This window comes from Tautonia rosea (assembly GCF_012958305.1).
In the GTDB taxonomy this organism is placed as follows: Bacteria; Planctomycetota; Planctomycetia; order Isosphaerales; family Isosphaeraceae; genus Tautonia; species Tautonia rosea.
The window spans coordinates 287,932-343,558 of record NZ_JABBYO010000002.1 but is presented as its reverse complement, the minus strand read 5'-3'; the positions used below and the strand labels follow the sequence as shown (position 1 = coordinate 343,558).

Sequence of the window (55,627 nt, the reverse complement as noted above, 5' to 3'; positions counted from 1 at the left end):
GCCGGGCAAGGGCGACCGTCACTTCGGCCATCTCGGCCACCGACTCGGTCAAGCGACGCGAGGACGCATCGACCGTCATCACGGGAGCCGCTGGCGGCGGCAGCCGGTTCGGCTTCAGATCGACCAGCTCGCGAGGCGACAGGATCGATCGGAGCCCGAAGACGACCAGCAAGACCGCCGCGGCCATTGCACACCGTCGGACGATTGGTGTTGATCCCCGACGAACCGGTCGCATCGGCAACGTCCCTGGAGCACGATCCGTCTGAACCGCCGCAAGCACACGAGCCGAGAGATCGGCCGGGGGGCGGGGCGGCTCAAGTGCGATGATTGCCTGAGCCAGGGTCGAACATCCCGCCACGCGTGTCCGGCATCGAGCGCAAACGCTCAGATGCGATGCCAGCTCCGAAGGAATTCCCTCCGAGACCTCCGGCGAGGACCCGGATCGGACCTCGTCGAGGCGAAGCTCCCAGTAGCGTTCCACCTCTCGACACGTCATCGCACACTCTCCCAGGCCAGGCGAACCGGCTCGACCGGCGGTTGCCTTCGACCGCCAGGCCCAGCAACCTGATCGACCAGAGGCCAGGCGGTTCGATCAATCGTCGTCGGATGGTTCAAGAACATCAGGGGTCCGATCGGGGTCAGCAGTCCTGAAATCAACAGATCACCCCCCTGCGCGTCAGATCCTCGGCCATCAAGGCCCGGGCGCGATGCAGCCAGGTCTTCACCGTGCCAATCGGGCGATCCATGATCCGGGCAATCTCCTCATAAGAGAGTCCCTGTTCATGATACAGGCTGAAAACCAATCGGTAATCCGGCCTGAGCCGATCCAGTGCCCGAAGCAATTCGCCGGCCAGGTCGTCAGGATCGGTCAACCCGGGCCGGTGATCAGGCTGATCGTCAGGCGGTTCGACCGGCGTGGGCCGACGCGACCGACGCCCGAGAGCTGTCCGACACCGATTGGCCGCAATCCCCAGCAACCAGGGTCGCAACGCTCGCTCGGGATCGAAGGCGTGGACCGACCTCAGGGCGCGTACGAACGTCTCCTGGACGACATCCTCTGCATCCTGCCGATGACCGAGCATTCGCAAGCAGAGCCCGAAAATAACACCCTGGTACTGTTCGATGAGCGCAGCAGGGGCCGAGGGGTCGCCGGCTCGCAAGGCATCGACCAGTCCGCGATCGTCATCCATCGGCGCTCGGCCCTCGATCTAACTCGGGTCCTCGACGGGCCGGTCATCATCAGTTACCCGGACACCAGGGGATCCCGTTTCAGCAAATTCGTCCCGGGCCTGGATTTCTTCTGCGGTTCTCCCGTAAGAATCCTCTCGAACGTCCAGGTTTCGGGCTGCGAGATCCGCCTCATCGCCCTCCAACGGCCCACCCTCGCGGGGCATTCGCAAGACAAAATTGACGATGATCAGAATTAGGCCAAGCATGACCGCATTGGCAATCGTCACCAGCCCTCTTGTTCCCGGAAGCTCCTTCCAGAGAATCGAGAGCGACGGAATCGAGCCTCCCGACAGCACGAGCCATCCCAGCACGAGGGCAATCACCACCAGTGGCCCCTTCCGGCCCGACCAACCCCTGGCCGGTTCTCCTCCGTCAGACCCCTCGCGCATCGGGCCCCCAGAGTTGCTTGTGCAACTGGACCTGTAACCGCAGCGGCAGGCCGCTTTCCAAAATCCAGCTCGCCAGCGACGCCGGAGCCACCATTCCATGGGCCGGACTGATCAGCACCGCGCAACGATCGGTCAGTCGATGCTCCCGGATGTGACCAATGGTCCAGTCGAAATCACCCCGATCGCAGACGACCACCTTCACCTCATCCGTTGGCTTCAGCTTCGGCAGGTTTTCCCAGAGGTTGGCGTCCGCCTCTCCCGAGCCGGGCGTCTTCAGATCAAGAATGATTCGGACCCTCGGATCGACCGGACCGATGTCGCACGCGCCGCTCGTTTCGAGCAAGACGAGATGGCCGGAATCGGCCAGCCGAGCCATCAAGGGAAAGACCTCAGGCTGAAGCAACGGCTCTCCGCCCGTCACCTCGATCAGATCTCCGGAACAGGCCAATCCGATCGTTTGTTCGACCAGATCCTCGATCGCGATCGGCTTTCCCCGCTGAAACGCGTGCGGCGTGTCACAATACGAACATCGCAGGTGACAGGCCGTCAACCGAACGAACACACAGGGTAATCCCGCCCAGGTCCCTTCCCCCTGAAGGCTTCGGTAAACTTCGTGAATCACCAGCGTGCCCGCCCGTTTGCCCAGCAACGGCTTCAAGCGGTGATCGTGACGAGAGCCGGCAATGGGTCGCGGGATCGGGGCACTCAACGGTCGCTCCGGATCGGGAATAATCTCAAACACCAAGACACCTTCGTCGCAGCCTCACTATTGTACAAGCCTTCGACGGAAAAGGTGAGGTTCCGAATCTCGCAAGGCGACGCTGATTCCAGAAGCGATGCCGCGGAACGTCGCGTCTGATCCGATCCGCCCCTGGCATCGCCCCCCTTCGTCCAATTAAGATTGAACGGATCAACCGCTCCTCCGTACCTGACTTCCGACCGACCCCGGAGCCTCCCGCCATGCTCAGCCGACTGACCCTCTCGCTGTTCGTCCTGCTCGGTGTCGGCGTGATTGTCCGGGCCGAAGAGGAACCGCTGCCCGAAGGCCACTCCAATCACGGCGAAGCCTTCAACGAGGGTCCTCGCCAGGCCGGTTACTTGATGGAAGGTCAGGGGAGCGTCGATTTCCCCATCACCACCAACTCGACCGAGGTCCAGGCGCTCGTCAATCAAGGGGTCGCCCAGCTTCACGTCTTCTTCTACTTCGAGGCCGAACGTTCCTTCCGGCAGGCCAGCACCCTCGAGCCCGATCACCCCATGCTCTACTGGGGCATGGCTATGTCCAACGTCAACAACGCCGAACGGGCCAAGGGATTTCTCAAGGTCGCTCGAGACAAGGCCGAAGCCGCGCAACTCTCTCGCCGCGAGCAACTCTATCTCGATGCCCTCAGCGCCTTTTACAAGGAAGACGGCGACGACAAATCACGTCGCCAGGGCTGGCTCAAGGGGCTTGAAAAAATCGTCCAGGAATTTCGAGACGACCTCGATGCCCGAGCCTGGCTTGCCATGGTCACCTGGCAAAACGGCCGGCAAGACGGCATCGGCAGTCGTGAGGCGGTGAGCCTGCTCATCGACTCCGTCATCGCGAAGAATCCCCTCCACCCAGGGGCCCACCACTACAAAATCCACCTCTGGGACAAGCAGGACGATACCCAGGCTCTCGAGTCCGCCGCCAAGTTCGCTGAGGCCTCCCCCGGCATCGCCCACGCCTGGCACATGCCCGGCCATACCTACACGAACCTGAAGCGCTACGCCGACGCCTCCTACCAGCAAGAAGGCTCCGCCCGCGTCGATCACGCCTACATGATCCGCGACCGCGTCATGCCCTTCATGATCCACAACTACTCCCACAACAACCAGTGGCTCTCCGAGAGCCTCACCAAGACCGGACGCCTCAACGACGCGGTCCTCGTCGCCCGAGACCTCGTCGAGCAACCTCGCGATCCGAAAAAGAACAACGCCAAATCCGGTGGACACCCACAGCGCGAAGGCCGTCGCAGATGGTCCGAAGCCCTGATCACCTTTGAACGCTGGGATGACCTGCTCGACGCCACCGCCTCCGGGGCGCTTGACTGGTCCGACGAACCGATCGAAGAGGTCAAGCGTGCTTACACTCTCGGCCTCGCCCACGCGGCCCGAGGCGATCTCAACCTCCTCGACGATCAAATCGCCACACTCAAGGCCCTGCTCCCTCCAACCGAAGAACCCTCCGACACCGCGAAGGCCGACGAGACAAAGACCGACGAGACAAAGGCCGACGAGACAAAGGCCGACGAGACAAAGGCCGACGACGATTCCCAGGACAAACCCAAGCCCGCCCCCAAGCCTCCCGGGCTTGACTCCGCTCTGGCCGAGCTTGAAGGGCACCGCCTTCTCTTAACCGGGGAGACGGATGCCGCCTTCGAACGCTTCGGCAAGGCCAACGGCATGCGCCGCGAATCGCTCGCCCGCCTCCTCCTGGCCGCCGGGCGGACGGACGAGGCCGTTGCCAAGGTCAAGCAGGCCGTCGAGCGTGCTCGCAACGAGGTCGCCCCGCTCGCCGCTCAGGTCGAGATCCTCGCCGCCGCCAACCAGATTGACGACGCCCGGGCCGCCTATCTCTCCCTCCGCGAGATCGCCCGAGAAGCCGATCCCGACCTCCCGGTCCTTCAGCGAATCAACACCCTGCTGACCACCTGGAAGGAACAGGATGGCTGGCAGCCTCCCGCTCTGGAGCCCCGCTCCGACCTCGCCGCCGCGTCTCGGATCGACCTCAACACCGTAGGCCCCCTCACCTGGTCCCCCTTCCCGGCCCAACCGCTCGAAGGGGTCGATACCGACGGCATCACCCACCGCCTGGAAGACTACCGAGGCCAGAACGTCCTGCTCATTTTCTACCTCGGAGGCGACTGCGCTCACTGCATGGAGCAACTTATCGCCTTCAGCAAGGACATTGATCGCATCCGGGATACGGGAACCGTTGTCCTTGCCGTCAGCACCGACACGCTCGACCGTACCGTTACCCTCAAGAATAACGGCGAGATCAACTTCACCATGCCCTTGCTCTCCGACCCGGAACTGACCTCATTCCGAAGATTTGGGGCCTTCGACGACTTCGAGAACATGCCGCTGCACGGCACCTTCCTCATCGACTCCCAGGGAAACCTCCGCTACCAGGACATCTCCTGGCAGCCCTTCCTTGATGTCGACTTTGTCGTCTCGGAGCTTTCCCGGATCAATCGCCTCCTCGGACGGATTCCCGGACCCGTCGCCGCCAGCCGTTGATCGGCGTCTTGATCCCGAGATCGTGATCCCACAAATCAAAGGGTCAGGCGTCTCCTCGGTGAGATGCCTGACCCCTTGGCGTTCGTGTTCACACGAACCGGAAACCGCTGACCATGAGGCCAGGCTCCGAGACTTCGAGGTGCCCTCGTTCCGCCCTGCTGCTCGATAGCTCAGGGCTCAATGATGATCCCTCGTGCGTCCGAGACGTCGATTTCCCCCTCGTCGTTCCCGGCGATCGTGTTCCCTTGCACCACAGTGCCCCGCACATCTCCCGCCGCGAACAGGCCGAACCCGGTGTTCTCCTCGATGTCGTTGCCGATCACCCGGTTCGCCCGCGATCCGAGAATCGTCAACCCGTTCCCCAGATTCGACCGGATCCCGGTCCGGAAGTTCGGTGCCTCTCCTCCGAGAATTGTCCCCGACGTTCCCGGACCAAGCAGGACACCCCCGAGCCCGTTCCCGATCGGGTTCAGCTCCGAGGCTCCCGTCCCAATAAACGCATTGAACACCCGGTTCATGCGCGCCTTCCCGACGATTTCAACGCCGTAACCGAGATTCCCTGAGATCGTCATCCGAGGCTCAATCGACGGCTGAAATCCACCAATGGCATTCGAGTGAGCATGCCCGGAAATCCGAATGCCACTGCCGCCGTTCGGGATCGCCGCGTCGAGCCTCGTGTTCGTTCCCACCCCGGTATCGGTCACCTGGACCCCGGTCGCCCTTCCACTGATCTCGATCCCGTTGCCCGTGTTGCCACTGACAATCGAGGTTCGGATCAGGTTCGTTCCCCCGACGGAGGTCACCAGAATCCCGTTCCGACCGTTCGGCACCGCTCCGCCAAAGGCGGCGATACCGGCGAACGTGTTGAACGAAGTAAACCCACTCGCCCGATCACGTACCTCGATCCCATTCCAGGCATTCCCCGAGGTCACATTCCCAAGCGGAATCACCCCGCCCACCTGCGTGTTCCGCGAGTGACCGGAGACGAGAATGCCGTTGTGCCCATTGCCGACTCTCGTTGCATTGTCCGCGCCGATTCCCAGGAAGTTCGCGTGTACGGTCGTCTCTTTCGCATCCGTAATCCTCAAGCCATTCCGACCATTCCCACTGATCACGTTGTAGAAGACGAACGGACTGTTCTGGAACTCGCAACCGATCAACGAGTTCCCATGAGCCCCGACGATTGCCACGCCGTCGAGCCGGTTCCCAAGCGCCGACGACCCGCCGGCATCCGTCCCCACAAAATTCCCGCTCAGCGTGTTCCGGGTCGCCCCTCCGTTGATCAGGACACCATTGCCACGGTTTCCCGAGATGAGATTCCCTTGTGGAGGCCGTACAAACACCCCCGCCGTCGGGTCGTTTCCGCCCGTCGCCTCGCCACCGATCAGGTTCCCCGACGCCCCCCGCGTCACCAGGATTCCGTTCTGACCATTACCGAAGGCGACCGTCCCCGACACATCGGTCCCGATCTGATTCATCGCAATCACGTTGTCATGCGAACCGATGATGGCAATGCCATTCCCTCGGTTTCCGCTGATGACGTTCGACAACTGGAAACCGACGTTGACCGTCGATTGATACGAGAAGGTCCCCGATTCGGCGATCACGATCCCGATCACCTGGTTTCCGGCGACCGAGTTCGCACTGGTAATCCCACTCGAACCGGGATAGGACAGCGGCGTCCAGTCTCCCTGGCGGAACGTGCCGTCCGAGTTCCGCCGAATCGTGAGCCAGTACCCCTGTCCGTCATCTCCTGATCCCAGCGTTACCGCGTCGGCGCTGATCGTGTAAACGCCCGATTCCTCGCCGCTGATCCCCTCGAAGTGAGTCACAAGATCATCGCCGATCAGCCCGCTCGGCGGTTCGAAGGCAGTCCAGTTCGAAAGTATCCCCGTCTCAGCGTCGAAATCGACCAGATACCCCTGCGCGATCGTCACTGCCGATCCTGAACCCGGTGCCGAGTACCCTCCCGCGATCGTGTACCTCGACTCTCCGTTCTGCCAGATTCCATAGGCCGTGGTCGAAGTCGATCCCGGATAAACAAGGTCCGGCAAAAACACATCCTCTTCCAGATCGTACAGGAACGCGTGCCCGGTTCCGATCGGGAGATTCCCCTCCGGTCCATCGGCATTGCCGACGGCGAACCTCCCCATTGTGCTGTGCACATAATTGTACTGGGCACCGGGATAGGCGATCGTCCGGTAATTTCCCGCCTCGCCCAGGTCTCCGAGCGCCCCCTCGTACACAAACCCGAGAACCTGATCATTCCCGGTCCGGTAGCTCCCGACGAGCCGAATGTCCCCGTTCTCCAGCAACGCCGGCCCGTAGACACTCGTCGTGGCCGCTCCCGGCATGTTCACCGAGAAACTCGTCCCCCCCGCTCCTGAGATCGGCCCGATGTACAGCAGACCGTTCGAATCCGACGTTCCGGTGATCATAAATTCACCCGTAACACTCCAGGCGCGGATTCCCTGCCATCCCGAAACGGGCTGCATCCCGACACCCGTTGCATCAAAATACTCAACCCCGATCACCGGATCGACCTTGCCGATCAGATTCCCTCGTGAACCTGGGAGGATCCGAATCCCGTCCCCACTGTTGCCCCGGCCGGCCTTCCCGTCGGCGTCCAGCCCAATGAAGTTCCCGGCCACCGTCACTCCAGACGCCTGCAGCGTCACCCCTGCCCCCTCCGCTCCGATCAGCGCCATTGAGGTCAGTTCTGATCCGTCGGCACCACGACCGAAGACCAGCCCTCGCTGATGAGCGAAGTTCAGTGTCACCAATGGCGTCCCGTCAAATCCAGGAGCCGAGGTCCCATCAATCGTCACGGGATCGCTGACCACCGGAAGTGGAACCCGCCCGGCCCGGATTGTCCCCACAACCTCAAAGGTGATCGAGTCTGCCCCCTCGTGCTGGTTCGCCAGATGGATCGCACGGCGGAGCGACCCCTCGCCAAACGCATCAAGGTTCGTGACTGCGAATGTTGCCAGAAGCTGCCTGGCTTCCAGCATCTCAACCGAACGGATCTTCGATCGTCGGTCATCGCGCCGCGTTGCGCGCGCCCCGAACCGGACAGCCACGGAACGGAACCAGTTCTTGCGAACACGCTGAACCTTCATTCAGTTGAGCCCTGTTGCGAGTTCATGACCGGCGGATCGGATTGCTTGACGAGTCCGACCTTCGGACATCGCCGATGAGCTTCGGTCCCAAACGCGTTCCGTCATCCGATGGCCTGCTCGCGGAGGTATCCAGTGTCCGGATCGACGGTCTGATCGTGGTCCGAAGGGATGTTCGGGGGTCGAATCTCCAACCCCTTCGCACCCAGAAGCCCTCCGCCAATTCCGGAAGCCTCAGAGGACTCTAGAACACAGACCTTGAACACGCTCACAAAGCTGAGGGGCCGCAGACCCTCCCGTCCTTCGTGTTCAACTTCCTGGCCGAACATCGTTCCCAGCCTGGCCTGATGCGACCGCGAGAACTCCTGTCCACTCAGGCTTGAAGTGGACGTCGGCACCTTCAGGACTCCCGAACCAATCCTTTTGCGGCGAACCTCCGCTTCCGTCAGTGTCCGCCGTCGCAGCATGCCTGGATCTCAATGTGCCAGGAACACCCAGGAAGATGACGGCTCACGCGTGCAGATTAGAACGCTGGCCCTCGTTCCCTTTGCGCCGGATTGTCCTGAGTTCAACTCATTTTCTGTGACTGCCCGACCTCGTTTTCTCGATACTTTCAAACGTGGAAGTCGTTTTGATTGCAAACCTATTTCCAAGCGATCGCCACCCACCTTTGGCCCTCGCTCACTCCGGCGCTCCTTTCTCTCTTTGACAATCCAAACACAACCAGAACCGGCGTTCCTATAGTTGCGAGTCGCTCACCCCCTGACAGACGGCTCGCCTCGTTTGACCTCGTCCCTCCAATCGAAACGAAGCCAATCCGCATCAGACCGTTTGACGAAACGAACCGAAGCTCATCGACACAACTCCTGATTAAAGAACGCCTTTCCACATTTCTCCGTCTGCGAGAACCAGCGCACCAGAGTGCGCACCCGAGCGCACCAGGCCGCGCCCCGTCAATCCCTCATGCGACGAGAGCAGATCACGAAACAAATACCCATCCTCACCGTAACCTCAAACACAGTAAGGGTGATCGACAATTACCGGGAGCGCACCGAGCCGCGCATTCATTCGTCTCTCCCCAATCGAGCCCGGCAACCAGCGCGACGGAAAGGACCTCCATTCATGCCGCGTCGATCAGTCGTGGAAAAAGTCGACCACCGTGAAGGCCGAGGATTCGAGAAGCAGGTCCGGGGTCGTTGGGTCTCGGGAATCATTCGCCTTGACGCGATCGAGTGGGAATCATCGCCGAGCTCGCTCACGATCGTCAGGATCGAGGGCAGGTTGAGGCTCAAGCTGTTCGAGGTCGGGCGGCGAGGTGGGATCGACTCGTTGGCCGGTTTTCTTCCCGACCGGAGAGGCGTCTTCGATGACCCGATTCACCTGAGCGGAGACAAGCAAGACGAGGGCCGAGATCCAGAACCAGAACATCAACACCATCACTCCGCCCAGGGTCCCATAGGTTTCATTATAGTTGGCGAAATTCTGGACATAGGTTCGGAACCCGATCGTGGCGATCACAAAGACCATCGTGCCGAGAAGGCTGCCCGGAGTAATCCACTCCCATCGCGTGTCGGCGTCAGGTCCGAAGTAGAAGGCCATGGCAAAGCTGATCAACAGCATCATCACGATCAGCAGCCACCTCACCGTGGAAACGAGGAAGGCCGGCCCGCTGCCCAGACCAATTGCCTCAATGATCTGCGGCCAGGCGACAATCGACACCAGGGCGGCAATCAGAATGGTGGCCTGAACCAGGGTCAAGGCGATCGCCTGGAGCCTGAGTTTCCAGATCGGTCTCGATTCGGAAACCCCGTGCACCGCATTGAGCGAGTCCATGATTTCAAGAAACAACGCCGAGGATAGCCAGATTGTCACCAGCAAGCCAAAGGAGAGCAGATCAACCCGCCCCTGGTCCTGGATCTGCTCGATCTGTCCCTCGATCAATTTGACCGCTTCGGAAGGGAACGATTGCTCCAAAGTCCGCTCGAATTCCGAGACCGCCTGAATTCCCAGATTTTCTCCCTGCGAAAAGCGAGTTTCCGAGAGGTCCGGTAGCGCCTTGACGGTTAGCGTCAGGATCAAGGCCAGGAAGGGAACGAGGGCGAGCATGGCGTAGAAGGCAACAGCAGCCGCCCGGCTCATCAGGGAGTTTTTGGACATCTGACACCAGGTCCGCGACACCAGTTGCCTCAGTGTCAAGCCACCCAGATGGAACGCAGACCGTAATCGAACTGGGAACAAACTCACCGCCCTCCCTCCTCAGTCGTTTCCGCGGAACACGTCTTGAGAGGAGAAGCCGAGCAACTTCGGGACCAACACTGGAATCACCCTGTTATTCAAACAGCCGAGGCTGATCGATCAGGTCGAATGGTGGATCGGGCTCGGGAGCCTCAAGCCCCAGGTGCTCGTACGCACTCTCGGTGGCTCGACGCCCTCGGGGAGTCCGGACGATGAATTCGCGACGAAGCAGAAACGGCTCAACCTCGTCGGTCAGGGTGTCGATGGCAATGTTCATGGTCGCAGCCAGGGCCTCGACACCGGTCGGACCGCCCCGGAAGACCCGGATAAGCGTCTCGATGTAGCGACGATCCTGCCGATCGAGCCCCTCGACGTCCACCTCTTGCATGTCGAGCGCATCGACGGCGATCGGCCGGGTGATCTGACCATCGGCGCGGGCCACTGCGAAATCCCGGACCCATCGGAGCCGGGCATTGGCCAGCCTTGGGGTTCCTCGGCTGCGCCGGGCAAGTTCCTCGGCGGCATCAGGGGTGATGGTGGTCCGGAGTTTCCCGGCATTGATGGCGACAATCCTCGCCAGGTCCTCAACGTCGTAAAACTCCAGATGCTCATGCAGATGAAAGCGGTCTCGCAAGGGGCCGGAGAGCATCCCGCTCCGGGTCGTGGCCCCGATGATCGTAAACTTCTTCAGGGGAAGGTTGACCGTCCTGGCATTCATACCTTCGCCCAGGACGATATCGACCCGAAAGTCTTCCATCACCGGGTAGATGAACTCCTCAACCACCCGAGGAAGCCGGTGGATCTCGTCGATAAAGAGGATCGATCCGGCCGAGGCATTGGTCAAGTACGGCAAGATGTCGGCGTTCTTGGCCAGCGCCGGGCCGCTGGTCATGGCCAACTCCACCCCCAGCTCATTATGCAGAACGGTAGCGAAGGTCGTCTTGCCCAGACCGGGAGGCCCGTCGAACAGAATATGAGGCAAGGGCTCGCCGCGTTTCCGAGCGGCTTCGAGGGCGATCGAGAGCCGCTCGGCCACCGATCGCTGACCGATCACTTCCCGAAGGGACTGCGGGCGGAGCTTCTCGTCCATCCCTTCGACCGGAGCGGGAACGCGGTCGTCTCGGACCTCGCGATGGCGGGGGGCGTCGTCGTCAGGAGGCCCTCCGCCGGTGATGATCGGCTCCCTTGCACTCATCAATCCGCTCCTTCCCTTATGAGTCATCGCGTCGGAGATCCAGGGTCAGGTTCCGGGGGTCTCGTTCTGGTAGATGGCCATGAGCATGGCATCGACCGTCTTGTACTTTTTCTTACCGGAAAGGACCTGGTCGATCAGGTGACGGGCCTGGGCCTCAGAGTGACCCACCGAGAGCAAGGCGTGATAGGTGTCTCGGATCACGTCGGGTTCGGCGTTCGAAACCTCGCCATTGGATTCCTGTGGGCCGACGGCAGAGGGATCATCGGCTGCGGGTCCGACCATCAGGGCAAACTTGCTCACCTTGCGCCGGAGCTTGGCGACGATTCGCTCGGCCGTCGCCTCGCCAATGCCGGGAAAGGTCGCCAGCGTGCGAACGTCCTGGTCCTGGATCATCCTCGCCAGCTCTCGCACAGGCCGGACCATCGCCCTCAGAGCCTTGCGCACGCCGACCCCATCGACCGAGCAGAAGACGTCGAAAAACTCGCGATCGACGGGAGACAGGAAGCCGATGAGCCTCGGCCGCATCCGGCCCGACATCTGGTTCCCTTCAATGTCGAAGACCGTGTGCAGGACCACCGGCTCCTCCAGCTTTGCCTGGAGCTGCCGGCGGGCATACTCGGGGATGAGTACTTCGAGGTCCAGGAAAGGTTCGACCACGAGGATGCAGGACTCCTCGGCCACCGACCGCAATCTACCCCGGATCTGCGTAATCATTGCGATTCGCCCGCCTTGCTCGGTCGAGGGTCCAGACCCACCAATCGTACAATTTGTACACCATCATGCCCGATCCGGATCGTCACGACAAGTGCGTCCTGCTCGGTTTCTTCCGACGGGAAGCAGATGTCCGAATCATCTCGGGAGGTCGCTCGATCCAAAGCCTCGGTCACCGCGATCGGTGGCGTCGAGTTCATCAACCTCGATCGGATCGGCCAGGCGAACCGTCTGGAGGAGCAACTGGGCGATCGCCTTCCCGTAAGGAATGCGGATGGTCGCGGCTTCGAGCGCTCGGTTGACAGCCGGAACATTCCCCTGGGCCACGGCCTCGAAGACCGGACCGTGGTTGAGGTTGGTGACGACGATCAGTAATTCCCCCGTGTAGGGTTCGTCGATCACCCCTCCCATCGTTTTCAGGCCCGAGGAGGCCCGGCCGCTCTTGTCCCAGACGAGGGAGACGAGGGCCTCGGGACCTCCCGGAATCGAGTCGGGCTGGATGGCGATGCCGGTCGGGACCTTGAGCACCTGACCGGGGCGGATCACCACGTCATCGATCGCAAAAAGGTCGAGCCCGGCATCTCGGGGATGATGACGTGAGGGAAGGATGGCACGGTCGAGCAGGCGACGGACCCGGAGTTGCACGCGGAGACCTCCGTCATCGAGCATCAAGGCCGGTCGGGTTGACCGACCGGAGGCTGGGTCTACAACACCTTCTCATTCATCGACACGACCGGATACCGACATGCAACTTCCCAGGAGATGCGTATGATGGCCGAATCGCAAACCGTACTGATCACGGGAGGATCCGGCGGCATCGGCTCGGCCCTGGCCCGGATGCTCGTCGATCGAGGAGACCGGGTTGTCCTGTTTGCCCGCAACCAAGACCGGCTGCAGCGTCTTGCCGACGATCTGGGGGGAGAGAACGTGGCTTTGGCAGTGGCCGGAGATTCGGGCAACGCCGAAGATCTCGATCGGGCCGTTTCTGCTGCGGTCGAACAGTTCGGACGGCTCGATGGCCTGGCCCACTGCATTGGTTCGGTCGTGATCAAGCCGCTTCACCTGCTGCGGCTGGAGGAGTTTGATCAGGCGGTTCACGTGAATCTGCGAACTGCTTTCCTCGCCGTCAAGGCGGCACTGAAGCCCATGCGGTCGCAGAATTCCGGCTCGATCGTCCTGTTCAGCACGGTGGCGGTTAAGCAAGGCATCAACAACCATGAAGGAATTGCGGCGGCCAAGGCAGGAATCGAGGGCCTGGTCCGGGCGGGGGCCGTCTCGTACGCTCGATCGAACATTCGCTTCAACGCTGTTGCGCCGGGATTGACCGAGACGGGGTTGACTGCCTCATTACTCCAGAACGAGGCGTCCCGGAAGTTCAGCGCCGCGATGCACCCACTCGGCCGGGTCGGTCAGCCCGAAGAACCGGCCGCAGTGGCGGCCTTCCTGCTCGGTCCGCAGACAAGCTGGGTGACGGGACAGGTCTGGGGCGTGGATGGCGGCCTCGGCGCGGGGACTCCTCCCCCTCGGGCCAGCAGTGGTGGATAATTCGTTTTTGGGCCAATCCCGTTCGAGCTTCTCCCCTGTTGAGTCGGCAGTCGTGATCGATTCCAGAACGCTCCTGATGGTTCTTGATTCCATCTTCTTGCTGAGCATGACGGCCTGGCTTGGGGCCATCCTGTTTTTCTCGTTCGGAATTGCACCGATCATCTTCAAGGTTCTGGACGCCAGTCAGGCCGCTCGATTCGTCCGGGCGATCTTTCCGCGATATTACGCCTGGGGAGCGACCAGCGCGATTCTCGCCCTGGCCTCCTTCACCAGTGGCGTCCTGGTCCGTCCGGAATATCGAGGGACCTGGGCCCTGGTCCAGATTGTTCTCATCCTCTCAGGGGTATTGATTAACTTTTATTGTGGCAATGTCCTGACTCCCCAGATCAATGCAGCCCGAGATGCCGGCCCCGAGCAGTCGAACCGATTCGATCAACTTCATCTGCGAAGCGTTTGGCTCAATGGGTTGATGCTCCTGGTGGGGGTTGTCCTGCTCGGTGCCCACGCGTTTCGGCCCGACCCCCGAGGGCCAGGGGTTTCCGAACCGACCCCCACTGAGCGGGCCCGGCGAAGTGTCGAGCGATGGCAAGAGCGTTCGGAACGATGGGATCGAGAACAGATAGTCCCAAACCCCTCCCCCGAACAGACGAACGACCCATGAGTCAGCGTTTCGGTTCTCATCAGCGGGTTCTGGAATTCCCGAGGCCCGCCAACGTAGACTCAACAGGAAGCGTTACTTCCAGGGCCGATCGCCGAGATGCGTCTCGAACCGGCCTCCGACGTGCCGGGGATGTTCCCGCGATGAAGGCCGAACCTTCCACCCGTCCCAGTGTGACCCGCCGCATTCGGTCCGATCGTCTGATCGAGGCGCTTGAGCCTTACCGGCGCATCGTGCTCGTCTCGCATGTAAATCCCGACCCCGATGCCCTGGCCTCGATGCTCGGACTCCGAGCCCTGCTCGAACACCGACGGCCTGACGCGGAGGTGACGCTCACCCTCGACGGGATGCTCGCCAGGGCTGAGAACCGGGCCATGGTCGAGTACCTCGACATCCCCCTGGTGCCCGTGGACGATGCGCCAAGGGGTCCTGAGGTGGCTGTGATTATGGTCGATACCCAGCCGCACACCGGACGCCGAGCAAGCGAGTCGATCACTCCCACCGCCGTGCTGGACCATCATGAAACGGGGGGCGACCTCGACGGCGTCGTCTTCCGAGACATTCGCCCGGAGATGGGGGCGACCTCGACCATGGTGACCAGCTACCTGCTTGAACAGGGGGTTCCTCTCACCGAACGGCTCGCTACCGCCTTGTTCTACGGGATCGAGTCGGAAAGCGTCGGCTATCCCCGGGAAGCTGGTCCCACCGACGATGGTGCATTGGTTTGGCTCTTTCCCCGAGCCGACAAAGATTTGATGGCCCGCATCCGAAACCCCAGACTGCCCGAAAGCTATTTCGCAACCGCCCAGCATGCCCTTGCAAACGCATTTTTGTATGATGATCTTTTGTTTTGTTGGTGCGGTGAGGTTCCTCAACCCGACATCATTGCCGAGCTGGCCGACTTCTTCATCCGGTTCGACCAGGCCCACTGGGTCGTTGCGATTGGCCAGTTTCGCGACCAGCTCCGACTCTCTGCCCGCACCGACACGCTGAACGCCCATAGCGGAGAGATGCTCAGGATGGTCGTCGATGGTCTGGGAACCGCAGGTGGTCACGACAAACGGGCCGGCGGCGCCATTCCTCTGAGCGACCACAGTCCTGACGCCATGAACGCCCTGCTCCGCCTTCTTCGCCAGCGATTGCTCGATCAGCTTCATCTCACGGATGCCTCTGGCCGCCGGCTGCTTCAGACCTGCCCCGTCATCCAGATCCCCTGATCCTCGGGCACACCCCGCTTCTGAACGTTTGATCGAACGCAATACGATGGCGGCTCGCTCCCGGAGCTCCCACTTCGTGAGGCCTCAAGACGAAGGCGTTCGTGAGGAAACTTCGCGCCTGGGTAACCGAATTACCGCGAGCCGCCTTCGAGTCTGAATTGACCGAGTCTGAATTGAGTCTCGGTCGTCGCAGCGTCGAAGGGGTCTTGAATTCGACCCCGTTGACAGAGACGCGTCCGAGTGTCAGTGTAAGTGGACCCAGGTCTGAGACAGAGTCTCAATATCCCTCCTCCCTTTTCCTTCCCTGAAGAGGCCCCCCTTGATGTTCGGCCGACGGACTCGCACAGGCTTTACACTGATCGAATTGTTGGTGGTAATTGCGATTATCGGGGTCTTGATTGCCCTGCTTCTGCCGGCTGTGCAAAGTGCCCGAGAGGCGGCCCGGCGCATGAAGTGCTCGAACAACTTGAAGCAACTGGGTCTCGGTCTCCACAACTATGAAGGGGTCAACGGAGTATTTCCGCCTGCCTTGATCCTCGCGGGAACGGGGAACTCTGTGTCCTGGTTCGGCGGCTGGAGCGTTCATGGGCGAATCCTGCCCTACATGGAGCAGGGACCGATGTTCGACGCGATTAACTTTGCCACGTCGTATTCCCACCCACAGAACCTGACGGTCACAGCGCAAATGCTCGAGGTTTTCCTCTGCCCGAGCGAGGTCAACACCGAGGTCTCGACCCACAGTTTCGGCCTGGCAGGGACGACAAATTATGGGTTCGCGATGGGTGATTGGTACGTCTGGGGAGGCTTTCAGGGCGCGGAGAATCGAGCCGCATTTTCTGTGAATCGCAGTCGACCGATCTCCGCATTTCGGGACGGACTGACCCAGACGATCATGGCTTCTGAGGTCAAGACCTATCAACGCTACTATCGAGATTGTGGCGGCCTGACAGGCGTTAACGATGCAAACGGCAGCTACCTTCCGAACACCGATCCTCTGTCCCTGGTTCCTGAATACAGTGGTTCATGCGGGAACCTGCACTCTAGTGGACACACAGAATGGGTCGATGGCCATGTCCATCAAACGGGCTTCACCACCGCCTGGCCCCCCAACCGGCGGATCATGAGCAGTGATGGCCAGCATGACCTCGATATCAATGGCCAACGCGAAGTCCGAGGGGGACCGACCTTCGCCGCAATCACCAGCCGCTCCTGGCACCCTGGTGGGGTCAATGCCCTTCTCGGTGATGGTTCCGTCCGATTCATCAAAGAAACCGTCGATGGCCTCGTCTGGCGGGGACTGGGTACGATTCGGGGCGGTGAGGTGCTTAGCGCAGACGATTATTGAGAGACGGACTCGGTCGCGGGTTGACCGGCGATTCGATCCGCTTCGCGATCAGAAGGAATTCGATCAGGGCACCTTGACCTCGGCTCAAGGCCCCGGATAATAGAAAAGGGTTGAGGCATTCAGGTCTTAACGCTCTTTGAAAAATCGGGGGCGATCTAGGTTCGACCGGATTGCTGAGGTGTCTGGCTGCATGCCGAGGTTGGTCGGCTGGCCTCGTAAAAAGCCGATCAAAACATTAGCTGCCAACAACACTGTTGGTTCCTACAGCCTCGCCGCCTGACCGCGGTACGCTGCGTTGCGTCATGACTTCGTCCACGGGTCATGGCCGACGTCGATACAGTGGGCTCGCTTGATTCAACCGCCCGTTGAGAATCAAGTTAAACTCATGATGGGCTAAGCCGAACGAGACCCTGTCGTTTGGGGCTCCAAGGCCGACAATTCAAGAAACGACTACGCATGTAGACGCCTTCACTGACGGATCTCGGGACGCGGGTGCAATTCCCGCCGCCTCCACTTCGCTGTAACCTGCCACCTGGCGACAGGTTACGCCAGAAGACGACGCAAGCCCCGGCCCCGCCGGGGCTTGTTCGTTTTCCGGGTCGTCGCCCCCTCCGGCGTCGCCGACACCCGGCGACAGCTCGTGCCCCGGAGCGCCGCCCCGATTGCAGACATAGTGCAGACACCCGGCAACCGATGGGAGCGGCGAGGGGAGGTTGCCCAGGGCCTCCGCCCGGTCCTCCATGCCGATGTGGGTGTACTTCGCCGTCTGACGGATGTCGGCGTGCCGGGCCAGCTCCTTCGCCTCCATGATCGAGGCGCCCGAGCGGACCAGCCCAGTGATGTGACTGTGCCGCCCGGCGGCGTGGAAGTCGGCGATCCCCTCGTGCGTCTCGTACGGGATGCCCGCCCGCTCCAGGTCCTTCTTGACCATCAGCCAGGTCTTCTTCCGCTCGATCCGCGGGAAGAGGGGCTCGTCCGGGGCCAGGTCCCGCACCCACTCGCGCACCAATGATGCAAGCTCGGGGTGCAGCGGCAGCACGTCCCGACGGCGGTGCTTCGAGCAGGCCGCCTCGACCGTGACGGTCGGCTGGGCCTCGTCGAGCCGGAACGAGCGCGGCGTCAGGCTGCCGATCTCCTGCCGCCTCAGGCCGGTGAAGAAGCTGACGAGGTAGGCCCGCGCCCGGGTCTCCCCGTCATAGCCCTGGATCGTCTCGCCCCCGGATCGGGCCGACTCGACCAGGCGGGAGACCTCCTCGGTCGAGAGCGCGCGCCGCCGGTGCCGGACGTCGGTCTCGGCGTTCAGCCGCTCCATGCCGACCAGCGGGTTCGCCGGCAGCCGCTTCGTCGCCGCCAGCCACCGGCCGAAGGCGTCGGCCGCCTGGAGGTAGTGGTTGTACGTCCTGGCCCCCAGATCCTCGGCCTCGCGGGCGGCGTTCAGCCACCCGACCACCTTCTCCCCGTCCAGCTCGGCGAGGGTGCGGAAGCCGCAGCCCTCGACCACCCGGCGGACGCGGGTCATGGTCAGCCGCCGGTGCTTGGCCGTGTTGTTGGCGAGCGAGCGGTCGAAGGCCTCGAGGTGGCCCTCGATCGGCGACTGCTGGACGGCCAGCAGCCGCTCCTGGGCGGGGTCGATCATCCCCCGCTTGCGGAGCATGGCCTCGTTCTCGAGCTTGGCGGCGAGCTGCTCGGTCAGGCCCTTGTCGGTGAACCCCTTGGCCGTGACCCGCCTGCCTTCGTGGTCGAAATACTGGATGTAGTAGGGCCGGTTCTTCTTCCCCTTGTCCCGGCTCAGCTTGAAGATCGAGGCCATCGGGCCGTCTCCTAGTGAAGAAGCGGGGGCGGTCTACCGCCCCCTGATTCTACGTTCAGCATCCGGGCCGCGCCAGGTCAGTCCTCGGGGCACCCGCGCTCGATCCAGGCGGCGACCTCCTCCAGCCGCCAGCGCGTGCTGCGCCCGATCCGCACCGGCTCGGGCAGCTTGCCGGCGGACAGGAGCCGCCAGAGGGTGCGTTCGCTGACCCGCATCAGCTCCGCCAGCTCCCCGGCGGTGATCAGCCGCGGCGCCGTGTCTGTGCTCATCGGTCCCTCCCTTCGCCCGGCTCCTTCGGCGTCGCGGGCTGCCGGGAGAGCGTCCGCCCCAGCGTGCTCCCAGGCGGGGCCGCCTCGCGCCACCCCCGCTCCAGCTCGCCGACGATCCGATCGAGCTCCCCCGGGCCGACCGGCGGCGGGTCGGGGGGAGAAAGACCCGGCTCCTCGGCCAGGAGGCGACAGGCCTCGGCCATCCGGGCGTCATGGGTCGCGGCGGCCTCCTCGCCGAGTTCGCGGGCCCGCCCGGCGGCCTCGTCCGCCGCCCATTCCTCGAGCAGCCGCTCCAGCCGGCCGGGCATGTGGTCTCGTCCTTCGGGCATCTCACACCTCCCGCACGGGTTCGGGCTTGTCCAGTTCCTCGCGGCAGATGCGGTAGAACTCCCGCGTCGCCTCGATCCGCTCCTCCTCGCGCAACACCGCCTGGATGACGAAGGCGCAGCGGCGGGCGATGCGGACGCAGAGGCGATGCACGGCCGGGTCGGCCGATTCGCATTCGACGAACATGGTCGGCTCCTCGGTGATGGGCGGACTCCGACGGCCCGCCCGGGGTCGCTTAACGAATGACTTGGGGATCCCGCTCATCGGCGTCGTCTCGCCGGCATCAACTCGATCATCGCCTGGGCGATCCCCGCGGCGGCCCGGGGGTGCCGGGCCGCCAGGTAGAACCCGCCCGCGGGGACGAGGACGGCCAGGACGATCAGCCCCCGGATCGCCAGCGAGAGGCCCCGGGCGGTCTCCTCGGCCAGGGGCCGGACGGCGGTCTCCGCCACCGTCCCGGCCAGCCGGTTCGTCCCGTCCAGGAACGCCTCGGGCTTGGCGAGGAAGGCGGCGAGGGTTGTCCCGACCGCGAGGGCCCCCTTGTTGCGCCAGATGAACTCCATCGCCGGGTCGCCGTGGCGGGCGATCACGGCCATCAGCTCGTCCCCGCGGCCGATGGCGGCGAGGTCCCCCCCGTCGGCCATCATCGCGAGCCGCCGCCCGCCCCGGGGCGAGACGGTGGACAGGGCCTTCACGGCGGGCCCGCCGAGCCGCTCGATCACCGGCTCCGCCAGACCCTTGTGGCGGACGAGCGCCTCGGCGGCGTCGTCGCCGTACGCGGCGAACAGGCGCCTGCCCCCGGGGCGTCCGAGCACCCAGACGGCCGCGTCCTCGCCATGCCTGGCGAGCAGTCGGTAGGCGTCCGGGGCCATCTCTCCGGCCTCGTCGGCCAGGGTCAACGCCTTCGGCCCGACCCGGCGCACGGCCGCGATGGCGTCGTCGCCGTGCTTCGCGCCGGCGGAGGCGATCCGCCCCGCCAGCGTCTCGGTCCCCTCGCGGGCCGCCGCGCGGCCGAACTTCTTCACGACGTATTCCGCGGCCTCGCGGGCCGCCTTCGCCCTCAGGTCGGCGTGGGCCTGCCCCGCCGGGATCGCGGCCAGGGCCGCGGCGATCGCCAGGTATCGGAGGCTCCTCACTGCGCACCCCCTTCCAGGATCAGGCCCCGGAGCGCGGCCTTTCGCAGCCGGGATCGCAGGTCGTCGACGCGTCGCAGCTGGTGTCGGAGGCCCAGGCCGCCGCCCGCCTCGATGGACCGGGCCGACTCCCGGGCCGCCTCGCGCTCCGCCGCGTCCCAGGACAGGCGGGCGCCCCACCTGGCATCCCTGTAGCGCGACCACTCGAGCGCATCGCCTTCGAGGATCAGCGTCCCCAGCCGTTCGAGCGACTCTTGCACCTTGGCGGCGATCTCCCCCTCCGGGTCGTATCCGGCCTTCCGGATCACCCAATCGAGGGCCATGTCGACGAGGATGGCGGCGACCAGGCCGACCCCGAAGGTCACCGCCCCGGAGGAGGCTCCGGCCCCCAGGATGCCGCCCGAGACGCCCATCCGGGTCGCCAGCGAGACGCCGAGGTCCGCCAGGATCCGGGCCGCGATCTCCGAGCCCACGAACGCCGCCATCTCGCGCGTGACGGTCACCCCGACGTCGCGGGAGACGACGGGCAGGATGCGCTCGAGCATCGCCTCGTACTGCGCCCGGAACGCCTCCTCGCTGTCCAGGGCGGGGAGGTAGCCGTCGCCGGCGATCGCGTCGTCGGCCAGGTCGGCGCGGAGGTCGACCAGGAGCCGATTCTCCGCGCCCTGCACCTCGGTGACATACCGGGCGATGGAGGACTCGACCACGGCACGAAGCTCGTCGCCCCGGAACAGGTGGCGCTCGAAGCACCCCGCGATGTACTCCTCGTGGGTGCCTTTGTGGAAGTAGTCGGAGAGGTAGGCCCACTTCCCGCGCAGGGAGAGGACGTCCGAGGCGAAGGCCCGCGCGTGCGCCGCCCGGTCGTCGAGGAACCGCTCGACCTCGCCCGTCGCGGCCTCGACTTCCCCCCGCGTCTCCTCCTCGGCCTGCTGCAGCCGGGGGGCGACCTGCCACCATGCCCGGAGCCGGATCGGGTCGTGACGCAGCACGAAATGGTGGGCCGCCGCGGTGAGGGCCAGGCCGCACAGGACTCCGAGGGTGAGGGAGGCCGGCCTTCGCCGCGCCAGCCCCGCGATCTGACTCTTGAATCTCGACATGGTTCCGTCTCCTGGATTGGGGATCTTCCGATGGGGTCGCGTCCCGCCCGCGCCCGGTGCGCGGACCTTCCACGCCTCCCCGTCCCGCGGGCCTCCCGCCGGACGGGGATCGTCCGAAATACCGGCGGATCCCGATGGGCACCGCCGGGGTGTTCATGCGTCGGTTCGGGACCGATCAGCCGCGATCGGGCCCCCTGTCCCGGGGCTCGGAGGCGGACCGGGCCTCCGCCTGCCGCTCCCGGGCCTCCAGGGCGGAGGCCTGCCCGTCGCCCCGCTCGTCCTCGGGGTCGCGGGCGGCGGTCCGCCGGTCCTGGGCGACCTCGCCCGGGGTCTTGGTGCCGTAGATGCCATACTCGGGCGGCTGGGCCGCGTTCGACTCGGGATACACGGCGGCACGCAGCTCGCGGAGCCCCTGCCGCCACATGGCCGAGGCGTGCCCGGCGCCCAACTTGGGATTCGCGTCGTCTCGGGACATCGTCGCTCCTCGTCGTCAGATCTCGTCGTCGTCCCTCAGCCGGCGGAACCGTTCCGCGCGTTCCTTGTACTCGAGCAGCAGGTCGTTCAGGTCGAGCATCTCCTCCCGCTCGATGAGGGTGGTCGTCAGCACCGACAGCGCCAGGCTGCCGGAGGCGAGCATCAGGTAGACGCCCAGGGGCACGCTGAGCGGGCTGAGGAGGAAACCCAGGAGGAGGACGAGGAGCGGCTCGTCGACCTGCTTGACCTCGGTCTCGCTCTTCCGCGTCACCCAGCGCATCAGCCGGGGGTACCCCGAGTACCGCGAGTGGCTGCGGGGCAGCTTGCCGTAATTCCGGAGGACCTCGAACCGGTTCCTCACGCACATCGCGAAGAACAGCGCCATGAAGGCCAGCATCGGGGCGGGGTCGTGCTCCTGCCACATCGCCGCGTAGAACAACAGCAGGATCAGGGCCGCCACGCTCTGGGCGCCCGCGTATCGCACCCCCATCCGGGTGTGCAGGAAGACCTCGACCGTGAAGGCGAGCACGCGCGGGATGATCATGAGCTCCGCGAACGTCGGCCGGCCGTCCTGGGCCGACTGGGGATCCGTTCCGTTCAATGGTGCACCTCCGATCCACTCGAGAAGTCCGATTCGTCGATCGCATGATTGCCCGGTCCGGTTGGGGGGGGTCAAGGGCCCTGCCGGAAGGTCCGTCGGAGCCACGACCGGCCGTTCCAGCGGAACCGCCTGCCGCCCTGGAAGACGATCCCGTCCACCTCTCCGCCGTGGGCATACCCGCCCCGACGGAGCGACGTGAAGACGCTCGGCTGCAGGTCGAACTCGTATGACTCGGACATGCCGGCGCTGACCGTGGGCGGCGGGCGCAACCGGGGGAAGCCGAAAGGGTCGCCCGCCTGGTAGCTGTTGCCGCCGTTGAGGAAGAACTGACGGGTCCGGCCGACCAGCGACGACGCCCACTCGTTGGTGGCCGGGTCGCCGTTGGCGTGGAAGATCTTGGTGTTGAGGTTGGCCAGCAGGGAGTCGGCCTCCGCCTTGCCCCGCTCGCCGCCGCCGAGCGCCGCGTAGAAGTTCGGCAGGTTCTGGCTCAGCAGCACCGTCGCCACGCGGGAGCTGCGGGCCGTCGTCTGGAACTGCATGTCATAGGAGGTCACGAAGTTCTGGGCCTCGTCGGCCCAGAAGAAGGCCGGCCGCGGGCTCGAGGCCGCGTCGCGCCGCTCGATCGAGCGCTGGAAGACATACTTCCAGAGCACCTGCGCGAAGGCGCCCACCTCGGCGAACTCCTTGACGGGCAGGTCGATCACCAGCACCTTGCCCGACTCGACGACCTCGGGGCCCACGTTCGTCTCGCCGCAGAAGAGCTCCCGGAGGATGCCCCGGTTGAGGACGTCGATCATGCTGGTGAAGGTCGAGACGATGACCGAGCGTGTCTTCTCCGAGAGGGCCGGGTACTCGAGCATCAGGTAGTCCGCCACGATCTCGTAGTCGCTGCGCTGCCCCGGCGTCTTGTCCCGCTCGTCGGCCCGCTTGAGGCAGGAGTAGCAGAACGACTCCCGCTTCCACTCGGGCGAGACGGCCTGCCCGGGGGACGTCGGGGCGGACACGACCAGCCTGTACAGGTCCGGGATCGAGAGCCCGCCGCCGGAGAGGACCAGCAGGTCGACCAGGTTCCGCATCAGCTGCCGCATCGCCCGCCTCCAGTACCCCTCGTCTTCGCGCCCGCCTCCGCCGCCGCCGCCGCGCTCGGCGACCTCCAGCACCGTCGAGAGCAGATTGACGATGTTCTCGGTGAGGCCCGCCCCGACGCCGCGCCTCCGGAGCTCGTGGTCGATGAAGTTGAACCTCAGGGGCCTGCCCGGCCCGAAGGCGAGCAGGTCGCCCTCCCGCCCGGCCTCGCGGCAGTAAGACTCCCAGACGGCCCGCTCGTCGGGCTTGGCCGTGAGCACCAGGCCCCCGAACCCGGCCCGGAGGAAGGCCAGCGCCAGCGCCCGGCCACTCCCCGAGGACTTGCCGCTGCCGGTCGCGCCCAGCACGAGCGTCCCCTCGCAGGCGTCCCCGATCGTCCACGGGTCTGATTCGGAGAGGTCCAGGAGCGTCTCGGAGAGGTCCCAGGGCCGCCGAGCCACCGGCGTCGGCGATCGTCTTCGCCACATGCGCCAGCCCCCCGTCACCCCGCCTGGTCCTTGAGCATCTTGGCGAAGGTGGCGGCCTCGATGCCCTGGGTCCTCGCCTTGCGGGCCTTGGCCAGGACCTCCTCCAGGGCCTCGATGAACGCCTCGAGGTCGATCCCACCCCCGACGACGGAGACCGTGCGCCCGCCCCCAAGACGCGCCGTGATGCGCGAGGGGCCCGCCGCCGCGACCCCGCCCGGCGTGGGTTTCCTCCGCCGCGACCTGAGGGAGCCGCTCAGCGCGTCGCGCGTCAGGCGGCCCGAGGCGACGTCGGCGGCCAGGCTCGCCTGAGCGCCCGGGTCCTCCACGCGGGCAAGCTCGCTCGCGGCGCTCAGGGAGATGTCGCCGCGGTGGACCTGCTCGCGGATCGGCTCGGGGAGCTCCAGCAGGGAGAGCAGCCGGGAGACGGTGGCGTTGGAGAAGCCGAGCTTCTCGGCGACCGTCGAGGCGTTCCAGCCGGTCAGCCCCATCAGCCTGTCGATCGCCTCGGCCTTCTCCAGGGGCGTGTTCTCCACCCGGTGCGCGTTGGCGACCAGGCCCTTGCGGATCATCTCCCCCTCGCCGAGGGGCTCCTCCTCGACGAGGGCCGGGATGGACTTCCTGCCGAGCTTCATCAGTGCGACAATGCGGTGATAGCCGTCGGCCGGCAGGTACTTCTCCCCCCGGCGTGTGAGCCGGGGCGGGTAGAGCAGCCCGACCTCGCGGATCGACTGCATGAGGCCCTCCAGCCTCTCCTCGTCGATGGACTTGCGCAGCAGCGGGACCAGCTCGATCTCCGCCAGGGGGATTTCCGCGATCTGTTCGATCGTCATCGGCTGTCTCTCCGGGAGTGTCCGGGTCGACGGGCGACGCCCCATGACGCCGCGACCGCCACGGAAATCCTAGTAGGAACAGGGGTTACAGGCACCGCACGCTGCCCGAAAACTGGCCGAAAGCTGGGCTCAATCCCGCACCCGATGAGGAGGGCAAGGTCCGTGGAGGAGGAAAATCGGGCGGCCGGGAATCGGGGCCGATACCGGGTCAAGACGGATGTGCTGAAGTCGCTGCGGGCCCGGAAGGGATGGAGGGTCGCCGACCTGGCGAGGGAGGCGAGGCGATCGCGGAGGACGATCGAGAACTGCGAGGGTGGCAGGTTTGTCTACCTGCACACCATCGCGAGCCTTGCGAATGCGCTCGGCGTCGGCGTGGGCGACCTGATCGAGGATGGGCAGGTCGCCGGGGACTCCGAAGGACCGCCCCGGAGGCTCGGCGGGATCGAGATCACGGTCAGGCTCCACATCCCCTACGAGGACTTCGACGAGGCGGACGGGCTGGCCAGCTTCCTCGAGGCCCTCGTCGGGAGGCTGACTATGGTGAAGGGTGAGGTGCAAGTGGGCGACGTGCGCGAGGGGAGCGTCGAGATCGACCTCCGCTTCACCGAGGAGCAGGATGGGAGGAGGCTGGTCCGGATGTATTGCGGGATGCGGCTGGGCGGCCTGGGCATCGATGGACTGGTCGTGCCGAGCTACGAGGGGATCGGTGCGGATATCAGCGGGGCCCTGACGGGCCTCGTCGGCGGGAGCAGGATGGAGGTGAATCGCCAGCTGCTCATGGTCACTCGACTCCGGGAGTGGGTCGACGGCGGGCGGGCGGGCTCGCATGCCGTGACGCTCTGGGGTCGCGACGGGAAGGGGACGCGATTCACCGTGACGCGCGATGCCGCGAGTGACAGGTGGTCGATGCGGGTGGCCAGCCTGGCACGATCGAGAAGACCGGTTTGAGAGATCTCATGCATTTTATTAAATTTTACCTGTCTAGTTAATCGATTGTTTAATAATTACATTATATTAATTTTATGTTTGCGTGACGCAATACCATATTACGTCTCCTCTAGTGGGGTCGCCTATGATTAAGATGATGGCCAGAAAGTCCTTTATGGATCAGACGTCGTTTTGCATACTATGAACGAGCGGAATATGCATATTAAGAACTTGCTATCATTATGTTTCACGTGTATTATAATATGATGTGATTTTTATAACACACAAATACAGGTTTGGTTTTGTAATGGATATGGCGAGGGAAATATGCTGGTAAGATCGATTGCTCTTGCATTATGCATTACATTTATATCTGGCATTTCCCATGCTTGCGATAGAGCAACCCCGGGCGTGGAGCTGTTCGATCCGGACGGCAATCCTAGTACCAAACCGTATTGCGGGGTTTGTCCTGCTTCAGGGCCTAGTGACCCAGCTAATTGCTCGTGCCCGGCAGGTCAGGAGCCCGTTGCACGCAGGAGAGTTCACAGGATCTATGGCACGCCAAGGTCATACACCTTTGTCAACTGTATAAATAAGTGCGCTGAAGGCGAGACGCGTAATCAGATGGGTCATTGCGCAGCGCCAGGCGAGAACACTGAGTGTGGCGGAACTGGGAGAGTAAGGATACAGGCGGGAGGACGGGAGGGGAGGAATCGTTGGGTATGTGTTTGTCCGACCGGAACGAAAGATGTACCGGATCGTAGCGCAAGAACCGGCCGCAGTTGTGTTCCATGTGAAAACCCCAACTGCCGTGGAGAAAGACCTGATTGTCCGCGGGGAACGAAAAGAGAATATTACCCAGATGGCCAATCACTTTGTGTGGCATGCTCCAACCACTTGGACCCAGCGTGCCGTGGAGAGTTGCCGGCAACATCGTCTGGTGATCCAGCAAATCCAGGCCTACCCTCTGGTAATACAACAGGTCAACGAAGTCGAGATGGCTCCTCTGGTGATCCAACAAATCCAGGCCTACCCTCTGGTAATCCAACAGATCCAGGCCTACCCCCTGGTGATCCAACAGCAAGAAGCCGAGATATTGATAACCCATGCACTGTACCTGTAACCAATCGGGGAGTTAGCCCTGTTCAGCGGAATCTAAATAAACGAAAAAGCAAATCGAGGGTCACCTCGAGGCCATCGCCCAATAGCACGCAAAAAACACGGCCATCTCGCCCATCAAGACCAACGCCGGTCACCGGCGGCGCGAGCTCAGGCACGCCCGGTTCCACATCCCTCGGCTTACCGCATCGGTGACCATCACCAGCGCCTCGGGCATCCGCCAGACGCCACCGTGGAATACTGCTTATGGCACCGCTACACGAATACTGCGACTGGCCGAGTGCACAACCAACTCTCCCAACGCCATAGCAGCCTGCAATACGGGCAAGAGCAATCCGCGTTCCTGCACTCGGCGGATAGCTCCTTCAACGCCGGCACGTAACCGGCACCTGCCCGACCATGGCGAGCTCTACGTGATGTGGGTCAACCGGGCGGCCCATCGGCAACTTCCTGCTAGGCGGTCAAAAATACTGGTCTTCCTCTGAATTTTCCTTCCAAAGAGCGCGGGTGATCCGCTTCAGTGACGGCGTCCATGACAACGAATGGAAGGATGTGAGCGACCTCGTCCGGTGTGCCCGGAGATGATAACGGCCCGTTCGTCTTATGACTGTGAGTTCCGCGACGTTCTTCACCTGAGCCGCTGACCTGAAACGCGAAGACGTGTGCCGCTCAATACAAATGAAAGATAAAGGACGTTATCTTTCATATGGTGCGTTCGCGCCGTCGGCTGCATTGCAACGCAATTCGCTTAATTGAATTGAACGAAAATAGATTATATTGTAATATATCATATTGCGAGGTATCATGGAGAAGGTCAACGTTACAGTGCGGATGGACAAGGACGCGGTCGCCCAGTTGGATGAATTCGCAAAGTCGGACGATCGCGACCGCTCCTACCTGATCAAGCAGGCCGTCGACAGCTACATCCGAATGAGGAAGTGGCAGATCGAGGATATCAAGAAGGCGGTCGCCGAGGCCGACGCTGGGGACTTTGCCTCCGAGGGTGAGGTTGAGATGATGTTTCAAGAGCTAACCCGGTGAAGATCCGCTGGCTGCGGGGCGCCATCCAGTCTCTGCGAGCAATACACGCCCACATCGCGATCGACAGTCCGGAGGCCACCGGGCGGGTCGTCCGGAAGATACAATCCGCGGAAAGGCGACTGCTCCTCTTCCCAAGCTCCGGACGGCAGGGACATGTGGCCGGAACCATGGAATTGGTCATCCCGGATCTCCCATACGTCGTGGTCTATCGCATCGAAGGCGAAACGCTGGATATTCTGCGCGTCGTCCATACGTCGATGGACTGGCCGGAGCACTTGTCATAAAGCCCCGACCGGTTTCTGCTCGGGAGCCGCAAATGATTCTTGCCACAATGGACGAAACGGGCTAGACTTAGCTAAGCCAAGGAGAACATCATGGAAATCGCGAACATCCACGAAGCCAAGTCCCGCCTCTCGAAGCTCATCGAGCATGCCCTGAGCGGCGAGGAGGTCATCATCGCCAAGGCTGGGCAGCCGATGGTTCGCCTCGTCCCCATCCGGCCCGACGAGAGCCCCCGCAAGGGAGGCCAGTGGAAGGGCAAGGTCCAAATCGCCGAGGACTTCGACGCCTTGCCCGACGACATCGCCACCGCGTTCGGGATGGACACAGAATGACCCTCCTGCTCGACACCCACGTCTTCCTCTGGTGGCTCGACGATCCGAACCTGCTGGCCAAGCCGGCCCGCAAGGCCGTCGGCGACGGCAAGAATCCGGTCTATGTCAGCGCGGCCGTCGCCTGGGAGATCGCGATCAAGCGATCGCTGGGCAAGCTCGACGCCCCGGAGGACCTCGAGGGCGCGATGGCGGCCAACCGCTTCCTCCCCCTGCCGGTGACCATCCCTCACGCCCTGTCGGTCGCAACGCTCCCCGACCATCACCGCGACCCGTTCGACCGCCTCCTGATCGCCCAGGCACGCCACGAGGGATTTCGGCTGGTCAGCCGCGATCCCGTCCTGAAGCAGTATGACGTCCCCCTCCTCGAAGCCTGAGCAGGGCGTCATCGAATCGGTGATGTCGGGTGACCTCGCCTCGGGTCGCGACGGCCGGCACATGGTCATCCCGCACATCCTCGCCTCCGCCGGCGAGGACGCGATCACCCGATTCGCCGAGTATTTCACGGCCCACATCCGCAACGCGAACACGCGGAGAGCCTACTTCCGCAACGCCCTCGCCTTCCTCCGCTGGTGCGAGGGACGCGGCATCTGCTCACTGAAGGACATCCGCCCCATGACGGTCGCGGCCTACGTCGAGTCTCTGGGCCAGTCGCACGCGAAGCCGACCGTCAAGCAACACCTTGCCACCATCCGCATGCTCTTCGACTGGCTGGTCACCGGCCAGGTCGTCCCCACCAACCCGGCGCACGCCGTCCGCGGCCCGAAGCACGTCGTCACCCGGGGGAAGACACCCGTCCTCGTGGTCGAGGAGACGCGGGCCATCCTCGATGGCATCGGGACGGCAAGCGTCGTCGCGCTGAGGGACCGCGCCCTCATCGCCGCGATGTTCTTCACCTTCGCCAGGGTCGGGGCCGTAGTCACCATGGCCGTAGAGGACTACTATCCCCAGGGCAAGCGCATGTGGCTCCGCCTCCAGGAGAAGGGCGGCAAGGTGCACGAGATGCCCGCTCATCACACGCTCGAGGAGTTCCTCGACGCCTATGTCGCCGAGGCCGGGATCGCGTCGGACCGCCGCGGGCCACTGTTCCGGACGGCGACCCGCAGGGGCGATGCCCTCACGACCAACCCGATGCTCCCGGCCGACGTCTGGCGGATGATCCGGAGGCGGGCGGCGAAGGCGGGGATCGGCACGCCGATCGGCTGCCACAGCTTCAGGGCCACCGGGATCACCAACTACCTGGAGAACGCCGGCACGCTGGAGAAGGCGCAGCAGATGGCCGCGCACGCCAGCCCGCGGACGACCAAGCTCTACGATCGCACCGATGATCGGGTCACCCTCGATGAGGTCGAGAAGATCCGACTCTGACTCGATTCGAGAGCGCGGTCCTGATTGGCTGATTTCTTATCGACCGTTCTGCTTGAGAGGGGAAATCGCCTTGTGATTGGTCGGCTTACCCTTGGGCATAATCGGAGGACGCTTGGGGGAGGTTGTCGGGTTTATTGGCAGAGGCGGCTTCTCAGGAACCACTTGGCCATCGGGCAATCGAATGTATGTCGGACCATCACGGCCCGCGTGCGCGGGTGTCGACGAGACAACGAATAGTGCAACAATTGCAACAACTTGATAACGCATACTTACCTTATAAATTTTGGAAAATTAACATTGCGTTGATCTGCATTTGCGGCTGCAGATGCTCCGGACCTTCGCCGGGCCGAGGTAGACGGCCCGCCAGCCAGTGGGCGATTAAGCTCTACGATCGCACCGATGACCGGGTCACCCTCGACCAGGTCGAATAGAACCGGCTCTGGGGGCCCGTCGGCAGGCCGGGTTGCTCCCGGGGCTCGCTCACGCTGCCGTCCCGGGCGGACCGGCTGCGCCGCCCTCCCGCCCCCTCCTGCGCCCCGATACCGGGACCGACCTGTCCCGAAGGGCGCCGCCCTCTTCGTCAAGGGCGCTCCCTCCGCAGCTTCCGTGTCGCTGCGCTCCGTGTGCAGCCGCTGCGCCCGACCCTGTGACGAATTCACCCATTCTATGGGCACGGACCGGTGCCGCCGTTGGCCTGGCGAATGTCGCGCGTGCCGACATTCCCGACCAACAGGCCCTCCGCATCAGGAGACCGGACCATGCAGATCGTCCACGGCACCTCCCGCACCGAGAAGATCGCCTTCACCTCCAAGCCCGACGCCGCGACCCGCAGGGCCCTCGCCGAGGCCGGCTGGCGCTACAACGGTTTCCACTGGTGGCGGAACGTCAACGAGACGGTCATCCGGAAGCCCAAGGAGCTGTCCGCCCTGCTGGCCCCGATCGGCGAGGCCGGGGCCGTCACCGCCTGACCCGACCCGGGGCAGGGATGCCCCCAATCCCATCGATCACCATCCATCGACCGCACACCGAGAACGACGAGCGAACGAGGAGCATCATGATGACGACCATCACCCCGAACCCGACCCCAGGCCTCTCCCGAGACGAACTGCGCCGCCTCGCCCCGAGCGTCTTCGCCGACCGCCCGTGGCGCGGCATGTCTCCCCGCTACCGCATGGTCCCCACGATCGACGTGGTGGACATCCTCGGCGAGCGCGGGTTCTTCCCCGTGCGGGCCTCCCAGTCACGCAGCCGGAGCCCCGACAAGGGGGCGTTCACGCGGCACCTGCTCCGATTCCGGCGGGAAGCCGACATCGGCCGCCGCGATCCCTGGGAGGAGGTGCCGGAGCTGGTGCTCACCAACTCCCACGACGGCAGCTCCGCCTATCGGTTCATGGCCGGCGTCTTCCGGCTGGTCTGCGGCAACGGCCTCACCGTCCAGTCCGCCGACTTCGGCAGCGTCAGCGTCCGTCACGCGGGGGGCTTTCCTTCCGCGATCAGGTCGCCGAGGCCACCCGACGGATCGCCGGGGAGACCCCCCAGACCCTCGAAACGATCCGTCGTTGGAAGCAGATCGAGCTGTCGCCGGGCCAGCGCCTGGGTTTCGCCGAGGCCGCCTGGGGGCTGAAGCCGAACCCGAGCATCCGGCCCTCGCACCTGCTCATCCCCCGCCGCCTGGACGATGACCGGCCCGACCTCTGGCACACCCTGAACCGCGTGCAGGAGAACCTCATCAAGGGCGACCTGCGCTCCAGGAACGCCTCAGGGCGACGGATCCGCACGCGGCCGATCCGATCCGTCGACGGGGACATCAGGATCAATCGGGGCCTCTGGAGCCTGGCCGAGGGGCTCGACCGCTGACGAGGAGGGGCAGGAGTCGGAGCGGGCGAGGAGCGCGGGGTCGATGGCCAGGGACGGCCAGGCCGCCCCGCGAGCTTCGCTCGCGGACGCTCCCCGATCATCCCGAATCCTTGAACGTGAGGCGCTCGACGACCGTGGCAACCTCCGCCGCCGCCACCTGCTCGGCCTCGCCCATCTCGCGGATCCAGGGCACCCTGTGGTTCTGGATCCCGCGGAGGAGCTGGACGCCCGGCGTCGACTCCGCGGCGAGGTTCCGGCCCTCGATCCTGACCGTCTCCCCGTCGAACTTCAGCGTGATGCCCTCCGAGGGGTCGAAGATCACCTTGCGCAGCAGGGTGTAGTCGAAGGCGACGGAGCGCCCCTCCCTGAGCCGGAACTCGATCATGGTCGATCGCTCCCGCAGGCCCCTCAGCCAGCTGTAACATCCGAGGTCGTCGACCTGCGGGTCGTCGTCGTCGAGCGGGTCCCGGCCGGGGAGGATCGGCCCTCGGGTCCCCGAGTAGCGTTTCAGGATGCTATCGTTCATGCTCTTTCTCTCGTTCTCGCTTGGCGGCACGGATCAGGAGGCGGATATCGAGCTTCTTGCGCTGCTCCTCCCGCTCCCGGCGCCGGGACCGCAGCGACCGTCGGGCCATCCCGTTGGCGAGCAGGTCGCGTCCCATGAGCTGCTGTTCGGAACGCATGAGCGAGGCCCTCAGCGTGGCCTTGTCGTCGGTGTAGACCGTCGCCGCCTTGCGGCCCCGCGAGCAGCTGACGTAGAACTGCTCCCGCGATGTCGCCGCCAGCGAGGAGGCCGACTGGCCGACGAAGACCCGGTCGACCGTCTTGCCCTGCGCCGCGTGCGATGTGACGACATAGCCGTGGTCGATGTGGCCGTAGTCCCGGGCGACCTTCCAACCGTTCGCGAGCACGAGCGCACCGTCGGAGTCGAATCCGCGCACCCGGTGCAGGTCCCCGTTGTGCAGGGCGTGCCGCCGATCGGCGGTCGCCCCGTTCCGCGTGATGCGGATCATGTCCCCCGGGGCGAGCATGATGCTCCCCCGGTGGAACACCTCGAAGCGGCCTGCCAGCCCCGTCGGGGCGGGACCCGGACCGATCTGGAGCCGCTGCCCCCTGCGGAATCCCGGCGCGTTCTGGTGGAACTGGATCACGTCGCCGGGCTGGTACTCGGCGGGGTCGGCCTTCTCGGCGAGCGTGAGCTTCCTCGGGATGAGTACGGGGACGACGTGCGAGTCGCCGTCGAGGAGCCCTTCGGCGGACAACAATCGGCGGATCTCGCCCGTGATCCGGTCCTTCTCCAGGTGGGTCGGGGAGACCACGAGGGAAGATTCCCCGGCCCTGACGGCCTCCACGTAGTCCGAGGCGAGCAGACGGTACCTCTCGGCGTCGCCGATCTCGCGGATCCAGCCCAGCTCGTCGAGCCGATCGAAGCCCTCGCCGGCCCTGCCCTCGCCCATCGCGGCGATCGCCTCCCGATAGGCCCCGCGCTGGCGACGGATGTCGCGCACCTCGGCCGGCAGGATCCCGGCCTCCTCCTCCAGGAGGTGCAGCGGCGAGCCGCGTTCGACCGACTTGTGTTGACGCCTGTCCCCGGAGAGCACGACCCGCGCGTCGTTCCGCGCGGCGAGGTCGAAGACGCGGGCCATGGTCCTGGAGCCCAGCAGGCCGGCCTCGTCGATCCAGATGACCTGCCCTCGCGTCCGCGGCTGGACGGATCGATCGACGAGGAGGCGGGCGACCGTGTCCGCGGAGTCGAACCCCTCTCCCCGGAGCACGCCGCGGCTGGCCCCGGCCGTCGGGGCGAAGACGTGCACCTCCCTGCCCCCTTCGCGGATGCCTTCCGCGGCCTCCCGCATCAGGGTCGTCTTCCCGACGCCCGCTGCCCCCCGGATCATGATGACGCGGTCCCGGGAGCCGAGCACGTGTTGCACCGCCCGCCTCTGGTCCTCGTTCAGCCATTGCCTGGACGATGGCCGGGCCGGGTCTCCCAGCGGCTTCCGGGTCCCCCGTCCTGCCCTGGCGAATTCGACCATCCTTCTCTCCTCGGCCAGGATATCGGCCGTCGTCGCCATGCGACGGCCCTCGACCGTCCCCACGACAAGCCCCTCGGGCTTCGCCTGTCCGAGGATTTCTGCCACCGAGGCCCGCCCGACGGAATGTCGCAGCGCCTCGGCGAACAGCGTCCGCTCGGGGACGACCGATCGGCGTTCGAAGCAATGCTGGACGGCATGCTCCATCGCCTCGGCCGCGGCTCGGCCTTCGCGGTCCCCGGCGTGCGAGACGGCCGCCCTCGCGAGCCGATCCAGCCCGTCGCGATCCTCCGGCGTGATGCGGGATCGCCACTCGGAGAGGAGCAAGGACCCGGGCAGCTCCCTCGCCTTGCGTTCCCGGGTCCTGGCCCCGAGCCGGTCCTTGGACGCGTCGTCGCTGATCCCTTCCTCCCGGGCGACCCGTTCGATCACGTCGCGCCTGCGCGAGAAGGCCGCGATCACCCGTTCCGGGACGCCGTCGACTTCCCACCCCTTCCCGGCCCTCCTGATCGCGTACCCGTGCTCCGCGAGGAGGCGGGCCATGTGCGAGTGGAAGACGGCCTGGAAGTACGGAGCGTCACGCTTGATCCCGCGGAACTGGGCGGCCTTCCAGGCTCCCTCCTCGCGGTCCCAGGTGGCGTTGAACGCGAAGCAATGGGCGTGCAGGTGCGGGTCCGGTATCCCGTCCACGGGACGCGAGGTGAAGTGGAGGAACTCGCCCCAGACGAGGTTGCCGGTCGTGCGATCGGCGTCCTTGCGCCCCTTGCGGACCCTCGCCTGGGCCTCGGCCTCGATGTCGTCCATGGTCCGCCTGACCGCGGTGCGGAAGGCGTCCAGGATCCGACCCTCGCCGGTCAGGCCGTGGATCACCGAGACGCTCTTCGGCACGTGGAAATTGATGTCATATCCCACCGTGCGGCGGTCCTTGGTCCGCATCGTCAGCGCGGCCCCCGTCCGGGGATGGCGGTTGTCGCAGAGCGATTCCCAGTCGGCTCGGCCCACCTCGCCGTCGAGCCCGAGCAGGCGGGCCCCGCGGCCACGCCAGCGGCCGGCCAGCTCCTGTCCCTGGACGAAATAGTCCGCCGTGCTGTAGTAGCTCTTCGCCCCGGCGGCCGATCTGTTCTGGATGATTCGCAACATCCCCGATGCACCTAACAAACTGTCTGCCCGACCGAGAATGTGCTGCGCGTCTCGCGTCATCCGCCCCGACGTCGCACGGGGCCGATGTGCCAGGCTCGCCCCGCGTCCTCGCGGGGGATGTACCCAGACGTGCGACCCTATTTTCATTTTATGATTCGGTCAAGTTTTATCCTTGTATTTCACAATCTTGGCGTGTGGATTTGGTCCCGATCCGGGTCCTTTCGCCACCCGGTACCGGGGACGCTCGGGGTCGTGTCGTCGGTCCTGGAGGGGGCATGCCTGCGGCCTCCTCGTCGATTAGGGCGGGCCGGCGGCCGCGGGTGGTGATGCCCCTCCCCCCCACGCAGGACGGGCTTGATGGCTCGGCGTCGCGGGCGGCTCGATGGAGTTGCGTGCTCGTCGGTTCGGCCGGCTTGCCGGCTCTCGAATCCGTGCATCCGGCCGGACGCAGGCCGGTGGAGACGCCCGGGATCCGTCCTCCCCGTCGATGATGCGCCGCCCGGTCGGAGGGCTCCTCCCCCTCTCCTGCCCGGCGCGACGTGCGGCCCTGGTCATGTCACGCCTAAAGCCGCCGCCGGGCCGCGCAAGCGGGAAATCGGTTCCCCCGGAGGTCCCCCCAATTTCCCGCTTGCCCGGTCGCTGGCGCTCGCTCCGCCCCGGGCTGGGCGGCTTTCCTTGGGGTGACATCGGGCCGCGATGGTCGCGGCCGGGACCACGAAGAGAAGGAGAATCGCCATGTCTGACGGCAAGATCAACGAGAACGGCTCGAACGCCCCGAGCCACGTCGCCTACCAGGTCCGCGACCGGCAGGGGCGGAAGGGCTTCTGGACGCGGATCGGGAGCGCCTGGCCCCACGCCGACGGCCAGGGCTTCAACGTCCAGCTGGAGGTGGTGCCGCTCGACGGCCGCGTCACCCTCCGCGTCGCCTCCGAGAAGAAGGACTGACCGCAACATCAACCCGGGCGGGCCGGATGCCCGCCCCCCATCAGGAAGGAACCCGATCATGCAACACACCTACGATCATCAACCCGACCCCGTCGACCTCATCCGTCGGATCGACGAGCTGGAAGCCGGCTGCGACCCGGACTTCGACGCAGGGCTGGAGGAACTCGAGCGGGAGTTCGCCGAGCTGCGTCTCCGCTTCGGCGACGGCGCATAGGGGGTCGACGATGGATTACCGCAAGCTCATCCCCCCGGAGGCCGGCCATCGCGCCACGCGCGAGTCGGTCCGGCTCGACGCCCACGGCCGCCCGATGCGGGACGATCCGTCTCGTGGCGACGCTGGCCGGGAGTCGCTCGGCGCCGCCGATCACCACAGTCAAACCAATCATGGAGAAACCATCATGAACATCATCGCTGAAAACATCGAGCGTCACCGCAACGGCATCTGCGGCGCCCCGTTCCACGTCCTCATCTTCCGCGACCCGGAAGAGGGCGGGATGCTCGGGGTCGTGTTCGACAGCCCGGGCCACGTCGCGGTCTTCAACCTCGACAAGCTCGCCTGTGGCAGCATCGCCTTCGGGGTCAATTCCTGGCGCGGCGACCGCTACGAGCCGACCCTGAGGGCGGCCATCGCCCGCTGGGCCCGGGAGGAGCAATGCCATGGGTAATCGCGCCTGCGTCCTCTTCTTCGACCCCGAGCGCGTCTCGCCCACCGTGTACCTGCACTGGCACGGCGATGCCGTCCCGGCATGGCTGGAGGAGCTCAGGCACCTCATGTCAGGTCGAACCCGAGACGCTTCCTATGCCACGGCCCGGTTCGTCGGCATCTGCCACTCCCGGATCGCCGGCAATCTCAACCTCGGGATCACCTCGAACGGCCTCTCACCGTCAGACCTGAGGGACCGCGGCCTGCTGGCCGGGCTGAGCCCGGGCAATGCCGGGATCGTCGTGGTCGACACCGCGGATTTCCGCTGGGCGGCCTACGGCGGTTACCTGGCCAACCATCGCAATCAACCAACCCGAAAGGAGCAAGATCAATGACGGACAATCGACGCCGCGCGATGCGCATCGGACACATCCTCACCTGGTGCGCGGACTGGGATGCCGGCCGCGAAGGGCTCATCGACCTGCTCACCGACGCCCGCCACTGGTGTGACCGGCACGGCGAGTCCTACAAGCGGCTCGACCGCCTCGCTTCCGAGCACTACCTCGCGGAATCCCGGGCGTGCCTCGAAGCCGCCGAGCCCGAGGAGGACGAGGCGACCATCGACGTCCACAGAATCCTCGAGAGTCGCCGGCAGGTCGCCGCGATCTGGTCGGTCGAGGACGTGCTCGAGGTGCGCCCGGACCTGACGCCCGAGCAGGCCTGGGACGTCCTCCGATTGTGCCGGCGGAGCCACGACGCGAGCCTCGGCATCAACTGGGACGTCCTGAAGGTCGCCGCCGAGTGCCTCTATCCAGAACCTCAATCCAACCTCGACCAAGGAGCATCGCATGCATAGGACCGCCATCAATCCCTTCTACGCCGCCCGCCTCGAGCGGATCCAAACCCCTGTGACGACGACGCCGGGGCGCCCCGTCTACGCGCGGCTGCCGATCGCCCCGCGGAACGCGAGCCCCGTCCCGCACCTGACCAGCCTCTACCACTTCCATCGGGCCGGCGAGTATGGCGACCGGAAATGGCCGGGCAACTGCGGCGGCAACCTGATCAAGGACCTGCTGCTCTACTTCCGGCCAGGGTTGGTCTTCGACCCGATGACCGGCAGCGGCACGGCCCGCGACGTCTGTCGCGAGCTCGGCATCCCCTGCTTCGCCTTCGACATCCATCAGGGGTTCGACGCCTGCGACCCGCACGAGTTCCCGAGGGCGGACTCCTTCGACTTCATCTGGGCCCACCCGCCCTACTGGCGGCAGAAGCTCTACGCCGAGGACCCGAGGGACCTGTCCCGGTCCCCGACGCTGGCGCACTTCCTCCGGCGGTACAACCGGTTCGTCGTCAACTGCGCCGGGGCGCTGAGGCCCGGCGGGAAGCTCGCCATCCTCATGGGCGACTACAGCGACCGCGAGGCGGGATACGTCCCCCTCGTCTTCCACACCAAGCGACTGGCCTTCGCGGCCGGGCTCTCCCAGCATTGCACCGACATCATCCGGTTCAGCCACGGCGCCAGCAGCAGCCGGAAGGTCTATCGGTCCTGCTTCATCCCCGGCCTGCACGACGTCTGCATGATCTTCGAGAAAGCCAGCCAACTGACTCAACTCCAACCACGGAAAGGAAACTGCCCATGAAAAGGAAACCGCCGATGAATCGACTCGATACGCTCCTCGCCGACATCGCCCGTCGCCACCTCGACATCCCGACGCTCGAGTACCGACGGTCCGATCATCTCGACTTCCACGACGTGGCCGTCTGGTGCCTCGAGGACGCGCTCAGGGCGGCCTACGATGCCGGGCTCCGGCAGGCCGCGCAACCCGCAGGTCGTGCCGAGCCCGGCCTCCCGGCCCCGTTCGACGATTACGAGATCGGGCCCTGCCTCCGCTTCGAGGAGCCGGATAAGCCTGGCCACTTTCACTTCGAGCCGTGCGAGCCCCGCGATGCCGACGTCTGGACTCTCTACGGCCACGTGACCGGGGAGGGTGTCCACGCGATCGGCGACTTCGACGCTCGTGAGCATGCCGAGGAAGTCTTTGCCCGCATCACCGGCAGGCGCTACAACGACGTGACCGACGAAGGGCAATCGTCATGACCAGCAACCTCGACGAGATCCTCGACGACCTCTTCCACGCTAGAGGCAATTACGGCCCCGGTCAATTCCCGATTCGGCCACCCCGGCTGACGCCGGTCGCGTGCTCGCGGGATCCGCTCCCGCTGCCGTCCCTCGCGAGGACCGGCTGCGCCGCCCTCCCGCCCGCTGCTGGGCCCGAGGGGGTGATCCCCCGGTGCGGTCAAGGATGCCCTCGCGGCGTCCGAGGCGGTCTCCGCCCGGCCTTCCGCGCTCCGCTTGTGCAGGCCGGTGCCCCCCGCCTCGGCCGTCCCTGACCTCCCTCCCCCCGATGCCGGACTCGCCTTCGTCCCGGTTGAATGCCGCGCGCATTCATCCGGACACCACGAACGAGGGAGAGGACCCGATGCAGGCCACGCGATCCGACGTCTACATCCGCGTCACCGAAGCCATCGTCGCCGAGCTGGAGAAGGGCGTCCGCCCCTGGCTGAAGCCCTGGGACGCCGAGCACCTCGCCGGGCGAATCATGCGGCCGCTGAGGGTAAGCGGCGAGCCCTACAAGGGCGTCAACGTGCTGATGCTCTGGATGGCCGCCCAGGCGCGGGGCTTCACCTCGCCGACCTGGATGACCTTCAACCAGGCCAGGGCTTTGAAGGCTTGCGTCCGCAAGGGCGAGCGGGGAACGCTCGTCGTCTACGCCGACCGGCTGACCCGCACGGAGACCGCCGAGGATGGCGAGGAGACCGAACGCGAGATCACCTTCATGAAAGGCTACACGGTCTTCAACGTCGAGCAGATCGACGGGCTGCCCGGACGGTTCCGCGAATCACCCGCCCCCGAGCCGCTCGACGCCACGCTGCGTATCGAGGCGGCCGACCTCTACTTCGCGAACACCGGGGCCGACGTCCGCCACGGGGGGAACCAGGCCTACTACGCGGAGGACACGGACCACGTCCAGATGCCGCCCTTCGAGGCGTTCCGCGATGCGGAGGCCTACTGCGCCACCCTCGCCCACGAGCTGACCCACTGGACCAAGCACCCCACCCGGCTCGCCCGCGACTTCGGCCGCAAGCGGTTCGGGGACCCCGGCTATGCCCGCGAGGAGCTGGTGGCCGAGATCGGCGCCGCCTTCCTCTGCTGCGACCTGGACATCACCCCGGAGCCGCGGGCGGATCACGCCAGCTACCTCGCCCACTGGCTGGCGGTGCTGAAGGAGGACAACCGGGCCATCTTCCAGGCCGCCGCCCATGCCCAGCGTGCGGTGGACTACCTGCACGGCCTCCAGCCGGGTGAGGCGTTGACGAATCTTTAACTCGGACCTTCTATCGTTGCAGGCAGTACTCCTAAGTCGCTTGGGCCCGATCCGTTCGGGGCCTCTTATTCTTCGACATCCCCCCTCCTCGCCCCCCACCCACGAACGGCAGCGTCCGGTCCCCTCCGCCAGTCGACGCCGCGATCCTGCCCGGCCTCCGTGCGGCACGCTGGCCCCGCCGCCGTCCCGCGCAAGCTGCCAAGGCCGCTTTCCGCGGGCGGAAGCCTTCGGCCTTTCGCTTGCACGGGGCGCTCCGCCCGGCTGGCCCGGGGCCGACCTGCGAGCCGCGAGGCCGCGAGGGTCGCGGCCCGTCAACCCGATGGAGGAGGTACCCATGACTGACCAACTGACGACCACGGCCGCGAGGCGGCGGCGATACCACGAGATCCGTTGCGACGCCAGCCGGCTCGGCGACCGGATGGCCCATCTCGAGGAGCAGGCCCGCCGGGCCGGCCTCTTCGACGGGGCGTTTATCCCCGCCGATCCGAAGTACCACATCGAGGGCCGCGGCGACCGGCTGCTGGGCATCTACCACGCCCTGACCATCGTCGCCGAGCGGGCGAATTGCCGGATCAACCCGGAGGCACTGGAGGCCTTCCGGGCCGAGATCGAGGCCGCTGAGGCGACGCTGGCCGAGGAGTGGGCCCTGGAGCTCATGGACTCGGATTTCGAGCCAACGCCCCTTGCCTGAACCCGGACGGGGCCGGGCCCCCGTCCGGCCCCCGAACTTTCCCCCCTCGTCCCGTCTCCGCCCATCCGTACGGCCGACTGCTCCGGGCGACGCTCGCGAGCAGGCAATGTGCCCTTGAGCCAGCGAACTGACTGATTTCCAACCAGCAACGAATGGGTCTGTCAGACATCTTCCCTAAGCGGTGCTTAGGCCCTTTTTCACCGTGGAAACAGGATTTCATGACGGAAAGCCAGCAAGATTTCCTGCTGTCTCGATGGCCTTCTTTCTGTCTCGCAATTCGTCATCCCTTCCGCCATTCAGGCTTGATTTCGGGGCGACCGAAGCGGCGGTCTGCAAGAATGCTCGTTGGGCCGGTCCGAGAGTGCCACGCTATGACGCAAATTCGACCGGTCGAGTCGTCGGCCAGCCGGCCTGCATTCCGGAGCGCTGTCCGGCCGGCTCGATGTCCAGAGAGCATTCCAGCTTGCTTTCCTGAAAGACGTCTTTCATTCAGGATTGCCAGCCAGGTGAGCGTTCGGAACACTGACGCTCTTCATGGACATCTGACTTGTTGGCTTGCCATCCCGCTTTCCTGATGGATTTCCAGCGGGATTTCATGCAATCCAGCTTTCTTGATTTATGGGCAGCAGAAGCCGTGCTCCGCAATTCCGTCCGGTCGGACAGCTTGCAAGATTGCTTTCCCGCTTTCTTTCCATCAATCCAGCATTCTGTCCATCCAGCTTGTTTTGTCCGGGCGAGGATCAGTCACGCCTGATGGGCCGTATGTGGTAACTTCAAACTGGATGGAATGACATCTGGCTGACTTGCATTCTTTCTTTCAAGCTTGCTTTCTTGTGCCGCTTGAGGCTGCGGTCGCATTCGCAGCGGCCAGCTGGTGGCGGAGGTGGGATTGTCGTGCGGGGAGGTGCCGACGGAGGGTGTCCTTGCTTGCTGCTGTCTGTCTGTCTGTCTGTCTGTCTGGCTTGCATTCTTACCGGCTGGCTGGCTTGCCGGCCTGAAAGACTGGAGGACAGTCATCCTGATGCACATAATGCTTGCCAGCATAAAAATTATCGTTTATAAGATGGTTCATGATTATTGTAGTCGCAAATTCCAAGGGCGGAGTGGGGAAATCCACCCTGGCCGTCCACCTCGCCGCCTGGCTGGATAAGCAGGGCCACAGCGTCACGCTCGCGGATTGCGACACCCAGCAATCCTCGTCGGAATGGGTGCGCGAGGCCGTTCCGGGGGTGAGGGCGGTCCGCCTCGACAACCCCGACATGATCCTGAACGACCTCCCGCAGCTGGGCCAGGAGGCGGATTACGTGGTGGCGGATGGGCCGGGCAGCCAGACCGAGACGAGCCGGGCCTTGCTGCTCCGCGCCGACCTGGCCCTCGTGCCGTGCAAGGCGAGCATGCTGGAGGTCCGGGCCCTGGCCAAGGCGACCGACGTGCTCCGCCAGGCCCAGGACATCCGCGCGGGCCGGCCCGAGGCGGTCATCGTGCTCAGCATGATCGGCAAGAATTATCGTCTCACCAAGGACATGAAGGATGCGGCCGCCGCGTTGAATCTCCCGATGGCGAACCGTGCCCTGATCCTGCGTCAGGTCTACGCCGATGCCCCCGGGCAGGGATCCGTCGTCTGGAACCTCGGGGCACGTGCCAAGGATGCCGCCGCAGAGGTCGATCAGCTCTTCCGCGAGATCCTGCCGGACGCCGTCGCGCCCAAGGGCCGGAAGGCGGCCCTCGCCAAGAAAACAGCCGTCGCGTGAAGGAGGGAATCATGGCCGAGCGTCGCTCACTGATCGAGGGAATCAAGAATCCGAACCCGCCCGTCGACCCCGAGAAGGAGAAGGCGTTCGTCTTCCGGGACAAGAAGGATGCCAAGCCCGACGAGGGGGGGCCGCCGATGGCCGCGAACACATCCAGGACGCAGTCCAACCCATCGCGCGTCCCGCTGAGCACCCGGATCCGCGCCGACTTCGCCGCCGCGCTCAAGCGGGCATCGCTGGAACGCCAGCTCGAAGGCATCGAGCCCAACACGCTCCAGGACATCCTCGAGCAGGCCATCGAGCCCTGGCTGCGGGACAACGGCTACCTGAAGTGATGCAGGGACGGGGAGGGGGCCGCCCGACCCGCGGGCCCGGTCGATCTTTTCGATTGATGCGGGGCCCTTCCTGGGGTATCGTCCGCCCGATCAATGCAACGACACGCGAGCCATGACCAAACGCCTTCCCCCCCGGGGCGACCACCAGCCCGACCTCTTCGCCGCCAACTTCGCCGACATCCCGATCCGCGACCAGCGGGACACGATGGAGCGGCCGTTCTTCAGCCTGGCGAAGAAGCCCAGGTACAAGCCCATCGAATATCACGTCGGGGACGTCTGGGTCGAGGTCTCCGGCAATTCGAAGTTCGGCATGGCGACCATCTGGGACGCCGACATCCTGATCTGGGCCTCGACCCAGGTCACCGAGGCCCTGGACCGCGGCCGGACCCCCAGCCGGACCATCCACTTCCACCCGCACAACCTGCTCAAGTCGATCCGCCGGCCGACGGGGGGCGATCATTATCGGCGGCTCCGCGCCGCGCTGGAGCGGCTCACCCACACCGCCGTCCGCACGAACATCCGCGCCGAGGGCAAGAAGAAGGCCGCCTCGTTCCACTGGCTGGAGAGCTGGACCGAGGTCGTCGACGAAGATAGCGGCGAGACCACGGGCATGACCATGACCCTGCCCGACTGGCTCTTCGACGGGATCGTCATGAAGGGAGGGGTGCTGACCATCCACGAGGACTACTTCCTGCTCACCGGCGGGATCGAGCGTTGGCTCTACCGCGTCGCTCGGAAGCACGCCGGGCAGCAGGAGCATGGCTGGCTCTTCACCATGCGGCAGCTCTACGAGAAGTCCGGGTCGGCCTCCAGGTTCTCCGACTTCGCCATCGATGTCCGCAAGGTGGGCGCCGCCGATTCCCTGCCCGAGTACGCGATGACCCTGCACAAGAACGATGAAGGGGAGGAGGTCGTCCATTTCATGCGCCGCGAATTGCTCGCGATGGACGACCCGCGGTTCGAGTCGGCGAGACATCCGCGTCGGAGGATCGCTCGCGGCATCGGCTCCAAGGGATTGAAATTCCTGGAGGCCGAAGGCTAGGACGCACGGCCGATCGGGCGTAGGAGATGAGGGGAATCCCGGCCCGAACACGGCCGATTAGACGTAAATCTACTGTGAATTTGCCACAGGAACGCCTCAAAGTCGCGCAAGATCCAGGGTATCCATCGATTTCGCGTGCGGAAAGACGGAGAATAAGCGTCACGGCCTATCGGGCGCAACGGCGACCAATAATTCGATCTTAGCGTTCCCTGTGGATAAGTCGAATCTGCCCATAGGATTGACACGGCCGATCGGGCGCAGCATGTTCGGCCTATCGGGCGCAAGGGGGGTCGGCCAATTGGGCGCAAAGTCCCGGCCGATTAGGCGCACACATTGCCGAATTGTCCCGGCGAATCAGTGGGATGCAGGGGAGCTAACTGTGTAACTTTAAATATTATATAACTAACTTAACGTCCGGGGCCTGTGGACACCTTTCGCAAGTGCTTCGGACAACCACGAGAGGTGGGGGGAGAGGAGAGGGGAGGATTGGCATTCAGGAGGGAGAACTCGGGGCGGCCACTGCCCCATCTCGGCGCATCAGCACGTTGAACGTGGCTACGATTGGATTACCCGACCCAGGAAGAAATCGGGCAGGGCTCCGAGGATCGCCTCGTCGAGGCGTCGTGCATTCGCCCGGAACAGCCGCATGCCGGGTTGGCTGCTCGGATCTGCAGCGACCCACTGCAAGCCCCCATCGCGGTTGATCTGCAAGGAGCTGCCCTTCAGGGAACGGAGCAGGACGGAACGACCGACCAGGTGGATCCGACCCGGGAACGCCTGCCAGGCGGCGCCGACGGCCCAGAGACGGGTCAGCATGTTATGCAGGACTATCCGGAGCGGGCGGCCTGCACGCTCCTGGACTCGCTCCAGCAGCCGGATCCGTCGCCGAACGAAGCGGCGATTGTTCCCCCCCATGCAGTCGAAGCCGGTCGCCAGGCAATCTTGAGTCGGGTTGAGCCTGAGGTACTCGACCAACCAGTCCTGATGGACCCGGGAATCCTCCAGGTAGGTGTGGAAGATGGCCGGCAGGCCATTCGAGAGCGCGAACTCGGTGAACCGCTGGCCGACAGCACGGTTGTCCAGCCAGACCCGATGCTCGGAGTGCGGATAGGCCGACAGATTCGGGCCGATCAGGGCGCTGAATCCGAGTTGACCCACCGACCTCGCGAAGGGCGTCCCCACCCTCTGGGTGAACCGATTGAGCCAGACGTCCTCGGCCGAGACGACGAGGACCTTCGGCACGCCGAGAATCCCCCGGCTCGCGAGATACTCCCGACGGATTTCGCAACTCAGGCGTTGATCCCCGACCGCATTGCGGGCATAGACGCCGACCGCCGTCGGCCAGTGCTCGGCGAGGTCGATCTTCTCCCGGCCGAGGATGTGCGTCACTGCGGGCAGCCGGGGACGGGTCATGACCGGTGGGAGCGGCCTGGGGGCAACACCGCCGACGCGACCGACCTTCTCCGATTGCAAGGCCCAATAGCAGACCTCGTGACCGGGCTCGATGGGGATCTCGCACAGCTGATCCCAGGACTTGGCACACCAGCACTCACGAGGGCACGGGCTGCACTGACCCTGGAAGAGGCTCGGAGAACCGACAAGGTCGAGGGCCCGTTGCTTCTTCATCCCGTGACTCTCACGCGGATCGTGTGGTGGGCAATGTCCTCGACCACAGCAATGTAGCCTTCGCGGTCGAGGACGGACGAGACCCGCGACCGGAACGCAACGGGGACGAATCCGATAACCTGATCGAAGGCCCGCGCGGCGATCGCCCCGGCCTGCTCGCGGGAGAACACAACCTCCTGCCCGATCAGCAAGCGTGGCAGGAGTGCCAGGACAGGCTTCTCGAGCGCGAAGGAAAAGGAGGTGGTCTCGGTTGAGGGGGCGCCCGCTGTCGCGCCCCCTCCGCCTCCGAGTTCGGTCGAGAGTCCGAAGATATCCACTGCGCCGTCGGAACATCCGCCGCTCACCTTCGACCTCGGCGAGTTCTTGCCCACGATTCCTGTCTCCAGCCCGGGGATCGATCCGCCATTCGCCATGACAAACATCCTATCCGCCTCGAGCGAATACGTCAAACCGGACTCCCCGTATTGCCAGGACGAACAGCGTCGGGCAGAATGGGGCAGACGATGGCCGAAATGGAGCCTGGACGGGCCGGGGGACGGCAATGGCGCTGGCTGAGCGGATCCGGAAGACGCGCGAGGGGGCCGGGATGACCCTCGAACAGCTTGCGCGGGCGGCAGGGGTCTCGAAGACCTATCTCTGGGAGCTTGAGCAGGATACGGATGGGACGAAGAAGCCGTCCGCCGAGCTGCTCCTGAAGATCGCCAACGCCCTCTCGGTCACCCTGGCCGACCTGATGGGACTGCCATCGGTCAGGGCCGACAACCGGGCCGTCGAGATCAGCGACTCGCTCCGCGAGTTCATCGAGCGCATGAAGAAGCTCAAGATCGAGCTGACCGAGGTTGAGATCCGGGACCTGGCAACCACCCGGTTCCGCGGGGGGCAACCCAAGACCGCGGACGACTGGCACGACCTGTACCGCGTGCTGAAACGAACCGTAGCAGACGAGTAGGAGATAGGGCGCCGTGCCATTGCCTATCGCCGCGCTCCGGCATCCCGACGTCGTTGGCCTCCTGAGGGACACCGGAGAAGCCGATCCGACGCTCGCAATCCGCCGCAAGGTCGAGGGGGTGATCGAGCATCTGCGATGCTTCGGCGACCCGTCGCCGCCGCTCGACTTGCTGGTCCTCGTGAGCCTGCTGGGGATCCGGGTCAGCGACCGATCGCCGGCCCACAGCGAGGACGCCGAGATCGGCCCCGGGGAGGATGGCCGCCTGGAGCTGCGGTTGAACCGCGAGCGTCCCGAGGTCCGACGCCGGTTCAGCATCGGCCATGAGATCGGCCACACGTTCTTCCCCGGCTATGACCGATCGGTGAAGACCAGGAGGCCCAGGAAACGAGACTGGTCCGACCCGGAGGACGTCGTCGAGTACCTGTGCGACCGGGCCGCCTCGGAATTGCTGTTCCCGCTCCCCTGGTTCGCCGAGGACGTCGCGGGTCGTCCCCGGACCGCCGAGTCCCTGATCGCCCTCGCCGACGACTACAAGGCCTCTCGCGAGGCGATGCTGCGTCGGTATGCGGAAGTCCACGAGGAAGCCGTCGCCGTCGTCTTCCTGGAATGGAAGCTGAAGCCCACGCAGTCCAACGCCTGGCAGGGAGTGTCGGCCGGCGACATGCTCCTGGACATCGACCCCAGGGAGGAGGCGGAAGGACGCAAGCGGCTCCGCGTGGACTACGGGATCGTCAGCGATTGCTTCTCCGCGAGGTTCGCCCGCCACATCCCCGCGGACAAGTCCGTCGACACGGCGAGCGTCGCTTATCTTGCCGCGAGGAGCGGCCGCGGGAGCGATGCCGAGGAGTGGCTCGACCTCGGCAGCGTCCGGGGCAGGTTTCGGGTCAATGCGGTCCCGATCCCCACGCCCCCTGGTTCCCGAGGCCCGTCGGGCGAATCCATGGTCTCCCTGGTGCTCACGCCCCTCGAGCAGCAGAAGTCCCCGAGGCGTGCCACGCACAAACCCGGGTGGTTCTAGGCCGTCGAGGACCGGCTCCCGTACCCCTCCTGACGATCCAGCACGATTGCTGGTTGAATTATTTATTTCACTGACTAATATCCGTTTGAATTTAGGCGGTCGCGATCTGTCGAGCGGCTCGACCTGGAGATCAGCGAAACGACGAGGCGAACGACCGATGGCGATCAAGAAGTCCGAACTCTACTCCTCGCTCTGGTCGGGATGCGACGAGCTCCGCGGGGGCATGGACGCTAGCCAGTACAAGGACTACGTGCTGGTGCTGCTGTTCATCAAGTACATCAGCGACAAGTACGCGGGGATCCCCTACGCGCCGATCACCATCCCGCCGGGGGCCGGCTTCAAGGACATGGTCGCGCTGAAGGGCAAGAGCGACATCGGCGACCAGATCAACAAGCACGTCATCAAGCCCCTGGCGGATGCGAACCAGCAGCTCTCCCAGTCGGACTTCCCCGACTTCAACGACCCGACCAAGCTCGGCGACGGCAAGGAGCGGGTCGAGCGGCTGACGAACCTGATCGCCATCTTCGAGAACCCCGCCCTGAACTTCTCGAAGAACCGCGCCGAGGGGGACGACATCCTCGGCGACGCGTACGAATACCTGATGCGGCACTTCGCCACCGAGAGCGGCAAGAGCAAGGGCCAGTTCTACACCCCCGCCGAGGTCAGCCGCGTCATCGCCCAGATCATCGGCATCCACGACGCGAAGACCAGCGCGGCGACGACCGTCTACGACCCGACCTGCGGCTCGGGTTCGCTGCTGCTGAAGGTCGGCGACGAGGCCGGCACCTCCGTCACGCTCTACGGCCAGGAGAAGGACGCGGCCACGACCGGCCTGGCCCGCATGAACATGATCCTGCACAACTACCCGACCGCGCTCATCCTGCAGGGCAACACGCTGGCCGACCCGAAGTTCAAGGACGGCGAGGCGCTCAAGACCTTCGATTTCGTCGTCGCCAATCCCCCGTTCTCGGACAAGCGGTGGAGCACCGGCATCGACCCGGCCAACGACCCCTTCGACCGGTTCACCTCGTTCGGCGTCCCGCCGGCCAAGCAGGGGGATTTCGCGTACCTGCTGCACATCGTCCGGTCGCTCAGGAGCACGGGGCGAGGGGCCTGCATCCTGCCGCACGGCGTCCTCTTCCGGGGCAACGCCGAGGCGGATATCCGCAAGAACCTCGTCCGCAAGGGGTACCTCAAGGGGATCATCGGCCTGCCGCCGAACCTCTTCTACGGCACGGGGATCCCGGCCTGCATCGTCGTCGTCGACAAGAAGGACGCCCAGGCCCGCCGGGGCGTCTTCATGATCGACGCCAGCCAGGGCTTCATGAAGGACGGCCCCAAGAACCGCCTGCGGTCTCAGGACATCCACCGGATCGTCGACGTCTTCTCCCGGCAGCTCGAGATCCCACGCTATTCGCGCATCGTGCCATTCGACGAGATCGAGCGGAACGAGTTCAACCTGAACATCCCCCGCTACATCGACAGCCAGACCCCCGAGGATCTCCAGGACATCGAGGGCCACCTCAAGGGGGGCATCCCCGAGGCCGACATCGACGCCCTCGATCGCTACTGGGCCGTCTGCCCCACGCTCCGGAAGGCCCTGTTCAGGCCGAACCGGCCCGGCTACTTCGACCTCGCGGTGGACAAGGCCGCGATCAAGGCCGCCATCTTCGAGCACCCCGAGTTCGTCGCCTTCACCGCGAGCATGAACGCGCACTTCGACGCCTGGCGCGGCAAGAGCGCCGAGTCGCTCAGGCGGCTGGAGGCCGGGTTCCACCCCAAGGAGCTGATCACCACCCTCTCCGAGGACCTGCTCAATCATTACCACGGCCGGCCGCTCATTAACGCCTACGACGTCTACCAGCACCTGATGGACTACTGGGCGACGACGATGCAGGACGACTGCTACCTCATCGCCGCCGACGGCTGGAAGGCCGAGACCTATCGCATCATCGAGAAGGACAAGAAGGGCAAGGAGAAGGACAAGGGCTGGGCCTGCGACCTCGTGCCCAAATCACTGATCGTCGCCCGATTCTTCGCAGGCGAACAGTCCGAGATCGATCGCCTCCAGGCCGAGCTGGAGGGCGTCGCCGCCGAACTTGCCGAGCTGGAGGAAGAGCACGGTGGCGAGGAGGGGGCGTTCTCCACCCTGGAGAAGATCAACAAGGGGAATGTGACCGCGCGGCTCAAGGAGCTGGACGGCCTCTACGCCTCAAACGACGACGAGGAGGCGGATGAGGCGAGGGTGCTGAACGACTGGCTCCGCCTGAGCGGCCGGGAGGCGACCATCAAGAAGGAGCTGAAGGAGGCCGAGGCCGACCTCGATCGCAAGGCCTACGACAAGTACCCGACGCTAACCGTGGACGAGGTCAAGGCGCTCGTGGTCGACGACAAATGGCTCGCGACGCTCGATGCCGACATCCACGGCGAGCTGGACCGCGTTAGCCAGGGTCTCGCGCGTCGAGTGAAGGAACTGGGGGAACGCTACGAGTCGCCCATGCCCCGGCTCGTCGAGCGGGTCCACGAACTGGAGGCGAAGGTGAACGCCCACCTGCAACGCATGGGGTTCTCCGCATGAGCCAACGACCGACGTCACGGGATGAATCTGCCCAGGGAACGATCGCCGAATTGGCCGGCCGGATCGATTCCCTGAACCGCCAGGCGGTTGCGAAGTACACGCCGGTCGTCGAGGACATCCTCCGCTCGGGCTGCCGGGATGTCGCCCACATCGAGCGGACGCTCGACGGTCTGCTCGACTTCTGCGGGTATCCGCCCGTTGTCGAGCTGTACCGAAGCCTCTGCCGTTATTACTGGGCGATCGATCCCGAAGCGACGGGCCGCTATGTGAGATTCTTCCGGGAGATGTGGGATTCTGAGGAGAAGGCGGCTGCGGAGGGGACGCTGTGAGAAACGCTGTGCGGAAGCTCGAGATCCCTAGGGGTTACAAATACACGGAGGTAGGAATTCTCCCAGATGATTGGAAGGTGGTGATAGCACGTGATCTTGGGATGCCTGTTCGAGGTGGCTCCCCTCGGCCTGCTGGCGATCCGAGATTCTTCGATGGATCATATATTCCTTGGCTAACAGTCGCTGCGCTTACAAATATTCCAGAATCACGAATGATGGTATCTGAGACCGCTTCTTGCTTGACGGAGGAAGGGGCGTTGAGGAGTAGAACGCTTCTTCCGGGCACGTTGATTATTGCAAACAGTGGCGCGACCCTTGGCGTTGCAAAGATACTGGGAATCAAGTGCTGTGCGAACGACGGAATCGCAGCCATACTCAATCTGAAGAAGGGCGTATCAGCCGCCTATCTTGCACATTACATAAACACTCGCACAAATTACTTGAGAGATGTGGTCGCCACCGGAAACGGCCAGCCAAATCTCAACACCGAGTTAATCGGCAATTTCAAGATCCCACTTCCTCCCACACTGTCCGAGCAGGAGGCCATTGCGGAAGCGTTGAGCGATGCGGATGCCTCCATCGAATCGCTGGAGCAACTTATCGCCAAGAAGCGGCAGCTCAAGCAAGGGACCATGCAGGAATTGCTCACGGGCAAGCGCCGCCTGCCCGGCTTCAGCGGAGATTGGGAGACCAAACGATTCGACGAGCTATTCAGCGTCATCCGAAATGCCAGCAACTCAAGGAGCGAACTGACGGAGGAGGGTGATGTCGCCTATGTGCACTACGGCGACATTCACACGCATCAATCCGCTTTTCTGGACGTGAAATCGAAGCAAACCTATATCTCGCGCGATCACGTCCTGTCGGTGCCACGGCTCGCAAATGGCGATTTGTTGATGGCTGACGCCTCGGAAGACACCGAGGCGATCGGCAAGGCCGTGGAAATAGTCGGCTTGAACGGAACCGAGGCCGTCGGAGGGCTCCACACAATGGTTCTCCGGCCGAAAGGAAACGCACTTGTCGACGGTTTCAAAGGATACATCCAGTTTATACCGATGGTTCGTTCGGCGCTCGTCCGTTTGGCAACCGGCGTTTCCGTGTATGGCGTTACAAAGTCGGGAGTCAGAGCGATCGAAGTCAAGATTCCCGACCCGGATGAGCAGGCCGCCATCTCAACGATTCTGAGAGAAATGGATGAGGGCATCGACTGTTTAGAGGATAAGCTCGCCAAGGCCCGGTGCCTCAAGCATGGCATGATGCAGGAGTTGCTGACGGGGAGGGTGCGGCTGGTATGAAGGAGAGCCAGAACACCGAATGGAAAGAATCCTGGCGGGACGAATACCTCAAGTGGCTCTGCGGCTTCGCCAACGCCGAGGGCGGTGTCCTGGTCATCGGTCGAGACGACAAAGGAACGGCGGTCGGGGTGAAGGACGCGAAGAAGCTGCTGGAGGATCTGCCGAACAAGATCCGCGACGTGCTCGGCATCATGGCCGACGTGCGGCTCGTCCCGGACGGCGGCAAGGAACTGATCGAGATCCGCGTCGATCCCTACCCGTACCCGGTCAATTACAAGGGCGAGTACCACTACCGATCCGGCAGCACGAAGCAGGAGCTCAAGGGGGCCGCCCTCGACAAGTTCCTGCTCCGCAAGCAGGGCCGCACCTGGGACGGCGTGCCCGTCCCGGATGCCACTGTCCGCAGCCTGTCGAAGGACGCGCTCGACGCGTTCCGCGCGCGGGCGAGCCAGAGCCAGCGCATGACGGCCGCCGACCTGAAGGAGTCGAAGTCCGGGCTGGTCGAGAAGCTGCACCTCACCGACGGCAAGTACCTGAAGCGGGCGGCCGTGCTGGCCTTCCACCCCGAGCCTGAACGCTTCGTCACCGGGGCCTACGTGAAGATCGGCTTCTTCCGCACCAACGACGACCTGCTCTACCACGACGAGGTCCACGGCGACCTGTTCACCCAGGTCGGCCGCACCATGGACCTGCTGCTCACGAAGTACCTGAAGGCCGCGATCACCTACCGGGGCATCCAGCGGGTCGAGACGTTCCCCGTGCCCGAGCCGGCGCTGCGCGAGGCGATCCTGAACGCGATCATCCACAAGGACTATGCCACCGGCGTGCCGGTGCAGATCAGCGTCTACGCCGACAAGCTCATGGTCTGGAACCCCGGCCAGCTCCCCCAGGATTGGACGGTCGAGAAGCTCAAGGCCAAGCACGCCTCGCTCCCCTATAACCCGGGCGTCGCCAACGTCTTCTTCCGCGCCGGGGAGATCGAGGCCTGGGGCCGCGGGGTCGAGCGGATCCTCGCCGCCTGCCGCGAGGCCCGATTCCCCGAGCCCGTCATCGAGCAGGAGGCGACGGGGCTCTGGATCCAGTTCCCGTTCTCGCCCGAGATCGTCGAGCGTACGGCCGCCGGGCTGGCTCCCGAGGCCGCCAATGATCGAACTAGGGAGAAACCTAGGGAGAAAACTAGGGAGAAACTGCTCCGGCTCGTGAAGGGCGACCCCACCGTCTCCACCGAAGCGTTGGCGACCGCGCTCGGGATCACGCCAAAGGGGGTCGAATGGCAGATCAAGCGGCTGAAGGCGGATGGACTCCTGACGCGAGTCGGCGCCGATAAAGGCGGGCACTGGGAGGTGAGTGAATGAGTACCATCGGCCAACCCGAACGCGCCACCCAGGACCGCGTCATCGCCCTGTTCCGCGACGAGCTGGGCTATCGCTATCTCGGCGACTGGTCCGACCGCGACGGCAATTCCAACGTCGAGGAGTCCCTGCTCTCCGCCTTCCTCACGAAGTCCGGCTACTCTCCCGAGCAGATCGGCGCGGCGCTCTACCGGCTCCGTACCGAGGCCGACAACGGCAGCCGGAGCCTCTATCAGAACAACCAGAAGGTCTACGAGCTGCTGCGCTACGGCGTCGACGTGAAAGTCGAGGCCGGCAAGGTCACGGACAAGGTCCGCCTGATCAACTGGGCCAACCCCGGGGCGAACGACTTCGCCATCGCCGAGGAGGTTACCCTGCGCGGCGGTCGCGAGCGGCGTCCGGACCTGGTGCTCTACGTCAACGGCATCGCCGTCGGCGTGATCGAGCTCAAGAACAGCCGGGTCTCGATGAGCGAGGGCATCCGCCAGAGCCTCTCCAACCAGCAGCCCGAGTTCAATGCCGGCTTCTTCTCCACCGTCCAGTTCCTCTTCGCCGGCAACGACTCCGAGGGCCTCCAGTACGGGACCGTCGGCACCCAGGAGAAGTATTTCCTGAAGTGGAAGGAGGACGAGCAGGACAATTCGCGGTTCAAGCTTGACAAGTACCTGCTGAAACTCTGCGCCAAGGATCGCCTAATCGAATTGATGCATGATTTTGTGCTCTTCGACGGCGGCGTGAAGAAGCTCCCCCGGGTCCACCAGTATTTCGGCATCAAGGCCGCCCAGGAGCACGTCCGGGCCCGCAAGGGCGGGATCATCTGGCACACCCAGGGCAGCGGCAAGAGCATCGTCATGGTGCTGCTGGCCAAGTGGATCCTGGAGAACAACCCGAACGCCCGCGTGGCGATCATCACCGACCGCGACGAGCTGGACAAGCAGATCGAGCGGGTCTTCTCCGAGGCCGGCGAGTCGATCGAGCGCACCGGCAGCGGCCGGGAGCTGCTCCGCCTGCTCGGCCAGGCCCGGCCGCGCCTGCTCTGCTCACTCGTCCACAAGTTCGGCAAGAAGGACGTGGACGACTTCGACGCCTTCATCAAGCAGCTCGAAGGCGAGCCGAGCAGGACGGTGGGCGAGGTGTTCGTCTTCGTCGACGAGTGCCACCGGACCCAGGGCGGCAAGCTCCACCGGGTGATGAAGGCGATCATGCCCAACGCGGTCTTCATCGGCTTCACCGGGACGCCCCTGCTGAAGAAGGACAGGGCGACCAGCCTGGAGGTCTTCGGCGGCTACATCCACACCTACAAGTTCAGCGAGGCCGTGGAGGACGAGGTGGTGCTCGACCTCGTCTACGAGGCCCGCGACATCGACCAGAGGCTCGGCTCCCAGGACCGGATCGACGCCTGGTTCGACGCCAAGACACGCGGCCTGAACGACTGGCAGAAGGACGAGCTGAAGAAGAAGTGGGGGACGATGCAGACCCTCCTCAGCTCCCGGTCGCGGATGGAGAAGGTCGTCAGCGACATCCTCTTCGACTTCAGCGTCCGGCCCCGACTCTCGAACGATCGCGGCAACGCCATCCTCGTCGCCTCCAGCATCTTCGAGGCGTGCAAGTATTTCACGCTTTTCCAGAAGACCCCACTGAAGGGCAAGTGCGCCCTGGTCACCTCCTATAACCCTCAGACCCAGGACGTGACGAAGGAGGAGACCGGCGCGAACACCGAGACCGACAAGCAGTTCATCTACAACACCTACATCGAGCTGCTCGGGGACGTCGAGGCCGCCGGCGGCCGCTCGAAGACCGAGGCCTACGAGGAGCGGGCCAAGTCCCTGTTCGCACGCGAGCCGGCGAACATGAAGCTCCTGGTCGTGGTCGACAAGCTGCTGACCGGCTTCGACGCACCCCCGTGCACGTACCTCTACATCGACAAGTCGATGCAGGACCACGGCCTGTTCCAGGCCATCTGCCGCACGAACCGGCTCGACGGCGAGGACAAGGACTTCGGCTTCATCGTCGACTACAAGGACCTGTTCAAGAAGGTCGAGAAGGCCATCGCCGTCTACACCTCCGAGCTGGACAACAGCGCCGGCGGCACCGACCCGGAGATCCTGATCCACGACCGCCTCGAGAAGGGGAGTCAGCGGCTCGACGAGGCCCTGGAGGCGCTCGCCCTGCTCTGCGAGCCGGTCGAGCCCCCCAAGGGGGAGCTGGAGCACATCCACTACTTCTGCGGCAACACCGAGATCCCGACCGACCTGCAGGAACGGGAGCCCCAGCGTGCCACGCTCTACAAAGCGACCGCGTCCCTGGTGAGGGCGTACGCCAACATCGCCGACGAGCTGGAGGCCGCCGGCTACGGCCCGGCGGACATCGCCCGCATCAAGCAGCGGCTGGAGCACTTCGTCAACCTGCGCGAGATCGTCCGCAAGGCCAGCGGCGAGAGCCTCGACCTGAAGGCCTACGAGGCCGACATGCGGCACCTGATCGACACCTACATCGAGGCCGACGAACCCCGCAAGATCTCCCCCTTCGACGGGATGGGGCTGCTGGAGCTGATCGTCAAGACCGGCATCGCCAACGCGATCGCCTCGCAGCTGG

58 protein-coding genes, 1 other RNA gene and 1 pseudogene (2 of these 60 running past the window's edge) are annotated in these 55,627 nt (G+C 64.7%); 35 read left to right on the top strand and 25 right to left on the bottom strand.

The window, feature by feature from the left end:
- The 5 genes in view from HG800_RS04230 to HG800_RS04215 are tightly spaced (at most 46 nt apart) and all read right to left on the bottom strand, a layout consistent with a single transcriptional unit that may run on beyond the window.
- A protein-coding gene (locus HG800_RS04230) for a hypothetical protein (protein ID WP_169974071.1) crosses the window boundary here: on the bottom strand, nucleotides 1-496 show its 5' portion. Its footprint begins 248 nt before the window's first position; 496 of the gene's 744 nt are visible here — the first part of the coding sequence; it begins with the start codon at nucleotides 494-496; the stop codon falls past the left edge of the window.
- Nucleotides 493-621: a hypothetical protein gene (locus tag HG800_RS27915; protein WP_261345883.1), complete on the bottom strand. Its 129-nt coding sequence runs from the start codon at nucleotides 619-621 to the stop codon at nucleotides 493-495. Before HG800_RS27915 ends, HG800_RS04230 begins: the two co-directional genes overlap by 4 nt.
- Before the next feature lie 32 nt (nucleotides 622-653).
- Nucleotides 654-1,190 carry an RNA polymerase sigma factor gene (locus HG800_RS04225; protein ID WP_169974069.1) on the bottom strand — a complete coding sequence of 179 codons (537 nt, stop codon included), beginning with the start codon at nucleotides 1,188-1,190 and terminating at the stop codon, nucleotides 654-656.
- Nucleotides 1,191-1,208: 18 nt separating this feature from the next.
- Nucleotides 1,209-1,556, bottom strand: coding sequence for a hypothetical protein (locus HG800_RS04220; protein WP_169974067.1), 348 nt, complete (start codon nucleotides 1,554-1,556; stop codon nucleotides 1,209-1,211).
- Nucleotides 1,557-1,602: 46 nt separating this feature from the next.
- Nucleotides 1,603-2,328: a radical SAM protein gene (locus tag HG800_RS04215; protein WP_235963247.1), complete on the bottom strand. Its 726-nt coding sequence runs from the start codon at nucleotides 2,326-2,328 to the stop codon at nucleotides 1,603-1,605.
- A 251-nt stretch (nucleotides 2,329-2,579) separates the two neighbouring features.
- Here HG800_RS04215 and HG800_RS04210 point away from each other — a divergent pair, with 251 nt between their 5' ends.
- Nucleotides 2,580-4,883: a peroxiredoxin family protein gene (locus HG800_RS04210; RefSeq protein ID WP_169974065.1), complete on the top strand. Its 2,304-nt coding sequence runs from the start codon at nucleotides 2,580-2,582 to the stop codon at nucleotides 4,881-4,883.
- A 170-nt stretch (nucleotides 4,884-5,053) separates the two neighbouring features.
- Here HG800_RS04210 and HG800_RS04205 read toward each other — a convergent pair whose 3' ends face one another.
- The 6 genes from HG800_RS04205 to HG800_RS04180 form a co-directional block, all read right to left on the bottom strand.
- On the bottom strand, nucleotides 5,054-8,002 hold the full coding sequence (locus HG800_RS04205; protein WP_169974063.1) for a right-handed parallel beta-helix repeat-containing protein: 2,949 nt from the start codon (nucleotides 8,000-8,002) through the stop codon (nucleotides 5,054-5,056).
- A gap of 101 nt (nucleotides 8,003-8,103) precedes the next feature.
- The gene (locus HG800_RS04200; protein ID WP_169974061.1) at nucleotides 8,104-8,397 is read right to left on the bottom strand and encodes a hypothetical protein; all 294 of its coding nucleotides are present in this window, start codon (nucleotides 8,395-8,397) and stop codon (nucleotides 8,104-8,106) included.
- Nucleotides 8,398-9,238: 841 nt separating this feature from the next.
- A complete protein-coding gene (locus tag HG800_RS04195; protein ID WP_169974060.1) occupies nucleotides 9,239-10,243 on the bottom strand; it encodes a YihY/virulence factor BrkB family protein in 1,005 nt (334 codons plus the stop codon).
- An 85-nt stretch (nucleotides 10,244-10,328) separates the two neighbouring features.
- The gene (gene ruvB / locus HG800_RS04190) at nucleotides 10,329-11,429 is read right to left on the bottom strand and encodes a Holliday junction branch migration DNA helicase RuvB (protein ID WP_169974058.1); all 1,101 of its coding nucleotides are present in this window, start codon (nucleotides 11,427-11,429) and stop codon (nucleotides 10,329-10,331) included.
- Between the two features lie 45 nt (nucleotides 11,430-11,474).
- Nucleotides 11,475-12,143, bottom strand: coding sequence for a Holliday junction branch migration protein RuvA (gene ruvA / locus HG800_RS04185; protein WP_169974056.1), 669 nt, complete (start codon nucleotides 12,141-12,143; stop codon nucleotides 11,475-11,477).
- A 135-nt stretch (nucleotides 12,144-12,278) separates the two neighbouring features.
- Entirely contained in the window at nucleotides 12,279-12,809 is a 531-nt protein-coding gene (locus tag HG800_RS04180; RefSeq protein ID WP_169974054.1) for a dUTP diphosphatase, read from the bottom strand.
- A 99-nt stretch (nucleotides 12,810-12,908) separates the two neighbouring features.
- Between HG800_RS04180 and HG800_RS04175 the strand changes: the two genes are divergently transcribed.
- From HG800_RS04175 to ssrA, 5 genes are all read left to right on the top strand, one after another.
- Nucleotides 12,909-13,685, top strand: coding sequence for an SDR family NAD(P)-dependent oxidoreductase (locus HG800_RS04175; RefSeq protein ID WP_169974052.1), 777 nt, complete (start codon nucleotides 12,909-12,911; stop codon nucleotides 13,683-13,685).
- 52 nt (nucleotides 13,686-13,737) lie between these two features.
- The gene (locus tag HG800_RS04170) at nucleotides 13,738-14,346 is read left to right on the top strand and encodes a DUF4149 domain-containing protein (protein ID WP_169974050.1); all 609 of its coding nucleotides are present in this window, start codon (nucleotides 13,738-13,740) and stop codon (nucleotides 14,344-14,346) included.
- 140 nt (nucleotides 14,347-14,486) lie between these two features.
- Nucleotides 14,487-15,560 (top strand): DHH family phosphoesterase, encoded by a 1,074-nt coding sequence (locus HG800_RS04165; RefSeq protein WP_169974048.1) that lies wholly within the window; start codon nucleotides 14,487-14,489, stop codon nucleotides 15,558-15,560.
- Nucleotides 15,561-15,882: 322 nt separating this feature from the next.
- Complete coding sequence (locus tag HG800_RS04160) at nucleotides 15,883-16,905, top strand: DUF1559 domain-containing protein (protein WP_169974046.1); 1,023 nt, start codon at nucleotides 15,883-15,885, stop codon at nucleotides 16,903-16,905.
- 146 nt (nucleotides 16,906-17,051) lie between these two features.
- Nucleotides 17,052-17,421, top strand: a transfer-messenger RNA (tmRNA) gene (ssrA, locus tag HG800_RS04155).
- 286 nt (nucleotides 17,422-17,707) lie between these two features.
- Here ssrA and HG800_RS28380 read toward each other — a convergent pair.
- From HG800_RS28380 to HG800_RS04105, 10 genes and pseudogenes are all read right to left on the bottom strand, one after another.
- A pseudogene (locus tag HG800_RS28380) lies at nucleotides 17,708-18,217 on the bottom strand (tyrosine-type recombinase/integrase); the annotation flags it as partial.
- Nucleotides 18,218-18,792: 575 nt separating this feature from the next.
- On the bottom strand, nucleotides 18,793-18,984 hold the full coding sequence (locus HG800_RS04145; RefSeq protein ID WP_169974044.1) for a helix-turn-helix transcriptional regulator: 192 nt from the start codon (nucleotides 18,982-18,984) through the stop codon (nucleotides 18,793-18,795).
- On the bottom strand, nucleotides 18,981-19,313 hold the full coding sequence (locus HG800_RS04140) for a hypothetical protein (RefSeq protein ID WP_169974042.1): 333 nt from the start codon (nucleotides 19,311-19,313) through the stop codon (nucleotides 18,981-18,983). The genes HG800_RS04145 and HG800_RS04140 overlap by 4 nt, the downstream gene beginning before the upstream one ends.
- 1 nt (nucleotide 19,314) lies before the next feature.
- Entirely contained in the window at nucleotides 19,315-19,497 is a 183-nt protein-coding gene (locus HG800_RS04135; protein ID WP_169974040.1) for a hypothetical protein, read from the bottom strand.
- A gap of 74 nt (nucleotides 19,498-19,571) precedes the next feature.
- A complete protein-coding gene (locus tag HG800_RS04130; protein ID WP_169974038.1) occupies nucleotides 19,572-20,447 on the bottom strand; it encodes a hypothetical protein in 876 nt (291 codons plus the stop codon).
- Nucleotides 20,444-21,541, bottom strand: a complete 1,098-nt coding sequence (locus HG800_RS04125) for a hypothetical protein (protein ID WP_169974036.1) — start codon at nucleotides 21,539-21,541, stop codon at nucleotides 20,444-20,446. Before HG800_RS04125 ends, HG800_RS04130 begins: the two co-directional genes overlap by 4 nt.
- A 175-nt stretch (nucleotides 21,542-21,716) precedes the next feature.
- A complete protein-coding gene (locus HG800_RS04120; protein ID WP_169974034.1) occupies nucleotides 21,717-22,016 on the bottom strand; it encodes a hypothetical protein in 300 nt (99 codons plus the stop codon).
- Between the two features lie 15 nt (nucleotides 22,017-22,031).
- Nucleotides 22,032-22,616, bottom strand: coding sequence for a hypothetical protein (locus tag HG800_RS04115; RefSeq protein ID WP_169974032.1), 585 nt, complete (start codon nucleotides 22,614-22,616; stop codon nucleotides 22,032-22,034).
- 71 nt (nucleotides 22,617-22,687) lie between these two features.
- The gene (locus HG800_RS04110) at nucleotides 22,688-24,169 is read right to left on the bottom strand and encodes a type IV secretory system conjugative DNA transfer family protein (RefSeq protein WP_169974030.1); all 1,482 of its coding nucleotides are present in this window, start codon (nucleotides 24,167-24,169) and stop codon (nucleotides 22,688-22,690) included.
- Between the two features lie 14 nt (nucleotides 24,170-24,183).
- Entirely contained in the window at nucleotides 24,184-24,999 is an 816-nt protein-coding gene (locus tag HG800_RS04105) for a ParB/RepB/Spo0J family partition protein (protein WP_169974028.1), read from the bottom strand.
- A gap of 219 nt (nucleotides 25,000-25,218) precedes the next feature.
- Here HG800_RS04105 and HG800_RS04100 point away from each other — a divergent pair, with 219 nt between their 5' ends.
- From HG800_RS04100 to HG800_RS28375, 10 genes are all read left to right on the top strand, one after another.
- Nucleotides 25,219-25,947: a helix-turn-helix domain-containing protein gene (locus HG800_RS04100; RefSeq protein ID WP_169974026.1), complete on the top strand. Its 729-nt coding sequence runs from the start codon at nucleotides 25,219-25,221 to the stop codon at nucleotides 25,945-25,947.
- A gap of 727 nt (nucleotides 25,948-26,674) precedes the next feature.
- Nucleotides 26,675-27,049, top strand: coding sequence for a hypothetical protein (locus tag HG800_RS04095; protein ID WP_169974024.1), 375 nt, complete (start codon nucleotides 26,675-26,677; stop codon nucleotides 27,047-27,049).
- An 800-nt stretch (nucleotides 27,050-27,849) separates the two neighbouring features.
- Nucleotides 27,850-28,086 carry a CopG family ribbon-helix-helix protein gene (locus HG800_RS04090; RefSeq protein WP_169974022.1) on the top strand — a complete coding sequence of 79 codons (237 nt, stop codon included), beginning with the start codon at nucleotides 27,850-27,852 and terminating at the stop codon, nucleotides 28,084-28,086.
- On the top strand, nucleotides 28,083-28,370 hold the full coding sequence (locus tag HG800_RS04085) for a type II toxin-antitoxin system RelE/ParE family toxin (protein WP_169974020.1): 288 nt from the start codon (nucleotides 28,083-28,085) through the stop codon (nucleotides 28,368-28,370). Before HG800_RS04090 ends, HG800_RS04085 begins: the two co-directional genes overlap by 4 nt.
- A gap of 90 nt (nucleotides 28,371-28,460) precedes the next feature.
- The gene (locus HG800_RS04080) at nucleotides 28,461-28,700 is read left to right on the top strand and encodes a type II toxin-antitoxin system Phd/YefM family antitoxin (RefSeq protein WP_169974018.1); all 240 of its coding nucleotides are present in this window, start codon (nucleotides 28,461-28,463) and stop codon (nucleotides 28,698-28,700) included.
- Complete coding sequence (locus HG800_RS04075; RefSeq protein ID WP_169974016.1) at nucleotides 28,697-29,074, top strand: type II toxin-antitoxin system VapC family toxin; 378 nt, start codon at nucleotides 28,697-28,699, stop codon at nucleotides 29,072-29,074. The genes HG800_RS04080 and HG800_RS04075 overlap by 4 nt, the downstream gene beginning before the upstream one ends.
- Before the next feature lie 22 nt (nucleotides 29,075-29,096).
- Nucleotides 29,097-30,065 carry a tyrosine-type recombinase/integrase gene (locus tag HG800_RS04070; RefSeq protein WP_169974014.1) on the top strand — a complete coding sequence of 323 codons (969 nt, stop codon included), beginning with the start codon at nucleotides 29,097-29,099 and terminating at the stop codon, nucleotides 30,063-30,065.
- A gap of 758 nt (nucleotides 30,066-30,823) precedes the next feature.
- Nucleotides 30,824-31,033: a hypothetical protein gene (locus tag HG800_RS04065; RefSeq protein WP_169974012.1), complete on the top strand. Its 210-nt coding sequence runs from the start codon at nucleotides 30,824-30,826 to the stop codon at nucleotides 31,031-31,033.
- 86 nt (nucleotides 31,034-31,119) lie between these two features.
- Nucleotides 31,120-31,689, top strand: a complete 570-nt coding sequence (locus HG800_RS04060; protein ID WP_235963244.1) for a DUF932 domain-containing protein — start codon at nucleotides 31,120-31,122, stop codon at nucleotides 31,687-31,689.
- On the top strand, nucleotides 31,584-31,922 hold the full coding sequence (locus tag HG800_RS28375) for a DUF932 domain-containing protein (RefSeq protein ID WP_390622616.1): 339 nt from the start codon (nucleotides 31,584-31,586) through the stop codon (nucleotides 31,920-31,922). Before HG800_RS04060 ends, HG800_RS28375 begins: the two co-directional genes overlap by 106 nt.
- A gap of 97 nt (nucleotides 31,923-32,019) precedes the next feature.
- Here the strand turns inward: HG800_RS28375 and HG800_RS04055 are convergent, their stop codons facing one another.
- Nucleotides 32,020-32,448 carry a hypothetical protein gene (locus HG800_RS04055; protein ID WP_169974008.1) on the bottom strand — a complete coding sequence of 143 codons (429 nt, stop codon included), beginning with the start codon at nucleotides 32,446-32,448 and terminating at the stop codon, nucleotides 32,020-32,022.
- On the bottom strand, nucleotides 32,438-35,092 hold the full coding sequence (gene mobF, locus HG800_RS04050) for a MobF family relaxase (protein WP_169974006.1): 2,655 nt from the start codon (nucleotides 35,090-35,092) through the stop codon (nucleotides 32,438-32,440). Before mobF ends, HG800_RS04055 begins: the two co-directional genes overlap by 11 nt.
- A gap of 735 nt (nucleotides 35,093-35,827) precedes the next feature.
- Here mobF and HG800_RS04045 point away from each other — a divergent pair.
- From HG800_RS04045 to HG800_RS03990, 12 genes are all read left to right on the top strand, one after another.
- Nucleotides 35,828-36,037, top strand: a complete 210-nt coding sequence (locus HG800_RS04045; RefSeq protein ID WP_169974004.1) for a hypothetical protein — start codon at nucleotides 35,828-35,830, stop codon at nucleotides 36,035-36,037.
- 58 nt (nucleotides 36,038-36,095) lie between these two features.
- Nucleotides 36,096-36,251: a hypothetical protein gene (locus HG800_RS04040; RefSeq protein WP_169974002.1), complete on the top strand. Its 156-nt coding sequence runs from the start codon at nucleotides 36,096-36,098 to the stop codon at nucleotides 36,249-36,251.
- A 10-nt stretch (nucleotides 36,252-36,261) separates the two neighbouring features.
- On the top strand, nucleotides 36,262-36,702 hold the full coding sequence (locus tag HG800_RS04035) for a hypothetical protein (protein ID WP_169974000.1): 441 nt from the start codon (nucleotides 36,262-36,264) through the stop codon (nucleotides 36,700-36,702).
- The gene (locus tag HG800_RS04030; RefSeq protein WP_169973998.1) at nucleotides 36,695-37,075 is read left to right on the top strand and encodes a hypothetical protein; all 381 of its coding nucleotides are present in this window, start codon (nucleotides 36,695-36,697) and stop codon (nucleotides 37,073-37,075) included. The genes HG800_RS04035 and HG800_RS04030 overlap by 8 nt, the downstream gene beginning before the upstream one ends.
- Nucleotides 37,072-37,536 (top strand): hypothetical protein, encoded by a 465-nt coding sequence (locus HG800_RS26895; protein ID WP_206352119.1) that lies wholly within the window; start codon nucleotides 37,072-37,074, stop codon nucleotides 37,534-37,536. Before HG800_RS04030 ends, HG800_RS26895 begins: the two co-directional genes overlap by 4 nt.
- A complete protein-coding gene (locus HG800_RS04020) occupies nucleotides 37,529-38,320 on the top strand; it encodes a hypothetical protein (protein WP_169973996.1) in 792 nt (263 codons plus the stop codon). The genes HG800_RS26895 and HG800_RS04020 overlap by 8 nt, the downstream gene beginning before the upstream one ends.
- Nucleotides 38,321-38,334: 14 nt before the next feature.
- Nucleotides 38,335-38,778 (top strand): DUF6900 domain-containing protein, encoded by a 444-nt coding sequence (locus tag HG800_RS04015; RefSeq protein WP_169973522.1) that lies wholly within the window; start codon nucleotides 38,335-38,337, stop codon nucleotides 38,776-38,778.
- Between the two features lie 382 nt (nucleotides 38,779-39,160).
- Nucleotides 39,161-40,066: an ArdC family protein gene (locus HG800_RS04010; protein WP_169973994.1), complete on the top strand. Its 906-nt coding sequence runs from the start codon at nucleotides 39,161-39,163 to the stop codon at nucleotides 40,064-40,066.
- Nucleotides 40,067-40,400: 334 nt separating this feature from the next.
- The gene (locus HG800_RS04005) at nucleotides 40,401-40,757 is read left to right on the top strand and encodes a hypothetical protein (RefSeq protein WP_169973993.1); all 357 of its coding nucleotides are present in this window, start codon (nucleotides 40,401-40,403) and stop codon (nucleotides 40,755-40,757) included.
- Between the two features lie 1,070 nt (nucleotides 40,758-41,827).
- Entirely contained in the window at nucleotides 41,828-42,508 is a 681-nt protein-coding gene (locus HG800_RS04000; RefSeq protein WP_169973991.1) for a division plane positioning ATPase MipZ, read from the top strand.
- Nucleotides 42,509-42,519: 11 nt separating this feature from the next.
- Nucleotides 42,520-42,843 (top strand): hypothetical protein, encoded by a 324-nt coding sequence (locus HG800_RS03995; protein ID WP_169973989.1) that lies wholly within the window; start codon nucleotides 42,520-42,522, stop codon nucleotides 42,841-42,843.
- Nucleotides 42,844-42,955: 112 nt separating this feature from the next.
- Complete coding sequence (locus tag HG800_RS03990) at nucleotides 42,956-43,885, top strand: replication initiator protein A (protein WP_169973987.1); 930 nt, start codon at nucleotides 42,956-42,958, stop codon at nucleotides 43,883-43,885.
- Between the two features lie 555 nt (nucleotides 43,886-44,440).
- Here HG800_RS03990 and HG800_RS03985 read toward each other — a convergent pair.
- Nucleotides 44,441-45,511 (bottom strand): hypothetical protein, encoded by a 1,071-nt coding sequence (locus HG800_RS03985; protein ID WP_169973985.1) that lies wholly within the window; start codon nucleotides 45,509-45,511, stop codon nucleotides 44,441-44,443.
- Nucleotides 45,508-45,933, bottom strand: a complete 426-nt coding sequence (locus tag HG800_RS03980) for a hypothetical protein (protein WP_169973983.1) — start codon at nucleotides 45,931-45,933, stop codon at nucleotides 45,508-45,510. The genes HG800_RS03985 and HG800_RS03980 overlap by 4 nt, the downstream gene beginning before the upstream one ends.
- Before the next feature lie 119 nt (nucleotides 45,934-46,052).
- Here HG800_RS03980 and HG800_RS03975 point away from each other — a divergent pair, with 119 nt between their 5' ends.
- The 7 genes from HG800_RS03975 to HG800_RS03945 all read left to right on the top strand — a co-directional run.
- Nucleotides 46,053-46,460: a helix-turn-helix domain-containing protein gene (locus HG800_RS03975; protein WP_169973981.1), complete on the top strand. Its 408-nt coding sequence runs from the start codon at nucleotides 46,053-46,055 to the stop codon at nucleotides 46,458-46,460.
- A gap of 13 nt (nucleotides 46,461-46,473) precedes the next feature.
- Complete coding sequence (locus HG800_RS03970; protein ID WP_169973979.1) at nucleotides 46,474-47,478, top strand: ImmA/IrrE family metallo-endopeptidase; 1,005 nt, start codon at nucleotides 46,474-46,476, stop codon at nucleotides 47,476-47,478.
- A 157-nt stretch (nucleotides 47,479-47,635) separates the two neighbouring features.
- Nucleotides 47,636-50,056, top strand: coding sequence for a type I restriction-modification system subunit M (locus HG800_RS03965; RefSeq protein WP_169973977.1), 2,421 nt, complete (start codon nucleotides 47,636-47,638; stop codon nucleotides 50,054-50,056).
- A complete protein-coding gene (locus HG800_RS03960) occupies nucleotides 50,053-50,385 on the top strand; it encodes a hypothetical protein (protein WP_169973975.1) in 333 nt (110 codons plus the stop codon). Before HG800_RS03965 ends, HG800_RS03960 begins: the two co-directional genes overlap by 4 nt.
- Nucleotides 50,386-50,486: 101 nt before the next feature.
- On the top strand, nucleotides 50,487-51,680 hold the full coding sequence (locus HG800_RS28140; protein ID WP_169973973.1) for a restriction endonuclease subunit S: 1,194 nt from the start codon (nucleotides 50,487-50,489) through the stop codon (nucleotides 51,678-51,680).
- On the top strand, nucleotides 51,677-53,035 hold the full coding sequence (locus tag HG800_RS03950) for an ATP-binding protein (protein ID WP_169973971.1): 1,359 nt from the start codon (nucleotides 51,677-51,679) through the stop codon (nucleotides 53,033-53,035). Before HG800_RS28140 ends, HG800_RS03950 begins: the two co-directional genes overlap by 4 nt.
- Nucleotides 53,032-55,627 carry the 5' portion of a type I restriction endonuclease subunit R gene (locus HG800_RS03945; RefSeq protein ID WP_169973970.1) on the top strand. Its footprint extends 455 nt past the window's final position, so 2,596 of the gene's 3,051 nt are visible here — the first part of the coding sequence; it begins with the start codon at nucleotides 53,032-53,034; the stop codon falls past the right edge of the window. The genes HG800_RS03950 and HG800_RS03945 overlap by 4 nt, the downstream gene beginning before the upstream one ends.

What these genes read in the sequence shown, in the direction of transcription:
- HG800_RS27915 (WP_261345883.1), bottom strand. Translation starts at nt 621, where the DNA reads ATGTTCTTGAACCATCCGACGACGATTGATCGAACCGCCTGGCCTCTG.
- HG800_RS04225 (WP_169974069.1), bottom strand. Translation starts at nt 1,190, where the DNA reads ATGGATGACGATCGCGGACTGGTCGATGCCTTGCGAGCCGGCGACCCC.
- HG800_RS04210 (WP_169974065.1), top strand. Translation starts at nt 2,580, where the DNA reads ATGCTCAGCCGACTGACCCTCTCGCTGTTCGTCCTGCTCGGTGTCGGC.
- HG800_RS04205 (WP_169974063.1), bottom strand. Translation starts at nt 8,002, where the DNA reads ATGAAGGTTCAGCGTGTTCGCAAGAACTGGTTCCGTTCCGTGGCTGTC.
- ruvB (WP_169974058.1), bottom strand. Translation starts at nt 11,429, where the DNA reads ATGAGTGCAAGGGAGCCGATCATCACCGGCGGAGGGCCTCCTGACGAC.
- ruvA (WP_169974056.1), bottom strand. Translation starts at nt 12,143, where the DNA reads ATGATTACGCAGATCCGGGGTAGATTGCGGTCGGTGGCCGAGGAGTCC.
- HG800_RS04180 (WP_169974054.1), bottom strand. Translation starts at nt 12,809, where the DNA reads ATGCTCGATGACGGAGGTCTCCGCGTGCAACTCCGGGTCCGTCGCCTG.
- HG800_RS04175 (WP_169974052.1), top strand. Translation starts at nt 12,909, where the DNA reads ATGATGGCCGAATCGCAAACCGTACTGATCACGGGAGGATCCGGCGGC.
- HG800_RS04165 (WP_169974048.1), top strand. Translation starts at nt 14,487, where the DNA reads ATGAAGGCCGAACCTTCCACCCGTCCCAGTGTGACCCGCCGCATTCGG.
- HG800_RS04160 (WP_169974046.1), top strand. Translation starts at nt 15,883, where the DNA reads ATGTTCGGCCGACGGACTCGCACAGGCTTTACACTGATCGAATTGTTG.
- HG800_RS04145 (WP_169974044.1), bottom strand. Translation starts at nt 18,984, where the DNA reads ATGAGCACAGACACGGCGCCGCGGCTGATCACCGCCGGGGAGCTGGCG.
- HG800_RS04140 (WP_169974042.1), bottom strand. Translation starts at nt 19,313, where the DNA reads ATGCCCGAAGGACGAGACCACATGCCCGGCCGGCTGGAGCGGCTGCTC.
- HG800_RS04135 (WP_169974040.1), bottom strand. Translation starts at nt 19,497, where the DNA reads ATGTTCGTCGAATGCGAATCGGCCGACCCGGCCGTGCATCGCCTCTGC.
- HG800_RS04125 (WP_169974036.1), bottom strand. Translation starts at nt 21,541, where the DNA reads ATGTCGAGATTCAAGAGTCAGATCGCGGGGCTGGCGCGGCGAAGGCCG.
- HG800_RS04120 (WP_169974034.1), bottom strand. Translation starts at nt 22,016, where the DNA reads ATGTCCCGAGACGACGCGAATCCCAAGTTGGGCGCCGGGCACGCCTCG.
- HG800_RS04110 (WP_169974030.1), bottom strand. Translation starts at nt 24,169, where the DNA reads ATGTGGCGAAGACGATCGCCGACGCCGGTGGCTCGGCGGCCCTGGGAC.
- HG800_RS04105 (WP_169974028.1), bottom strand. Translation starts at nt 24,999, where the DNA reads ATGACGATCGAACAGATCGCGGAAATCCCCCTGGCGGAGATCGAGCTG.
- HG800_RS04095 (WP_169974024.1), top strand. Translation starts at nt 26,675, where the DNA reads ATGTACCGGATCGTAGCGCAAGAACCGGCCGCAGTTGTGTTCCATGTG.
- HG800_RS04090 (WP_169974022.1), top strand. Translation starts at nt 27,850, where the DNA reads ATGGAGAAGGTCAACGTTACAGTGCGGATGGACAAGGACGCGGTCGCC.
- HG800_RS04080 (WP_169974018.1), top strand. Translation starts at nt 28,461, where the DNA reads ATGGAAATCGCGAACATCCACGAAGCCAAGTCCCGCCTCTCGAAGCTC.
- HG800_RS04075 (WP_169974016.1), top strand. Translation starts at nt 28,697, where the DNA reads ATGACCCTCCTGCTCGACACCCACGTCTTCCTCTGGTGGCTCGACGAT.
- HG800_RS04070 (WP_169974014.1), top strand. Translation starts at nt 29,097, where the DNA reads ATGTCGGGTGACCTCGCCTCGGGTCGCGACGGCCGGCACATGGTCATC.
- HG800_RS04065 (WP_169974012.1), top strand. Translation starts at nt 30,824, where the DNA reads ATGCAGATCGTCCACGGCACCTCCCGCACCGAGAAGATCGCCTTCACC.
- HG800_RS04060 (WP_235963244.1), top strand. Translation starts at nt 31,120, where the DNA reads ATGATGACGACCATCACCCCGAACCCGACCCCAGGCCTCTCCCGAGAC.
- HG800_RS04055 (WP_169974008.1), bottom strand. Translation starts at nt 32,448, where the DNA reads ATGAACGATAGCATCCTGAAACGCTACTCGGGGACCCGAGGGCCGATC.
- mobF (WP_169974006.1), bottom strand. Translation starts at nt 35,092, where the DNA reads ATGTTGCGAATCATCCAGAACAGATCGGCCGCCGGGGCGAAGAGCTAC.
- HG800_RS04045 (WP_169974004.1), top strand. Translation starts at nt 35,828, where the DNA reads ATGTCTGACGGCAAGATCAACGAGAACGGCTCGAACGCCCCGAGCCAC.
- HG800_RS04040 (WP_169974002.1), top strand. Translation starts at nt 36,096, where the DNA reads ATGCAACACACCTACGATCATCAACCCGACCCCGTCGACCTCATCCGT.
- HG800_RS04035 (WP_169974000.1), top strand. Translation starts at nt 36,262, where the DNA reads ATGGATTACCGCAAGCTCATCCCCCCGGAGGCCGGCCATCGCGCCACG.
- HG800_RS04030 (WP_169973998.1), top strand. Translation starts at nt 36,695, where the DNA reads ATGGGTAATCGCGCCTGCGTCCTCTTCTTCGACCCCGAGCGCGTCTCG.
- HG800_RS26895 (WP_206352119.1), top strand. Translation starts at nt 37,072, where the DNA reads ATGACGGACAATCGACGCCGCGCGATGCGCATCGGACACATCCTCACC.
- HG800_RS04020 (WP_169973996.1), top strand. Translation starts at nt 37,529, where the DNA reads ATGCATAGGACCGCCATCAATCCCTTCTACGCCGCCCGCCTCGAGCGG.
- HG800_RS04015 (WP_169973522.1), top strand. Translation starts at nt 38,335, where the DNA reads ATGAATCGACTCGATACGCTCCTCGCCGACATCGCCCGTCGCCACCTC.
- HG800_RS04010 (WP_169973994.1), top strand. Translation starts at nt 39,161, where the DNA reads ATGCAGGCCACGCGATCCGACGTCTACATCCGCGTCACCGAAGCCATC.
- HG800_RS04005 (WP_169973993.1), top strand. Translation starts at nt 40,401, where the DNA reads ATGACTGACCAACTGACGACCACGGCCGCGAGGCGGCGGCGATACCAC.
- HG800_RS04000 (WP_169973991.1), top strand. Translation starts at nt 41,828, where the DNA reads ATGATTATTGTAGTCGCAAATTCCAAGGGCGGAGTGGGGAAATCCACC.
- HG800_RS03995 (WP_169973989.1), top strand. Translation starts at nt 42,520, where the DNA reads ATGGCCGAGCGTCGCTCACTGATCGAGGGAATCAAGAATCCGAACCCG.
- HG800_RS03990 (WP_169973987.1), top strand. Translation starts at nt 42,956, where the DNA reads ATGACCAAACGCCTTCCCCCCCGGGGCGACCACCAGCCCGACCTCTTC.
- HG800_RS03985 (WP_169973985.1), bottom strand. Translation starts at nt 45,511, where the DNA reads ATGAAGAAGCAACGGGCCCTCGACCTTGTCGGTTCTCCGAGCCTCTTC.
- HG800_RS03980 (WP_169973983.1), bottom strand. Translation starts at nt 45,933, where the DNA reads ATGTTTGTCATGGCGAATGGCGGATCGATCCCCGGGCTGGAGACAGGA.
- HG800_RS03975 (WP_169973981.1), top strand. Translation starts at nt 46,053, where the DNA reads ATGGCGCTGGCTGAGCGGATCCGGAAGACGCGCGAGGGGGCCGGGATG.
- HG800_RS03965 (WP_169973977.1), top strand. Translation starts at nt 47,636, where the DNA reads ATGGCGATCAAGAAGTCCGAACTCTACTCCTCGCTCTGGTCGGGATGC.
- HG800_RS03960 (WP_169973975.1), top strand. Translation starts at nt 50,053, where the DNA reads ATGAGCCAACGACCGACGTCACGGGATGAATCTGCCCAGGGAACGATC.
- HG800_RS28140 (WP_169973973.1), top strand. Translation starts at nt 50,487, where the DNA reads ATGCCTGTTCGAGGTGGCTCCCCTCGGCCTGCTGGCGATCCGAGATTC.
- HG800_RS03950 (WP_169973971.1), top strand. Translation starts at nt 51,677, where the DNA reads ATGAAGGAGAGCCAGAACACCGAATGGAAAGAATCCTGGCGGGACGAA.